The sequence below is a fragment of the Paenibacillus naphthalenovorans genome (genome assembly GCF_900099895.1).
GTDB lineage: Bacteria > Bacillota > Bacilli > Paenibacillales > NBRC-103111 > Paenibacillus_G > Paenibacillus_G naphthalenovorans.
Map to the genome: position 1 here is coordinate 1 of NZ_FNDY01000034.1, position 46,428 is coordinate 46,428.

Here is a 46,428-nt window from a genome sequence, read left to right on the forward strand (position 1 = left end):
TTCATTTACACTAACTTGTTATCAGTATAATGGTTCTCTGTTAATTTAAATTATGCACCCAGTGTTAATATGTTGTGTATATGTTTTTTAAGTAAAGTTTTCACCTCCCCCTGCATACACTATATCAGGTTTATTTTTCGTCGGTGCTGCGTTTGCGGCCCGGCTTTTTTATTTGTCCATACTGAAGTTCCTCGATCTGAGCGCATATCTCGAATTGCCATTCGATATCGTCTGTCATGGATGCCATTAGCGATAAATTCTGCAAATAACACATTTTCCACACGTAATCCACATTTGCGGACAAGCAGTGATGTACCTCCATCATCTCTGCATCGGTAAGCGGCCTGCGCTTGTTGACCATCCACAGTTCTGCAAGCCTCTGGTGGATCGGCATTACTTCCATAGATCCATCCATCCTTTCACGGCCAATATGCCCAAGATGACAACATATGCAGATGGGAGGTTACTTTGGATCGCTCGCCGCGGTCTGCACAGGTCAATCATAATCACTTTCATGGGACCATCTCCTTTTGGGTTATGGTTTATTCTATGATGGTTACTTTAAATTTAGTACTGTATTTACAGTACCGCTTTAACGATACTTGTGTTATAATTTAGGTACAAGCATAATTAGGAGGTGATAGAACTTTATGGGAGTTGCTATAATGAAGGTAAAAGTAAAATGTAATTTAGGAGCACTAATGAAACGTGACAATATAAAACAGGCGTGGCTTGCTAATGCCATTTCCTACGGCTTGGAAAATCCGGTATCCACTCAACTTATTAGCGATTGGTCTAATGGCCGCGGGACACCTGCCCATGGGTATGTTCTGCGTATTTTAAAGGCTACAGGTTGGAAGTATGAAGAACTTTTTGAGGAGGAATGAGGATGGAAGACTTATCTAAAAAGACAATTTATCCACTTGTAGACACTGTTACTATAATCGCACATAAAGGAATGCAACGTTTGATTATTAAAGAAGAAGAATTGAAATGGAACTCCGATGAAGAATATGAATTCCTAACATTACAAGAAATTTCATTCCAACTGGATCAATTAGGTTATGATCGCACATATATCGTATGGGAAGAATCAGGACTAGAAGGCAATATTTATATGTACGGAAACTACAGTCCTCCAACATGGATGGAACACGGAAAAACGCGTGGTTATGCATAGTAATAACCCACTATAGATATATAAAGGGAGGATAACGGATGAAATACTCAAAAATCAAATGTCCTAAATGCGATGGAAGAGGTTGGGTATTGCCGGAAATGGAAATACCAGAACAACCTTCTGAATCAGTCGAAATGTTGAAATGCAATTTTTGCGATGGTGAACGAGAGATATTTGTTTCGCCATTTTATTCATAGTAACGTTATACCACTATAGCTATAAGGAGGTACAATATATGGATAGACTAGAAGAGATTAAACAAAGAGTTAAGCTAGGGATCAATGAATATATGCACGACACTGATAAAGCTGAAATTTACCGATCTGATGCAGAATGGCTTATAGAGGAAGTGGAACGGTTGTTAGAAGAAAATGCCGATCTCATTCAGGCGGTAAATAGATAGCCCCCTCATAATGAGGAGGCTTTTTTTATAGGAGTCCTTTACTTTTCATGATCTCATACACATCAAGCAAGTTATTCATAGCCCATTGTGCGTTTCCGTCCTGTTCGCCGAGTTTGATCCGGTCGAACATGTAGTTATATTGGTTTCCGAGCTCGCGTATCTTGGTGATCTTGGCATCCCATGATTCTTGCTGTTGCAGCCGGTTCTCAGCGGTTATGATTGCGTTTCTGACACGCTCCATATTAAAGCCCGGGCAGTTGGATGGGTTCAGTTCCCCATGTCCTTTAACGGCCTGTACAGTAGGTAAAAGTCCTTTCAGCATAATGCACACGGCGATAATACAGTTTAAATCGGCGTCCGTCAGAGAGTCCGATTGATAATAATCACCATGCACGCACACATGAATCGTATGTCCATTGTTGTTTGCTACTCCGTATGTTCTGGCTGCGATAGGGTTGGTATAAAAAATTTGGCCGCGCATGACGTAAAAATGGTACGGAAATCCAGCGTCTCCATTCTTCTCGTTCTTGGTGGACTTGATATGATCGTTGGCGATTTCCGTCATCATCTGCATGGGGGTTAGATGCGCTCTTTTGGCTTTAGGATAATAGTCATGATGGATAGCAATGGTTGTCAGATCCTCTGCCTTGCGCCATCCGGCCAAATCGCCCCAGGTGTAATTCTTGTTCACCGGAAGCTGACTATATACGTCCACCAATTGTGGTACGCCCAAGCTACTTAGTACTTTCTCTGGTACTGAAATGTTCATTTTCTTGTTTTCCTCCCTTCAATTGCACGATATCTTTCAAACCCTTCCCTGTGATAAACGCTGCAGCTGTACCGGCGATCCACCAAACGGACTCATCATCCAGTTGAATCCCGATATATTCGCTGAATCCGATCAGCAGAAGTGCAAAAAGCATAGTAAACAGTTTCGTGCTGTTCAAATTCGGTTTCTCTCCACGCTTGATCTTCGCAATGTCAGCTACCAGCGCAACGGCGATAAAGTTCACGGCGACCGTAACGGATGCAATGATCTGCTGGGGATCAAGGTTCCATAAGAACCGCTGATTTAAAGCGATTGCGACCATCGTAATGATCGATACTAAAAAGCTGGGCATGGTCCATTTCACGCCGTTTCACTCTCCTTTATTGGTTTACCTCCGGGGCCGATACCTCCCAAAAGAATATCCACCACGGATTTTACTTCAAAGTAAGTTTCGTAATCTTCATAGCACAATTTAAATGCCGTTTCCTCGCCGCATATTGCAGCTACGGCGTTAAAGACATAATCGTCCACGGCACAAGCAAGGGGCATGATCATAAGGTCCTCCATGTAAAAAGAGCCCCGGAGGGCTCCCGTTTATCTTAATCCAAGTTCTTTTTTCATTCTTGTACGACCAATCTCACCGGCCTTATTCAAGATTTCAAGCACTCGTTTAACCTTACGCTCGTCGCTCATATTCGGATTAATAGTAGCCAAACGTCTGGCTGTTTCTTGACCAACAATCGTTTGATATTTCACCAATTGCTCGCCGGTCAAATCGATACGCTTATCCCTGCCTGTTAAGCGATCCTTTCCTGTGATGTAGCGCGGCACAGCGCGAGGTACAACCTTGCTTTCTCCGGTTGATCCTAAGAGATCAAATACCAATTGAGCCTCCCTTGTAGGTTTGAACGTAGCACGCTGAGATGGAGATAAGAACACGTCGAAGAATGTATTAGCTCTAGTCATTGGCTGTCCCAATACATCGGACCTCTGTGGCAAATCCTGAGCAAGACCTGGTACCCTCGACATGGCTGGATTAAGTAATTTTTCGGTAAAGTCAGGGCTGTATGTTTCGCGCTGAGCATTATCAATTAATTGATTAAATCGTCCGACCATCGATGGAACGGCCATGCTCGGGATTTGTTTCAGCAGATTCTCACCGAATGCCTTGATCTTGTTTTCTTCCCCAGGAGGAACATCAAGCGCCTGCTGTAGACCTTGCAAAACCGACGAATTGAACAGTGTATTCATCGCACCGGTAACGACATCCAATCCTTGCTTTAATCCACTTTCGGACTCTCCTTTTTTCAGTAGGTCGCGTGCGGATTGGCGTCTTTCTTGAACGATATTTGCCCCGACAGCAAGCGGCATTGATGTTGGCTGCGCCCATTCGTACTGCCACAGAGTATCTCCCGGACGTAACTTTGCGGCTTCATTAATGTCTCTCATATTCCCGGTAACCATCGCAGCCATCATACGTTGAAGTGCTGATCCATTAATTTGATACTGACTAAGGCCAGCGCTTCTCTCCAATTCCCTTGTATCCCGGTCCGTTGGAGATTCGCCGCGGAGTACCCCTTTATCAGCCAACCACATACCAACACCGGTTAATCCGGTTCCGAGTAATGCGCGTGTGACGGATTGAATAACATCTGCCCGTGTCAATTCGGTATTAGGCTTGCGCAGGATATCATGCGTTTGAAGGATTGCTTTAGCAAACCCTGCAGGACTGAAATCAATAGCTCTGAGCAAAAGATTTGCAGGCGTTTTGGCAAATGGGATGATCAAGTTACCGGCCCCAAACTCTTTACTTCTAAATCCTGTAGAAAGAGAGTTAAGGCCGCGCTTGGCGTTATTCAGCATAGTGGAAAGTGCTGTTCTATCCTGCAGCGTAACATACTGCCCGTATTGGCTTGCAATGTTTGAAATATTCTCGTCCAGATTAGCCATGTAACGGCTGATATGTCGCTGTATAGCTTCTCTTCCTTTTACTCCATTGTTTACTGCGTCCAAGTAAGCTGATTCTCTCAAACGCTGTTGTACAGCCCTGTTATAAGAGGCATAGTCAAAACCTTTCATGACCGCACCGAGTGTTTTTTCAAGATATGTCATCGGATTGAGTTTAGACCGGAATGACTGACCGCTGATATCGTATGCCGTGGTTAATCCGTCCGGATTGATTCCGCGCCACCCAGCCCGACCACCCTCAATCAATCCTCTCCAATAGTCTTGTGCTGGAGCAAAGAAGTTCTGCCAGCTAAGCGGTCCGCTGAGGAATGTGACTTGCCGATCCTTCCCCGTTAACTTTGATACTCCGAAATCAATCGGTGTCGCCAAAGTCCGGGACAATCGTTCGAGACGATACATGATTTCATTACCGACGATGTTACGAATTTGAGTTACAGGATTAAGAAGCATGAAAATGTATTGTCCAGCAGCTAACTTTTTCCCGACTCCAACCTGTTCGAACTTATTGAGTAATTCTTGTAAATCTTGGCTAGCAATTCGCTTTGCGTCTCCAGACAACTCAGATACCTGTTGCGCTAAATTCCTTATAGAATCAATATCATTTTCGCTTAATCGGATGCTGTTTTTCTTCAAAAAGCTTTCAGCTATCTTTTCTTCTTTGCTGATTAAACGAGGCTTTGTCCTCTCCATTAATTGATATCCTAACCCCTCAATGGAAGCTGTATCGATTTCAACTTTTGGTGATTTTGGTCTTCCTTCGTCAGCAATTTTTGTGATGGTAGTTAAAAGTTTTTGAACTTCTTTAACTGATTGATCAGGAGTTGCTTTAGGACTTTCTACACCTGATAATTTTTTAGATAGCGACTTTACCGCCTGAAGGAATCTTTTTTCTGGTGGCGTAGGCTCTCTCTCTGGCATGAGATCGGCTAGTTCATCCGATAAATTCCTGATCTCTTGTAATTCATCATCAACAACATTTCCTGTTTTCGACTTTTCTATTGCTGCTTTAACCTTGTCAGCGAGTTCCTTTGTAAGTTGATTGATCTCTTGTTGTTCTTCCGATAATTTTGAGCTGGATTTACTAGCGGATTGATAAACCTTTTGGCTTATTTGTTTAACATTCGACCCTAAACTTTCAACTGATTTTTCGTAAATATCAAGCAAGTGCGGCCTTATCTGTTCCCCAAAATCACGGATCATCTCTGCTGACCAATCAGCAAACTTTACAGCACCTCTAACGCCCAGCTGAGCCAGTTTAGACGCTCCAATGATCGCATAATCTGCCCATTGATCGAGAGGGTTAGAACTAATCGTGACGCCTTTAGCGCGCAATCGTTCTTTCGCGGCCTCTTCCTGACGCTTGAGGAAATCAATCACATTATCACTGACGCGCTTATCCTTCATTTCCCGCGGCGGATGAGCCGGACGTGGATTACGCGGTTTGTTGGGCTTAACATATTGCTGAGCGTCTTTGATAAAATCAGAAACAGTCTGCCTGTCTGCGTCCGATATGGTTTCACCGGCACGTAACCGGTCCATAATGTTAATCACATTAGCGGCTCGTTCTTGGCTTGCTCCGGACCGTTGGATTGCTCCGGCTGCTTGCATAATGTCATTGGCGGTGTTTTCATCAATCTTAAGCTGTTGTGATCCTTTAGGAAGCTCACTGTTGATCTTCTGCACCTTACGCTGAGCTGCGATAAGCGCTCCTTCCGGTGTAAGGCGGTTCCAAAGAGATGCGGCCTGAACTGTACGACCCGCTTCTGTAAGACGTTCGGCCAACCTCTCAACCATCGTAACCGCACGCTGCACTTGCCCGGTTCGTTGAAACTCATCGATCAACCGGAATCCGGTTGCTACCTGTTCTGCGTCCATTCCGCCCCTGCCACCTAAAGCAAATGCTTCAGCTTCATCGATGCCGCGGCTTAAACGCTGATTTGCCGAATTTACCGTAGTTTGGTTAGTGATCGGTTCATACCGCCTTGTTGGTGATTGTTCTACACCAGTTCTAACCTCAGGCGTTAATCGATCGGATTCCAACATCGTATTCATCAAGCCACGCTCATTAGATAGTTGATTCCTTACATTACGATTCGACGTTTGTTGTATTGGTGAACGCGGGTCAAACGATACAATATTCGGGTTTGTCTCCGGAGCCAATCTGGAAAGCCCCTCGTCGGCTATCTGAGTTAGTTCGCTTTCTGGTAAAATTGGACGTAATTCACTTGAAACCGTTCCTTGGTCTAATGTGCTAGTAGGTACATTCCTTCTATCCCTAAGCGCTTGAATGCCTCTGCCAACTAAAGGTGCAGCTGCACCAATTGCCCCACCCAATGCACCACCGATAAGACCTTGTTTTGCCGCTTCTGACAAGTTGTTTGAACCTTGTGATAGTTCCACACCTGCCGCTAATGGAGCGCCCACAGCGAACTCTCGTGTAGCCTCTCGTGCTACTCTTCCGCCGAATGTTTGACCGAGTTTAGGCGCAGCTGCATTTATAGCTGTTCCTGTATTTCGGTATAGTCCAGTTCCAGCGCCTAAACCTGCGCCTGGGACAAAAAATGGGGCCGCGACTTGCCCAATGACCTTGGATACACCGGTGGCCGGTTGCATGCCGGACCGCTTTAGGAATTCTTCCCGGGCGTTTGATCCTGGGACATATTGCCCGTTACGCAGCACCGGTGCATCCGGTACGGTATATTCTGCTATGGCTTCAGATACGGGATTCGATGAAACCCAATCAAGTCCGCGAAGAATCTGTCCAACAACGGGAATATCTCGCCCGGGCAAAGGTTTAGGCGGTTCGACAGCATCCGCTTGACGCGCCAATGGCGATGTTCGAACGTCCATAACCGGTAAATTCATGGTTGGTCGCGCTGAAGGTACAGGAGTTGTTGCCGGTTCGACCGGACGGTTACGGATGAAATCATACTCACTCGATGACGATTGCCGCGTGGACTGACCTGAACGTCCGCTTAACACGCGATCCCGGGCTTCTTTTCCGCGTTGCCGCCTGTTTTGTCGTATTTGATCATATTCCGACATGACATCACCCCCGGTTAGCTAATACTTTTGGTACATAGTTCTGCGTCTCTTTCGGAAGATACTTCTTCACGTCGTTCCAGTTCGTGCTACCAGCCTGCCTGATGGCTTTACGTAAATTACCTGGTCCGGCATTATAAGCAGCTAATCCAAGCTCTACACTTCCGAATTGATCAATCATTGACTTGATGTATCTCGCGCCACCCATTACATTCTGCGCCGGATCCCGTGGATCGACGCCAAGCTCTTTTGCGGTTCCCGGCATCAGTTGCATTATTCCGTAGGCTCCGGCTTTGCTTTTGGCTGATGGATTAAAGTTTGACTCGGTTTTTGCGATAGCACCCAACAGATCAACGGGCAATCCAGTAGAGCTGGCCGCAGATTCAAACGCCCCTCGGTAAGCCTGCGGCACCTTTACCGAGGAAGTCAGTTTCCCGAGTTACCGCCGAATTCTTTTCGTGCCCTTGCCTTGAAGGTATCGATTTCTTTCTTAGAAAGTCCGAGCATAGTCAGGACTTGGTTTGTTTCATTATCAGTTGGAAGTCCGGAGTCTATCACATCAAGAAACATTTGGTATCTGCGGTTAGGATCTTTGGTTATGACTTTTGCCTCTCCTGTATCTGTTTCAACGACGTCTGTATAGTTATTTCTAACATTGTCAAGTACTTGATTTGCATTCAAACCGCGGTATTTATCGCCGCTATTAGACATTTCATAGTCTAATTGCGCCCATTGACGGTCGTTGTCGTCTTGAGCAAGCGCCAATTGACCGCTACGGTATGCTTCATTAGCCGCAAATTCTAGTCCAAAGCGGCGAACATCTTCGTCAAACTTCTGTTTGTACTGTTCATCGGAAATTTGGTCGCGCAACTTTTGATACTCGAACTTTTGGATCTCCATTTGCTGGTTAAACATATCATTCTGCGTCTGTCTAGTCGGGATTCCACGGAAGTTTGCTGCATTCTGTGCTGCTGTTGCATAATCTGCGTCAAAGCCAACGAAACTCGGGTCAATATCCATTTGATACAATCTATTACGTTCAGCATCAGCCGCAGCGCGATATTGTGCCATTTGATCTGCTGTAACTCCAGACTGTTCGGCTTGTTGTTTCAGGCCAAGAATATTGTTTATAGCTTCTCTTGCTCCTTCAGGCATGTAGTATCCTTTTAATCCAGCTTCTTCTCGGGAATCTTGTCTTCTAGCTAAATCATTGCTGAATGCTGTTTGCCCCTGTCTTTCTAAAAGGTCGATAACATCTCTTACGTCAAGCTGTCGGTTTCGCTGCTGTGTGTCTTCACGTGAGATAAGGTTATACACCGGGTTTAACAGTCCGGTTAAACTAGATATTTCTGCTTGCCGCTGTGCTTGTAACTGATTTTGAATGGATGGAAGAACCTGAGTCATTAGATATTCTGTTGCGTTGTTCTGTTCTCTCTGTGCGGCATTTCCGAGTGCTGTAGAACGTCCAAACCCTGCTGCTCCAAGCGCCTCTTGTGCTGCTCGTATTCCCTGCTGCGCACTTCTCTGTGCTTGTGCTTGTGCAGCTGCATACTGAGGTGTAGAATAAGGGTCCTGCATCGGACGATTAATGATATTTTGTATTTGCCCGATCATCTGCGTATATTGATCGACGTAAGGATTGGTGCGAGTCGTTGGATTCGTCACTTGCTGGATATATTGATTAGTCAATTGTTGTTGCTGCTGAGATCGTTGGCTATTTTGAAACTGGTTATAAGCGTTGTCAAAGTTTTGTCGGCTTGTATAGGTGGTACCATTCATATTCAGTTCGGGCTTCATGAAGTTTTGACCCTTTACTTGGACATATCCGGTATTCTGGTCATATCCGATATCGTCATTTGTGTATCCTTTGCTCAAAAGACCTTGTCTGACACCATAATCAATTGCCAACGTGACCACCTCCGTGCAAAATAAAAAGCCGCTTAGATAAGCGACTTATGGTATAATATGGGTTGTACAACTGAACTTGGGCGGTAGGCTGCCTCCGGGAAGGAGGTGTTGCCTATGCAATTTTCGTTCAATGATTTGTTAATGTTCGGGATGTTTATCCTCGCGCTGTTGACATATCTTAAACGGAAGTAACCCGCCCAGGTTAGCGCCACGGCGGGTTACATTTTCGGGTTCCATACTCGGAGGATTCCGTCCAAGTGTTGTACGGGGAGTCGGCTGGCACCGGCTCCTGTTGTTATTTATAAGCTTATCATGATTGAAATATACATTCAAGGTTGTTGTAGAATTTGCTGTCTCTTGGATTCTGCAAAATCATTTTGCTCTTTTATAACAGCATTTAGCTTTTGATTTAATTCATCCAATTCTTTTTTTATTTCATCTCTTTTTTTTACGGCCTCAAAATAAGCTCCATCTTTTTCTTTTTTTGAAGACTTACCATTAATCATATAGTAATCCATTTCATAAGGTTGGATAATAGCGTTAACTTCATTTTCTTGATTCATTAACACGGTAATTCTAGCACTAAGATCCTGTATTGTTTTGGACCTCGTTGCTTGATCTTTTTGTTCTTGAGATGTCAATGCGCTCCCACCTTTAGATTTTAGTTCTATTCCAAGATCGGCATTGAACGAAACGTCCATTCCTAATGCATCGCCCATTGCTCGAACCGGTAGATATGAAGTGCCCTCAATGACAATTGCCGAATTTTCAATAGAATTTCCGTTTACTTTAACAGGAAATACTCCGTCTACTACTTTTCCGATCATACTAGCAATTTGTGCATGCGCTCCAATCGGAATAGAAAGCATCAAACCAATGGATAAACCTAACAAAAACTTTTTCACAATATCATCCCCAATGGTATTTTTTAGTTCATTATACCATATTATCGGATGACTACGTAATGTTTGTGACTATTCCTTTTTTGACTGTAATAGTGCCGTAAGTGTTAACGCCATTTACAACATCTTTTACATATCTGAAATTTCCAGAAATACCGTTCGTTCCTTCAATTTGCAACGGACCGTGAGGCTGCAAATTTAGTGGTTCATTATCAAATGTACCAAGAGTAGTTCCGGTCAATGCTGATCCGCGATTCATGAATCCTTTTGTTGTGCCGGCATCTACCATGACCAATGTCGGCACGCCAGAAGCATTGGGAATTAACGCTATATAAGTATCAGCATCCGTATATGCAGCAATAAGATTTTGGACCGAATTGAGTTCTACTCTCGGATAACCAAGAGCAGATCTAAATACCGCCCCAACCAATGTAATAAATCCCGCTGTATCCGCAACAAACGTATCCTTCACTCCATCATTAATCCGGATCCCATTAGCGCTGATCTCAATAAAAGCCCCGCCAGCATAATCCGCTCGCACCGTCACGATTCCGGCATTAAGCGTACCGGCGTCGATATGATCTGCCGTTAGAGAAACAACATTGAGGCTGTCTAACGACACCAACAAGTTATTGTACTTTTGGATAAGTTCGCTTAATTTTGTTTCCAAGTCTCGAAACTCGGCAAACGGCGGCAATCCCGCTATGTCTGGAATTGGCATGCTATCCCTCCTTAATTCTGCACTGGCTGAATCCTCGAATACCTCTGCACCTGATACAATTCGACGGGTCCAGTACCGCTTAATCGATTGCGATACCAGTTGCACAACGGAACCGTATCAAGCGGAACGATCAGATTCTTTCCCTGAGCTACCGAATTATTGGCTGTCGGATTGTAGTTGATCGGATAGAAGTCATCTCCCCTGTCACTTGGAGAGACAGCAACAGATAATGTAGACCCGGCCGGGAACAATCCTTGAATGTGCAGCTCGTACAATTCTTTCTCAGCCTCCATTGCACCGTCATCAAACGGCCTCGATGTTGTGCTCCAAGAGATTGGCGTCCCACTGTCTGTTGTACCGTTGTTCAGTCGATACGTTTGACCTGTGTAATCTCCCGCGTAAGGCACGTTATTGAGATAAGCTCCGTAACGTAATCCACCGAGCGAAATGCTCCTTACGCGCCATTTTCGGCGGTCTGGACGTGGGTCATAAACAAGTTCAGTGTCCGGTTCCGTGTTTGATCCGGTGACGAGGCAAAGATAATACTTAAGACCGTCTGTCCAGGCAAAACATTTACCTATCTGAGCCGTGTTAATGTTGTTGAGGTATTTGCGGATAGGCTCACCGATTTCTCGCGCAGCGCCACCGGCGCCAATGTAAACATCCTGCTGGCCGAGCCAGAATAGATATGAACCAACCTCTACCACCGTTTTGAAGTTGACGCATCCAATATTGTTGGACTGCTCAACGAGCCTATGACTCACGCGGCTATCTCCTGTATGGAAAATAAGTGCGAATGCATCTTTCTTGAATGCCCAAATTTGTCCTTCAAAGCTGTATAATGCGGTGATATCTCCACCGTTTGCGGTATAATACTGAACCACCCCGGCGTTATCCACGGTTGTCCAATCTGTCGCGTTTTGGAAGGCACAATAACTCACCGTATCTCCGGATGCAATATACACACGTCGGTTATCCGCAGCTACATATTTTCCTTTTGGAGCACTTGAAGATAATACTGAGAGTGTTGTACCGTTCCAGTATTGAACCGCGTCTGTGCCGTTGGTAAGGATTAGCGCCGGTCCATTAACGTCAAAGTTCGCTGCGCACCAGTCTGTTGCGGCCCATGTGCCGGAAATGTCAACCCATGTCGTACCTGTTGAGTTATACTGTAGTTTCGTTCCTACGGCTCGTACAAGGTGCGTATTGCCGAAATTCATGAGCAGGTAGGTTACACCTCCACCGGAAGCGCCGTAAGCTGTACGGCCTTTTCTTGTAGACAAAGAAGGGTACTGGTCAAAGTCCCAACCGTACCCATCTGTTTCTTCATTGTCTTTTAAGTCAAATGGATTTTTACCCGTATTGATGCCGCCTGAAAAATCATAAGCAGAACGGCGGTCTAGCGCCCTGGGCAATGCTTGCCACACCATATTATCACCCCTATGGCGTTGAATTGATCGTCAAATACCGAACGTATCTTCCATTCCGACTGCGGTTCGTTCTTGGAAGAGTATCTATCGGTGAATCAAACTCAGGCTGTTGTAGTTTCATTTTGATTTCTAGCTCGATGATTTTGTTTTCGTGCTCGCTCAAGTAGTTGTTGTACATGATAACATCCTTACGGGCTGCTGCTATCCGTTTGAGCACGCCTAATTTAAGGAGTTCTTGATACCTAACCGGTACGGACAGTTCGACGTTTAAGTTCGTCGGTGAAATGTCCTCCGGCTGCTGATCAAGGTAAATATAAACCAACCGATCATCAAGCGGACCTCCAGGAACGTTGATATAGAAGTTATTCTCCAAGATGGTGTACCAATACTGCGCATATGGGACAAATTGCCGGTTGTCATTCTCGATATAGTCAATCTCAGTGAAGTCTGGTGGATCCGCATCGTTGACTTGAATCGTCATTACTTTGATACGATCCTTCTCTACACCGTTAGGAATGGGATAAATATAGTTCCCGTCCACGGTGGAAAAAGAAAAAGGAACCGAGTCGAGTTGCAATATCTCGAATAGTTCCCTTTGTTCTTCGTTCATCCAGACTATTTTTTGTTCTGTTGTGAATGAATTCCGATAACGCAAGTTAATATCGTTTAAAATTTGTTGAACGGTAGCCACGTTCACCCCTCCACATATCACTTTATTACCCATCCAATGTTATCGCCGATGCCTGATTCTTTGACGTATAGTTTTCCGTTTGATACATCAATACATAAACTTCCGGGGTTTGCAGAGATTTGTCCATTTGGTGCGCCTGAACTTGCAAATAAACTGATACCATCATATAATGTAGCGAATTTGACAGTACCGCTTAAAACTCCAATGATTGGCAATATGAAATTGTTATATCCTGACTCTAGATTAATATCCACTCCTGTTTGACTATCAATATAAATACCACGCTCGGCTACGTAGGTGTTTAGATTATCATTTATTCGCAGAAGCGTATTGTTGCTTAAGCTGCCTTTATTGTATCCTGATTGCAGCGTTATTCCGGCAACATTTGCCCACGAATTATCTTGAGGGTCAACAACAACATTGTTCGAGCAGACAAACCCGAGGTTGGTATGGTAGATATTTATGCCATTCGCATACGGATGATAAAGCATATTCCCTTTGACGATTGCCCCAATAGTGTTGTGTAAAAGTATACCAGCCGATGTACCGTTTCCCTGTATGCCGGTAGAGTACAATATATTGTCAGAAATCTCGCACATGAATGCATATTCATTCGGGTTCCCCACCACATTTGCAGCCCCGCCTAGTTGTATACCTACTCCTGTACCATCGCCGTGAATGGTATTTCCTGTGGCCTTGCATTTATGAGGAGCAAATACCTCCGTAGCGCCTATGGCAATACGGATCATAGAAATGCCTATTTTACATCCTCTGATGGTATTGTTAGAAAAAATGATGTTTTCGCCAGCATGCGTGTCAAGAGCCTCGTATGTTGGGATATTTTCGATTAGCATCCCCTCGACAAGACAATCTTTACTACGGGGGTAAGCCATCAAATCAGATGACTCGGACGTTCTAGTAAAGGCTACACCATAGGCGTTATTGTTCTGCCCAGGAATAACCGAATCAATATGACCGCCACGAACTTTAATATTTGTAACGGACTCGCCCATAATCGCTCCATAACCAATGTTCTTGAAGTTACAATCTTCGATGTAAACGTCCTTAGCGAACTGCATATATACACCATAGAAGCCGATGTCATGGATATATACGTCTTTCAATCGGATATTCGATACGTATGCCGCGGAGTTATCTCCCGTAATGTTTACCGCTCGGGCCGCGATATTTGCCGTATCGTTTCCGGCCCCTTGTAGCTCTAATCCGAGAATGGTTACATTGGACGCCAGGGATAGAAGATATAAATGTGTTGACGTGTTAACTATCTTTGCCCCATAAGCTTCAAGAGTTATATTTTCGGGTATTTTGAGAGTGGACGTTATTTTGTAAGATCCTGGAGGTAACCGTACCACACCGTTAACATCACTAGCTGCATTTAATGCGGTTTGGATGGCTGATGTATCATCCTTTAGGCCATCTCCCTTTGCCCCGTACTCTTTAACATTATATATAATGCCGCCCCACGTCTTATAGTTAGTCAATGTATTACCTACATTTCTACTAATCAATGCCGGTACGGAATTGGTGTACATGGAATCACCTCCAAAATAAAAAGACACCCGGAGGTGTCGTTTGTTACTGTAGTATCTCTATCACGAATTCTGTTTCCCGTTCTTCAACTTGCTTCCAACTTGTCCCTTCCGGCACATCAGCCCTATAAGGATCTTCCCCTGTCCCGGTGCCGATTCGAGATACAGTTACGGTGTCGCTCATCACAATACCTCCGCAGAAAATTTATCAGCATAAAGCGACGCTGGCGTTCCGGTTGTTCCGAACCTCACCCCTGCCTTTGTTGCTGCTGCGTTGAAATTATCAGTTATCTCCGTTATTAACGATCCATTAAAATAAAGACTTATTATATCATTGTTCGCTACGGCCATAACCGTATATTCGGTGTTAGCATTTACCGTTGCAGCTATATTCGCAACAGTGGTAAAAACACCTGAGACACACTTAACTATCTGAACCGAACCCGCACCACCAGAAGTTTTGCTTGGGCGAGCTACCCAAAAATTATTTGCATCAGTCATGCGAAAGATAACTCCAACATTCCTAGTTATCAGATCAGCACCAATATTTACCGTTAGACTAAATCGACCGTTGCTCAGTCCCGACTCTAGCGAACAAATAGCTTGCCCACTGGAAACGGTAGTTGTTTTCAGTAGATTTCCACTAATTTGCAAATCCCCGACATCTTCAGTCCAAATTTGACCTGTATCCGCTGTCCCTATAGATGCAGAGTCAGCGCGATCAAACGTATCATATACCTTTACGCCTTTTTCTATCAATTTAGCCACCAATTGTGCAGATCGGTCGTCTAAAACGCCGCCTCCAGCAATTTTCCCCCATGCCATACGATCACCCCATAACAATAGCTTTATATGCCACTGTAGTTGTGATGGTAACACTCGTAAATGGGTCAAATTTACCATCAAACGGCTCTTTTGGGTCTACTGTAATCGTGATACCGTTTATCGTGAAAGTCAGAGCGGATGACGCGTCTCTATTTACGATAGCAAACCCTGTCATGGGAGTTGTAAACGTCCTAGTATTGGTTGTTGAACCACTCCATGAATCTTTAATAATACTGCCTGTTACTTTAACCGGATACCCATTCGAGTCATCCACGTTTCGTATTTTGTTGTCTACCCCCCGTACGCCGAGGTACATTGTCATTATGATCACTCCTTACTGTCTCGTTCGGCTTAAGCAATAGCGCTAGTTGCTCAAGCAGTTCATTGGTACGCCTTAACTCTCTCAAAACATCGTTGTTGTATCGTTCTGTATCATTGATTCCCTTGAAATGATCCATCCGTGCCTCCTACAAAAAAAGAGGAGCATAAGCCCCTCCTATCGTCTCTTCATCAGGTTATTTTTGAGCAGCATCGCCCGCATTTCGTTGTAATTCACCGCGAAATTCCGCTCTCCTTGGCTCATGTCATCCGTTACGTGGATTTCTGCGATGAACCGCATTTTCTCTTTGTTTGCATCGTCTTGGAGGATGCCGGGTTCACTCACTTCCCACTTTACTTCTTGGCTCATGGATTATACCCTCCGTTTCACCACTACGCCCCAGGTTCCGCTCGGGAGATCAACAGTCCCGCCAGAACGGTTGTGCAGAGAAATCACGATCGTATTCTCCGCAGAGGCTTGAGCTTGAACAGATACACCTTGCGTATTGTATGGTGGGTAAAGCTCGATGTTGTCGCCGATAGCCGCGCCGGTAAGCGTTATACCGGTTGATACCGCAACCGCACCAGTAGCAAGAGAAGGTGGGTCAAAGGTGATCGTGCCTGAGACAACCACCTTTGGAGACGACACGCCGGCCGACGTTCGAAACTCATCGGCAATAACAATTCCATCGCCGCCTGCTGTTGATCTAAAATCTGTCGCCATCCGTTACCCCTCCTTATACGCCCGGCGAACCGACGACGCCTCTCCAATTACGGACGACGGTGCTTTCGCGGAAGTAGCCATCCCAGCTTTGAGAGCCGTTAGGATTCATGTACGTGCGCTTCTTAAACTCCGGCTTGATACGGAAGAAGTGGATCATTTTGTGCTGTGGCGCTTGCAGGAACCATGCTGTTTTCGATGCCATGAAGTTAGAAAACACATACTCCATATCAGGCAATACGTTTTTGTCGTTGTTCGCTGTACCTGCACGTTGGCTAGATTGGAACACCGTAGCGACTTCAAATTGATTGTCCTTGTGCGTAATGAATTTGTTCGGGATCATCACCACACGCTTACCTGCTTCGTCGTTAATCGAGTTGAACAGATTGATACCGGCTTTAATGTTTACGTCATTGATTGGACCGGAAGCCAAGTTAGATTGTGTGCCGGCCAAGCCAGTTTTGCGGTACGGATGGTTGCTTGCACACATCGGCACACCGTCATACTGGTTCGTTGTAAAGGCATTGTCCAGCACACTAACCGAGTTCTGTTCAACCGTGTTACGTCCGGCGTGTCCAGCGTCACGGGTCATATCCTCGACAATCTTGAACACACCTTTGTTGTATTCGGAGTCGTCGATCATTTCACGGGACATGACGATCTCTACGCCGTATGGAGTGTGTTCAGTTACGATCAGATCGCCCAAGTTGAATGTATCTTGTTGGGCGTTCTGCATTTCGTTCTTCACTTGCCAGTTGGAAGTACCGGCGAACGATTGATATGTCTCGTTGTGTTGCAGCGATGTTTCAGCGCGGAGGTATCTGCTCCATTGTTCCGGCAGCTCGTCCCACGCTTCAAAGAATGCCTCATCGATTTTTCGTGTCCAAATATTATTAAACTGACCTGTCATTACTGGCATTGTTTATTCCCTCCCCTTAACCTACGTTAGCCAAGTTGGCTGTCGCGAAAATTACATCAACGGTTGCTTGTGTATTGTCATAAGCTTGCACATAGCACATGCCGCCGGTGGTGTCGTCTGGATTTAATGTTGTTTTGTTCAACAAATCGAATGCTGTAGTGTATAAATCTGTTTGAGAAAACGTTTTTTTAGTTCCCGCTGTAGTAAACGGAAGGCGAACCACTTGATTCCTCACCAGAGTTACGGAAATCTTGTCAGATGCGGTTGCTGTGGTGGTGGTAATATCATCATTAGCAATCCCGATGATCGTTGTAGAAGCTGCTGCTGCCGCTTCAACTTTTCGGGATGTCGCGTTGATTTGTACCAAGTCTCCTGCTTTGATCGTTTGGTTATCTGCTACAAGAAAACCGCCAACGACGATAGGTACGTTTGTATCTGTTACAAACGATCTTACAATGCTAGCCATGTGTTAATTCCTCCTTATTTTGCTTTCTTTCGTTGTTCACGCCACGAATCCAAGTCCGTAGCGGCTTGAGAATTGTACAACCGTCGCGCCTCAGATTCGGAAATACCCATTAGTTTTGCGTCGCGCAGAACTTCCGGCGGGAGAGGCTTTTCACCTACCGCTGTACTCGGTGCGTCACGCTGTACGGTACGCGGTTGCTGCGCTCTACGGGCGATTTCCCGTTGCTGGACTTCCAGCTTGATCTGTTCTGCTCGTTTGTGACCACCAAGCGCCCAATACGCCTCCTCTACGGTAAGCGCACCGTTAGTCTTATCGATCTTTGCCAGAATCTCGCGCTCCATCGATGCGATTCCTGCATAGTCAGGATTATCCTTGAGCCGGTTAATCTGCATTTGTACGCGGAGCTCTTTAAGTTCCTGCTGCTGCTTCTGCTGCTCGATGTACCATTGCGTTTGCTCATCGTCCCAGCCGTTTTGATCGGCCAAACGTTGGGCTTCACGCTGCATCTTGGCTTCTTGAGCAGCCTTGATCAGTTGGTCAGGATCGCCACCAAGCGCTTCAATAGCTTGCTTGTGCTTGCTGTATTTGCCCTCTAGCTGTTCCTCAAGCTCTTTGCGCAGCTTTTCTTCAAGTTTCGCTTTCTCGCGCTCCATACGCTTCTCAAACGCTGTTTTCTCACGCGGAGGTAGGTCAATATCCTCCGGATCTTCAGCGTCCTCTAAGTCATCTGCTGGAGCGTCTTCATTCTCCTCATGTTCTTGTTCCTCTACGATTTCCGGATCTTGTTCCGGTTCCTCGTATCGGTCGTCAGGAGTGATTTCATTTTCTGCTTGCTGTAACGCGGCGTCCGTTACCAATTCGCCCGATGCTTTCATTTGTCTAAACTCATTTAAATCCATGTTAATCCTCCTTTTGCGTAGCGGCATCCCACACGATTCGCCCGTAGATGCTATTCATCTTGTCAGCTCCGAATGAGCGTATATAAAAGGCGCATGCAGTCTCAGCATACGCCGGCCGTTTACTTCCCCTCGCTCAATTTAGAGATAACGTCATTGTAGTTCTCTTTAGTTATCACTAATGCATGATCAGGTCCTGTGACATAAACCAGTGTAATCATTTCTCCATCTGTCGATTTCTCTTGTTTGATACAAGTAACAAATGACGGGTTTATAGATGCCTGATGCCCGTAGTAATCAGTAAGCTCAACTAACTTCACCGATAAAAACCTCCTCTCATATGATCTTTGACGCTATGTGTCTGATTCTCCGGCGTCCAATGACCACAGGCCACGCATTGTGCTCCACCTTTGTGGAAGAAGGTAAATCCCTCGCATTTGACACATACCGGCTGCTGAAGGATCTCTTTCCGTAGATTCGGATTCTTTTTGATCTGAGATCTAATGTAGTCCCTGACCATGCGGTCTTTGCTGTCTCGCGATAGATAGTGAAGCCAGAATTTTTCTTCATGCGGGTCAAACATATGCGTTTGCTTGTCATATCGTACTGCTGTCAGACTCATACAGGTGCACCTCCTTGCATCACTTGAAGTTGTGGCGGTATGGTCGGCGGCAATCCACCTGCACCAGGAGGCTGTGTCATCGCTCCGGGCACACCAGGCATCATTTGTTGGAATTGATCGTCAGAGTCAAGTGGCAAACCAACTTGTGTGCGCAGATAATCGCGCATCTCCTGCCACGATATGACCGGCTTGCCCTCTACCGTCAGTTTAGCAAGGTCAAGCAACGTTTGATAAACAAATGCTTTGTCTGTTGGTAGTCCGTTGCCTAAGCTTAGTCTGAGGTCAAATTCAGCTTCTCTCGTCATCGGCTGCATGGATTCGTCAAGCAGTTCCTTTATGGTGTCTTCTCCTTCTAACGGTGACATGTTCGGAACCATGATCGGCACGTTTTTTAGCTTAGATGGGTCAAGGAACTTGAAGTCCGGCGTATCTCCATTGATGCGGATCCACATACCTTCATCCCAATTTGTCACCATCTCGTCGTACAGAAGTTCTAGGATGCGCGTCCATCCCTGCTTGAGCATCTCCATCTTATGCACGACTGTCTTTTGTCCGGCCTGTTGGAGTGCGATTATCGCTGATGCCGCTGTTACGCCTTTTCCCGGTGTGTTCCCGCGGTTGACGTCCGGCCTACCGGAGATGATATTAGCCTCTTCAAACGCCTTCTCGCGCCGAATAGGTATGTCCCGCGATACCGGTACAGGTGGGATCGGTGCAAATGCGTTAATGTCGCGGAACGGTATCCGTAATCCCGGCTTATTCGTCCATTTACGAGCATCGAATCCTTTCCCAGCTGCTGTTAGGCTAATTGCCATCTGAGGATTACCCATCAGACGCGCAGACATACGAATTTGATCGTCCATATCGTTGATTAAGTCCTGTGTCGGGAATAGATACTCAACGTCACCCATACCCCATCCTGTGCCTCTGCGCGGATAGCAGATAATGACTTCAAATGGGAACTGGTTGCGGCGCTGTAATTTCGTGCCCTTGATTCCTTTTTCACGGCTATCCTCAAGCACAAGGTTATTAGCCACATGCACGCAAAAGATATCGCCGTTCTCGTCTTTCATATAGCACTCGATCAAGAGAGCCTTTTGCGATGTGATAACCTGTACCTCATCTGTGCGCGTCGTCTCAATGTCAAGTGTCGGGTCATACGGCCATGAGACTTGTCTCTTTACGTATTTGCCCCACTCCGGGAACATGCGCCTGATATACGAGAGTGGACGCGGCACAGCATGGATGATAAACTCGCAATCCTGTATTAAATGTGCAGCTGTCCATTTCGGATCAGGAAAAAAGTTGGCCGGCGACACCACCTCAAACGTAGGAAGACCACGGCCTTGTAAGGCTTCATGGTCCGTGAATACTTTGATGATCGATGTGCCAAGCTCCAACCGGTCGTGCTCGGATATGGTCAGCTTGTTTTTGAACTGGTTGCGGTCAAGCACAAATTCAAGCGCATGACATACATCGTCGGCATACATCTGATCTCCGGGTTCGCGGCCTAATGCATCTACACTAAAAGGTTTATCGATGATATCGCTGATCTCACTGTCGATAATCGGCTTGATGATGTTCGTCACGCTGCCAGGCTGATCTTCCGTTTCTGGTTCGTTTTGGATACTGTGCACGTAATCGTCGCACTTTGCCCATATATTCATAAGGTCCATCTGCATTTTAGCGTTGTATGCGCCTCTGAATAAGTCCTGTACATGTGTAGCGAGAGCCTTCTTTTCGTCGCTCTGTTCAGGGATCTGTATGGCTTTATTTGCGGCTTGTATCTCGTCTATGGGCTTGTCTTTCTTCTCCTTTGCCATGATGCGCCTCCTTTCTACACGCTGTGTCTATTGCCGCTATTCAACGGATCACCCGGGTTCCACGTGCGTTGTCTCACGTTCTGCGTAGCTCTCATCTCTTCATCACGGCGTACAAAGTCTAGCTCCTGCTGTAATTGGAGTATCGTGCGATCCTGCTCTGCAATGTGCTCTGTCGCTTCTTTGTAACTGTCCTCTAATACGGCGATACGGTGAGTCTTTTGTACAACGTAGTGAGCCATGTAAAAAGCGGCGGAGAATAGGATAACGGATACTAGCATGCAGAGAAAGATTATGAGTGTTGTTGTCATTCCAACCCCATCTTTCTACGCTCATGCAATAGCTTGAATGGGTTGACATATCCACCTAAACGGAACGTCGAACCACAGTCACCACATTTGATTCCACCTTCTGGTGCATCTCCATTTTGTGATCTGCTCCATATTTCCTTCCCACAACAAACAAAGTTTTTATACCCTGGATTATCTACATTGCAATTGATCATCTCAACAAAGTTTTTTTCGTTCACGCAAACCAACCCTCTCTCAAAGTGTTGTGGTCATGCAATCACCTTCGGAATCACTACCAGCCGAGCATACGCGATATACCGGTCACTATTTTCATACTGGCTAATCTCAGGCATGACACGAACATATACGTCCGAATTGTCGCCGATCTCTCGACTTACCTTTTCTGTAAAATCCTGCATGACCATTTCCTTATCAATGCCTTCTACTGCATATGCTCTTGCTTGATGTTTCTGCCCATCAACTACAATCTCGTGCGTGTTTACTTTAGGACGATCTTCCAAACGTTTAATCATTTCATCCCAAGTTTTCAACTGAACCATCCTCTCGCCCACGAATCTACTTCATCCCTATACTGATCCTCAATCTCACTCTTATGCACCATCGTGCCATCTGATTTGCGAACCCAGTTGTCACCTGTGTTGCTGTTAGGTAATGGCGTAGCTCCCACAACAATATGTTGCTCTGTCGGGTCAGGCCTGCTCATTAGACCGTATCGGCATGATTCCGGCCCATGATCCTCTACCTTGTCGCTTACGTCCTCTACATTCCTTTCATGATGTATCAGTTGTGGCAGTGTGCGTACCAGATTTGGGCAAGCACCATCGAATATCACCCAATACGGCATGCCATCCGGTGCCATCTTCATGTACTCACGCATCCGATTCCAGCCCAGTATGCGACTGTTGTCGGCCTTATCGAGCCACACCCCATTGTCCATAAAGATATCCGCGATACTCTCACCCTTGACTTCACCATTTGATGCCATTGCCGTACCGCGCTTATGCCACATATCCGGAGAGGCTACGGTGTATTCGATGTTCTCTCCTTGCGAAAGCTCTATAATCTTACGGGCAACGTCAGATGCGTTGGTCTGTGTAATGTAGAGTTCACGGTAAGTGTAGACTCTGCGATCATTTACGGCATGCCAGTAGACAGCACAAGGGTCGTTATATCCCCAGTCCATCGAGCAGAAGCGCATCCAGTGTTTAGGGATCGCGAATGGTTGTATAACATGCGTGTCTCTCCTCCACTCTCGGAAGTACTGGCCGGCGAATACATCCCAGTTACCATGCAAAAAAGCCTCCCGTTGATCATCAGGGAGACTTTCGAGTGTTTCCACGTATTCAGGGTTACTGTTCATCAGCGCGTGATTATCGTAAACCTTAGCTGGTATAAATACGTAATTCTCAGGCTTTTCTTTTCCTCTGTACTCACGGTCAATGAACAACCGTTTAAACCACGAATGCCCTATTCCACCAGGATTTGATGTGTAATACATCCTTGGCTTGAAATCTGTTCGCGTTGAGCGGTTGGACGTTTCAAAGAAGTCTCTCATGTACTCTGTGAAATGCGTTGCTTCCTCTAGGCCGATCACGTCGTACTCCTGCCCTTGGTACTGGAATACGTCCTTGTCCGTGTCACAGTATCCAAGCTTGATACGAGATCCGTTCGGGAAGACGAATGACTTTTCATCGTCCTTATAACGGGCGAATCCATGCAACTCGCTCAGTAATGGCAATACGTGATTTTCACGCAGTTCTGGAAGCGTGCGCCGTAGCAGCAATAGTTTTAAACCTGGATACTTGAGCGCCAATAACACAAACTTGCGACGCATCGCCCACGATTTGCCGCCACCGCGAGCGCCACCATAACCGATATGTCGAGCTGTGGAGAGGAAGAATTCTTTCTGTCGCTCGTTTGGGTAGCCTTTCAGCTTTAGTTCGCCCATGTGTCAAGCTCACCTTCTAATGTAACTTTAATTTGTGTGTTGTTCGTGCTTTCGCCCATCATCAATGCTCGCTTATCGTAGAGTGTGCCAAGGTAAGTCGAGATTTGTCCAAGAGGAATGTCTCTCTTGCCTTTTTTCGCTTCTGCAATCATCTGAAATCCAAGCTCCTGAGCCTCTACAATATTGTCCCAAAGTTTGTCGATGAGTTCTTGCTTTTTATCCGTCCTAAGCTGTGCAAATTCATCGGGTCTTTCGAGCTTAATATTTCTCACTGTGTTCGGAGAAACCCCGAATTTCCTGGCAGTTTCGCGTAAATTATCAGTTAGGACAAGGTGAGCACGAATTTGCTCTTTCAACTCATCCGTCAGCTTCTGCCCCTGCCTAGCCATTAATCTCACCTCACGTTTTCTTGATATAACAACAATAAGCCGCCATTAAGACGACGAATACGATGAGTAGTATAAATAGTGATGCGTTTATTGTTACCACTCCTTATATACATAAGCGTAGTATCTAAACCAGTATCCTATTAGAGGACTTATGATGCTTATATCGTTTAGTATGATCTCAGCCATACTTAAACCTTCCTTCGGCCTCCGCTGTCGCTAAGCGGATTCGGTCGATTCGGAGCATAAAAAAATAATTCAAAAAAACTGTTGACTTTGTAATACAGATGGTGTATTATAAAGTCAACAGCAAGAGATAACGAAAAAATAAACCAAAAAGAAAAGGTGATGGAAAATGACAAACGTAATGACTAAGGCATGGGAAATTGCAAGGGCTGGCCAAAATAAGTTCGGCGGTCGCGTAAAAGAATACTTTGCCGAATCTATGCGTTTGGCATGGGCCATCATCAAAAAAGGAGCGAATGCTTTGAAACCGAGTAAAGAAACTGTGTTTGACCTGGTCAGAAAGACAAAAGCGGCTGCTTTGGAATACCACAATCTTGAAGCTCAAGCTGACAAGAAAGGTTTCAAAACTCACGACGACATTCTTAAATCCGAAAAAGCCGCCCGCAAAGCATCTGATTTGAATAAGCAACTCAAATCAATACTCTCTCTCTTTACAGAAGAAGAGCGCAATGCAATGAGAAACGAATTTAACCAATAAGCCGGAGATACCGGATGAGGCGAAAGGATGATAATCATGACACTGATCGAAATGTTAAACAAAGCAAATGAAATAGCTCTCGAGCACAAAGATAAGTACTATTACTTCGGCATACGCTATGAAGACCTTGACCGTGAGATTGGCGACGAGTGCGACTGGTCTAAAGACAATCCAGAGCGAGAAGATGAGCGCGATTTCCCCGCCTACGGTACTGAAGAATACGATGATCTCCCTACACTCGACGGCACATCTGCTTGGAGTCTTGACATTGACCGCTCTAACTATCTACCAGGCTACGGCAACCTCCGCGAATCTGACTTTGACAAAGATGCTGAGCGCCAGTTTAATACATACCATTGCTACGTTGTAGCTGGTAAAAAGTTGGGTCGGCACGATTGTCCCGATGACGGTGAAATTTTAATCAAGGACGCTGTTGTGATTGGCAAACTTTTTTGAGGTGATCCAAATGCAAAAAATTCCCAAACTCGCAGGAGTTAACGAGGCCGCTGAAATACTAGGCTGGAAAAAACAAAAGATCGTTACCTACATCTCGCGCGGTGTTTTTCCTGAGCCTATACAGCGTTTAGCTTCCGGCCCGATCTGGACACGGAAACAAATTGAAGATTACCGCGACTCTCGCTCCTGAGGGTCGTTTTTTAATGCAAAAGAAGCGTCATACCTACCAGATCCACGGTAGAAGTATGCGCTTCTCTTTTGGTTGTCCGGCATGAACTAACCTAATATCATCATATCACGTTTTATCAAGCTGTTTCTGCCTTCTTTCTGCCTTTTGCTCGGTTACTTGTCCGGCTGCTGATTTTCATGATCCAATTGTAGCTGTATCCAAGGTCATCGGCTATCTTATCGAGCGGTTGCCTCAATACGTCGCGTCGGAATGCTACTTGATATTCCAGTCCATCAAACTCGCTCATTTTCTGCTCGATTTGTCGTTTGGTTTGAAGCTTATGCTCCAGAATAGCCACAACGCCCAATAACTCCTCTTTCACATCGTCGTAAGATGTCAACGCCCTGTCCAATGGAATGCGGCTGTATTGGTCTGTTATGTAGCCACGGAAGCAGATTTTTCGTGCCGTGTTCATTTGAAACTCAAGATCCGATGCGCGGAGCTCTAAAATTTCAATTTCTTTGCATAAATCGTTGTACGTTGTCCTCCAATCAGTCATGCCGGATTCCTCCCCTAGTAATCGTTGTCTTTATGCCCCATTATTCCGTTCCTCACAAGCCATTTACCTCATTTGATAATTATCAAAATTGATATCCCAAGAGCTATCCAACTTGTTGTCATTGCTATTCCACTGATCCATAGATTCATTTGTTTCAGCTCCTTTTATGGAGTTTATCTATCCTTGCTAAGTTTCTCTAACATGTCACGATTTAATTTTGCGACTTCTTCAGCGTAAGCCCGTGTTCTTACATCTTCCGAACTACTCGCTATCGCATCCAATGACTTGAGCATGTTATCGATCATCATGTCTTTGGCTAGTTCCTTGTATTCCTTTGTGCCATCCATCTATTCCACTCCCTAAAAGATGAGCCTCGCTAAGTGTTATTTATTAACGAGGCTCAATGATGATAAAACCATTTTACGGCCCCCGCTGACGCTGGGATTATTCGGTCGATACGATGGCCTGCGGCCTATTCCACCATTTCGTATGTTTTCTCGAAAATGTCAGGCTTGCAAGGGTAAAACTCGCCATTCACACCTTTGATTATCCAGTCTCCATCACTCGCGGTCATAGAGCCTTCAATGGTTTTGATGATCAAGTTACCGCGATGTTTACTTATGATCTTAGCTCCCACGGCATTCATCCCGCCAAAAAAGTCTATAACGTCTTTCAGCAGCATTTCATTTGCCCGCCATTGTATCGCTTCAATCACAACAGGCTTTTTTCGATACTTCGCCATCTACGCCACCCTCACTTCTCCAAATACGGCTCTTTCAAGGGCTTCGAGTCTTTCTTCCACTGTTTTCGCCACCACTTCGCCATTAGGCTGCTGTGTTGGTATTTCGATGGGTCCGGCTTGGGTAAATTCTTCATCGATTTGAAACGATCCACCTACTGGCGCAACCACCTCGGGAGGAGAAATCCGATACTCTTCAGCGTAGGCCGTATTATTTTCGTTACGAAAGGGACTCTCCGTTAATTCAGGTACGTTGATTTCAGGCAGTGGGATCTTCACTTCATCCGACTTTTGACGAGCGTTCCAACGAGCAATCCAATCGTCTGCCTTTAAATCGTTTTTAGATTTGATTTCGTTCATAATGTCGCTGAGTTTTTGGCTTGGCTTTGATTCTTTCGGCTGTTGAGCAGCTTCGAGTTTTTCCTGCAAAGTCATTATTTGCTCCGCTTGAACGGCGTTGTCATGTCTCAACTGCATTAATTGCTGTTCCAACTGAACGCATGTGGCATTCGCCGTTTCGGCTTCACGCTTTGCCTGCACCAATTCCCTTTTGTAATCGTCGATAAGATCATTGTAATTCTCTTTCTCAGCAAGATAATCTAACTTAATCGCTTGGATAGACTTGTTCGCCTCATCCAACTGTTCCTGCACCCTAAGCGCCTGATCGTTCAGCAGCCGGTAACGTTCATCCTTTAGTGCAAGAGCCAATTCATTTTCCTGGTGGATTGCCTCGATCTTCTCCGTAACGTATGCATGGTTCAACTGATAGAATTGTGCACGTTTCTCCTCGTACTCAGTGATACCAAAGAGAGGGCGGTACTTCTCACTCGGAAATAGAGCTTCAAACATTTGGGAGACGATGTCCACGTACTCATCGATGGTATCTTGTTTCTTTTGCTCACGTTGCTCTTTTTCCGCTTGTTCGCGTAGCTGTGCGAGCTTGGCTGAAATGTTATTCGCATCATCCACCGCTTTTTGATACTGTGCAATGTCCTGACCTCCATACTGCTGTTTCCGTTCTTCTGCCTCTGTTAACTGCTGTTCAAGCTGGGCAATTTCTGCTGCGATTTGGCTCATTTTCTTATCTCCTTTTGGATTATATTTGCAATGCCGAATCTATGTATTTTGATACCTAAATTATACCACAAATTCGGCATGTTTGCACGTTAAAAACGTTTATTTTACGCGGTTTTTCGGCATTTTCAGTCTGCAATTTGATGCATCCACGGACCGTCTTTTATCCGCATCCGATAGATCGATTCCATGGATTTTCCTACCGCGTTAATTTGAGGAGGTTTCAACTTTCTGTTCTCCTCTTTCAGCTCAGCGATATCCTTAGCCATTTCGGTTATGAGCATTCGAGTTTCTTTGTCCTTTATTTTGCTTAACAGATAGATGTACTTAGCGTCCATGTCGTTCACACCTCCTGCACCATTGATGATGTATCTTCCACTTCTTCATCCTGTTCGTCATCTTCCTTCGGTGTATACGGTCCGTAAAATCGCACTTGGCTGGACTGAAGTTTCCATTTACCGGAAACGATCCGACTTTCTCCCTTGCTGTTTTCTTCTTCCTCTTTCCAAAACGGTTCTCCGCACGATTTCATCAGCTTTGTGATATGCCTCGGAACGCATGTATAAACGATCCATTCCTTGCTTGTATAATCATAAATACAAGTTGTCTCTTTTTCTTCGTTTGGGTGAGCCATTTCCATACCTACTTTCGTCTGTTTTTATAGGGGTAGCCCATATGTTTTGGGATGTCTGTCCTCATTCAGCACCAATCTGTCATTAGATTCAGAAACATAGGGTCTAGTGTGGTGTTTCGGGCTTAATTGCTTCGCAACCTCTAACGTCATCACATAACCAAAATATTGGCCGCTCTCTGACTGTACTGCATAGAGGAGTGGTATTGGTTTCATGCACTTAACTCCTTTATCTCTATTTCCACCCGCGGATTGCTGCTGTAATATTTCACTGTTCGTCCGTCGCACACTTGACCGTCATCTTTCCATATGATTTTGTTCAATGCATCGCATACACCTTTCTCTAAGTTATCCCGGTCTGGCTTAGTAGCGTGAAGTTTTCCGTCCATCAGAAGCTTTTTCTTTATGCTCCAACTCCCGGGGATTGGCATATAAAACGTTAGGTTGACTTCTATCGGACCAGTCATCGGAGCGCCTTTATATTGCTGACGAGCTGCCCAGGCAATCTGCTCTTTGTAGGATAGATACCGCTTAACCGTTTCAATTTTCTTGTCCCCGGGCTGATACAGCTTATATTTGATCCGCTTGACCATCCCGGCTGTCATCCGTACCGTTCCCATTGGTTCTATCGGTATCACTAGTTTCATATTGGCTTAACACCTCCTTGAGCTTATAGATTGCTTTTTCTAGCCCATCTTCATAACCGGAGTGGTATTGCCGCTCGTCTGCCCATTTGTCTCTGTACTTCCTGTGGTGATAGTTCCACGATTCCTCAAGTTCCGCTATCACCCGTTCAATCGCTTCCCTCATTCCACTTTACCTCCCTCCATTGCCTGCAACTCCAAAAACTCCTCATCAACCGGGATTAACTGGATCTCATCGTTTACACATGGTTGCAATTTAGCCTTTATCCGCTCTGCCTCTAACAGCGGGTAAGCATCACTTAATGGGAAATTGCCTACTTGGATTTTGTACATGTTCATACGATCACGTTCCTTTCTTTGTTTAATTTGGATTTTTCGATGTAATTGGATTCGATTTGTTCCCAAGTAAAGCCGAGCATAAATCCTAGATCCAAAAAATAATTAAATAATTCACGGTAGTAATCATCATCATTCATCATGCTTGCCATTCTAAAAACCATATCAAATCGCTCAATAATAATACGCTTGTTGTTCTGTTCTCCAATAGTCGGAAAGTTAACCAACACGTTATCACGTTCAATCTCTAATCCAATCGACAATATGATACTGAGACAATCTGTGTATTCTTCTAGGAGTGGGTTACAATCAGTGATGATTATGCCTGTTTCACTCCAAGCTTCCATCCTTGGTTTTTGCTCACTCTCCGGCCTACGATACCGGAACCCTCTCCACTCATTAGCTAGCTCTCCTAGCTCCGTTTGGAGCCACAGGATATCTTTGCTCAATCTGTCCTCTACATGGCTATATGGCTCGTCTAGTTCCTTTTGTATTTGAAAGAGTTTGGTTAGATTCATGCTGATTCTCCACCCTTCACTTTGTGATCTGGATTGAGTGTCCCGTACTTCTCCAGCAGATATGCTTTGATTCGTTCCCGGCCCCACATTTGTTCGCTGTAATATGGTTTGTATGTGTCTTTACGATCTTCTCTCCTGCTGGCTTGGCATCTTTTTAACTTTCCTACTTTTCCGATATCTGTCCCTCTCATGGTTATCCCAACCTTTCAAGCACATAGTTTAGTTGCAGCTTAGTCAAACCTACACGCTTAGCAAGCAAGGATCTCTTTTGTTGTTTGTGATGCTTAAGATAAAACGCTTGCTCAGGTGTAATCTTGGTATTAATCAATCTGTCGATCAGATGGTCAGGCCTCTGTTTGCTGTTGCAGACCTTTTCTTTGACATGTTTTACTTCATGCGGTACATCTTTTGCCGTGTAAATGCAAAATTTGTTGTTTAATCCTCCTCTTTCGGACTCCACCATGCCGTAACTGATTAGCGCCCTGATGTAATCTTTGGCCGTGGTTCGTTTTAAGTCTGTTACTTTCAAAATGTCCGTCATAAATCTGTTCCCGGATTTAATAGCCTCATATACATCGGATTGTCTTTTGGTTAAGGTGATCATGCTGATCTTCTTCTCCTCTCTCTTCGTTTGATCATTTTAAACCGGTTATATAATGCCTTTTCTTTGTCCTGCTGTTTCTTTTTATGCTGCATCAGCTTTAATGCGGCGTAGCGTAATTCAAGATCTAAACGGTCATCGGTGGCGATTTCGTAAAGTTCGATCATCCCAACATTTCCTCCATTCGCTCTTTTTTCCACTCTTCTATTTGCCATTCGATTTCCTCACGTATGGCTTCACATGCGGCTTCTGGATCAAATTCGTAATCGTTCATACTGCGTCCTCCCTCAAGCGATAGTTCAACTCCCGTCCGCCTTTGAGAATAATCCGGAAGTCTTTGCACATCTCGTTGATCCGGCTGCCGAGCCCCTCGTCTATGTCGCACATTTCATCTATGTCCCGTTCGGAAGAGATGATGATCGGCTTTTTCTCCATATACCGGTAGTTGATGACTGCAAACATCTGTTCAATTTGGAACTGGGTCGGCTCTTTGCGTCCTTTGAACATGTCGTCTATGTAGAGCACATCCACTTTTTTCATGCGATTGATTTTCTCTTCCATCTGGCTTAAGTCATCTTTGATTTCGTTAAATCCCTCTACCCAAGGGAAGTAAAGTACCGATGGGTAGCGGATCACGTCATAAAGGTATTTGGTTTTCATAAGTTGATTGCATACAGCCATAAGAAGATGAGTTTTTCCGCATCCTGGACGACCTAGTAGGCAGATGCTGTTGTGCCGCTCGTCCTTGATCTCTTGAAAGTTGTCAGCGTAGATCCGGGAGAATTTATAAGCGTCAATGACTGCTTGTGGCCGGCCACTTGTTTCAAAGTTATCGAATGATCGTTTAGAAAACTCGGATGTGATTTTGCTGGAACGGAATGAGCGTTCTAATTGGTTCTTATCGCGGCATTCACAGAACCGGTATACTTCCACTCCGTTTTCGTCACGTTCAATATATCCTTCCTCATCCCGACACGTTGGACAATTGTATGACTTTGTCGGCCCATTTGCTTGGGAGAGCTCCGGTTTTGCCTCCCGTAATTGGCTTATCCTCTGGAGTAGACTGTCCATGTCGAATCTGTCCTTGAGACTTTTCACTTTGTTCACCTACTTTTGGTTTCAGATGTTCTTTCTTAGTGATTCCGTCCTTAACCATTCCTTCAAGTGTTCCCAAACAGTATGCAATTCGTTTTCCGCTTGATTTTTTAATGGCCGCTTCCATAACTTCCAAGTCCACGACTCCGATGTATGAAAAAAATTGGTCTAAAGGGTACGGCTTGTCCATAGATATATGATGATCGTTCAGTATTTTTAAAAGATGGTCTTCGTGAAGATTGGATGATGGAAGAGAGAGCAGTTCTATTCCCTTTCCTTTCTCTTCTTCTTCATTTCTTTTCTCTTCTCTTCCTTTCTTTTGGGCGGTAGTCATACCTTCTCGTTCAGGTACAACTACCGTAGTACTACGGTAGTCATCATTTGGTGGTGGAAGCTTGGATTTTTGTGGCTTGTTTATCGTTTGATGCTTCTTAAAATTTGTAATCATGATGTACTTTTGATGATCAACCTCATAACGCCGGATTAGCTTTCTTTCTTCTGCTGCCAGAAGGTTTAACCACTCCTCAACCTCGTGCAATTGTATTTCATGGTCATATGGGAAGATTAGCGACTTGATCAACGATGGATGCCCGTTTAATCTTCCTTCATCGTCAGCTTGAGATATCAAGCCCATAAACAGCAGCCTAACAATCGGTTGGACCGTCCCAAGCTTTTCATCGATCCAGAAGCTTGGGTCAATCATCCTTTTTCGTGCCACTTCCTTCCCCTCCTCTTTGGTGTTTGGATTGGGTTATTTCCCTTCGATCTTGGCTATGATGGAACGGGCGATGTTTTTAATCTCCGTCACATAAACAAGCGCCTCGCCTTTCTTGAACTCTGCGATCTTCTTCATTCCTTCCAGTAGTGCATTCCGTTCCTTGACAATCTGCTCACTCTCTTTTCTGTACTCAACCGCAGCCCGACGCGCTCCATCTCGTTCAGTTAACGCTAGATTGAACCTGACGAGCAGTTCGTCCCGTTCCTGTTCTGCTTGTATTGCTCTTGCTTCCAAAGCTTGATATTTTCTGAGTAGTTTACCGTGTGCGGATATCCACTCTTTGCACAATCTTTCCTCTGCATCTCGTTCCTCTTTCAGTTTGGCTATTTCCTCTTGGGCGGAATGGTCGTCAAAGGTGCCGGACTTAATCTCGTTGAATACTTCGATAAGAGCGCGATACACACCGTCATATAATCGGGCATCCGCTTTGTTATCAAGCCACTCCAGCAGTTTTTGTTTATCAATCAGTTCCATGGGATACCTCCTCGTATTTCTCGATCAACTCAAGGAGTTCGTGAGACTGCGACAGCGTTATATCAACATCAACGTTCGGAAACTCTACTGTGTACCATGGTTCTGATTCTGAGGTGCTTGATCCGTACGATACGATTTCGCCGACTTCATCAGCAGGGACAATCACACTCATACCGCCGTCATATAAGTAAAATGAGGTGTCTTCAATCATCTTCACTTTGTCTCCTGGTTCCAGCAGTTTCTTTTTATCAATCAGTTCCATGGGATACCTCCTTGTAGATGATGAGAGCTTCGCGGTAAACCTCGTTCACCTTTTCCCCGTTTTGCATGATCGCAAATTTGATATCGATAATTACTTTGTTTGGATGATTTTCGAGGAATTCCTCAATCTCGTCTTCTATCGTTTTCCCAACATATTCGACTACAAGAAACACTTTAATTTCACTCGCTTTACATAGCATCTCATTTCCTCCTTATGTTTTGCGGCTTGCCGCTTTTAACCTATGCTTCTAAATCTTTTTCCATGGACAATCTCCCTAATCCTTTGAATCTCACAGCGTAATATCCTGTTTCCTTCGCATGATGCATCATGTGTTCAAATACCGCTTTAATTGCTTCGTCCGTAATGTCGTGCTTTTCACCTTGCCAAACTTTAAAATTTGGATCGTTTTTCAGTGGCTTACTCTTACCTACATATATTGTTCCAGTGATTGGAGATACACCTAAATCAGGTCTACTTTTCATGGCTCATTTCCTCCTTATGTTTATGTTTTGCGGCTTGCCGCCATCGTCCCGACCGAATCCGCTCAGCGATAGCGGAGGCCGTATAATTTACTTCCTTTTCATCTCCCAAATAACCTGATATATAGCCATAGGAGCATATAAGATATAGTCATACCAACTGATTTTCATATGATGACCTCATTTCTTCGCTTCCTTAAGCTTCTTTACCGATACACAATAACACTCGAACTTCTTTCCGCAGATGTGCCAGAACTTGCCTTGTCCGTTACAGAAGATACATGTGATTTTATGTGAGCTTTCTTCAGCCTTCTCATCAACCAACTCGGCGGATTTAAACCATGTGGTAGTAACTTTGGCATGATCATCAAGAACATCTATCTCTTCCATGCCCACAATATCGTCGATACTGTCAAATCCGAGTTCTTCTAATTCATAATCAATTTCATATTCGCGTTCCAATATGACTCTTAATTTCATTTCGATCACCATTCCTCCCATGTATTTCAGTATTAAATAGCATTCAATCGTGCAAAATCACCATGGTACTTTAAAGCAGCTTGGTTATAAGCTCTTGCCGCTTGTTCCATCGTTGGATAACAACCGATGTGAATAAGTTTTTTATTTACCTTGATCCTCGCGATCCACGATTCACGTTTACTTGAAGTGTTGCGAAATACGCCTTTATACCCAGACTTAGCTATTTTTCCATTACGGTTAGTGGCATTCTGCAAAGGCGTTGCAAACCGTAGATTTTCTTTGCGGTTATCAATCCGATTTCCGTTTTTATGGTCTATAATTTGGCCATCTTGAGCGCCCATGATTTCGCGATGCATCAGAACCTTCCACTTCTCACCTTTGTTTCTGTCCCCGAGCCTGTATGCGTATCCGTATTGCGATTTGTTCCAGCGAAATTTTGATAATCGTGCGTAATCTTCATCGTCAACGAGACAAATTTCGCCTTTACCTAATATCAACTCTTTCATACAGGGCCTCCTTCAAAAGTTTTTAACCAAGCTCTTCCCTCCGCTGTCTGATCAGCCCATATATGGCATGTAAGGCAAAGATGGAGCAAGTTATGTACCTCTGTCCGCTCTAATTTCCATCTCCGCGTGATATGAGCTGCATGTACCGCTTCATTACCGCATCCCTGACGCTCACATTGGCCTCCAGAGCGTTGTTTGAGTTCCGCGCGAACTTTCGGACTAATCGCCCCTCTTGCCTTTGCTGTGGGCTTATAGCGCTTATATGAGGGCTTAGGGCATGGATTAAATGGAAGTCCCATAGGTCACCTGTCAGAATGGCAAATCTGAATCAGAGATATCAATCGGTTTACCGTCATCCTGGAATGGATCTTGATGCTCAGAAGGTTTCCCATCCAAAAAACGAACATTACTGGCCGTAAACTCATGGACATGTACTTTGCGACCTTCGTTGTTCTCGTAACTTCTCGGACTGTACCTTGCTTCCACGGAACATAAGGAACTTTTCTTCAAGTGATTCGCGCATGCTTCCGCTGTCTTGCTCCATGCGACGATGTTGATAAGATCGCTTTTGTAATCACCTTTAGCAAATGGGTTATAAACCGAAATCGTAAATGTACAAGTAGCGGTCCCATTTGGAAGGTAACGCAGTTCAGGATCCTTAATCAGTTTTCCAACAAAACAACATGAATTCATCTAAACTACCTCCAATAAGCTCATATAGTGGATCATGCCTTGTACTTTCTTTGTTTTACGGCAATATCGGCACCTCTCGCAACGCTTCGGATCCCGAATCCCCTGCTTTACATCGATAATCCGCGGTAAGTTCTCACGAACCTTCTCGAGCTCCTGCTCGATCATCTGCTCGTCAAAGCAGATCAGAGCCTTATCCGGTTCATCCTCTTTGCTCACGGCCAAAATCAGCGGTTCCAGCCGGTCAAATCTGCGGCTATGGATGCGCTCGAGTTCTGCGTAAACCGACATTTGGATGGTGTAGCCGTATGCCTCGATAAACGATCCGTACCGGTCACCGAGCCAATGCTTTTCACGGATGGACTTTACCGTCTTTAAATCCGTAAACCGTCCTTCATCCGGCGCGTAGACGTCTAATTTTGCCTTCCAGAGCGTTCCAAAAAGTTCAGCAGTGATAATGACTTCCTTTTCGCCTTGAAGCATCCTGGAACAAATCTCGTCGCTTAAAACGGATTCGATCATTTTATCAGCTTGTTTGTACTCTGCTTTCAATTCGCCTTTGTTTTTACCGGTTGAGCAGAAGATTTCCGGATTCTTCTGTTTGAATAGTTCTATCGCTTCCGTACCTTCAATCGCTGCATGTACGTAGGAGCCAAGGAGTAAAGCATCGTTGCTCGACTCCTTATATTCCCCTTTGAGTTTTGCCATGGCTTGCGCTTCACATTGGATGAAGCTTTTGTATTGGCTGACTGACATATAGTGCCAGTCAGCTTCATTGCTGTAGTAGTTTTCTTGGGTTAGAATCATGCCGTTTGACCTCCACCCTCAATTTTCTTTTGTATCCACTGAAGGAAGGCTTGAGCTTTATCCTCCGGCAACTCACTGAGTTTGCATCCATAATGTCGCTTTAATGTTGGATCAAGATCATTCTGCTTGTAACCGAGTTTCATCCATCCTGATTTAATATCCCCGATCACCTTAGGCGTGATGGATTGTGGTTTCTCTGTTTGTTTGGCGTCCGACTTTTCATAGGAATAACCCTCTGGCAATGCCCAAGCCGGCAATCTAGGTTCTCTCGACAACCGGTAAGATTTACCCATCGGCTCAATCGGAACCCATTGGTTTTCGAGGTTGTAAAGGTACCGTCCAATCCCCCACTGATACCCTGCTCGTTTCATAGCATCCGATAAGCCACCTTTTACGGCCTCCTCGTTACTGTCATCCGCACCATCTTCTTTTGTAATCCATTCGTCTCCAAATTTGATGGAGATTGCACAAATCTGACTATTGTTTTTCCACTCACGGAATTTGTTCTGCCAATTAAATGGGCCAACAACTTCATCAAGTCGGTTCATGATAGCTCTATTGGTAACGTAGGCAAGCGCGATACCTTTTGTTTTTTCCTTATTTGTGGCACCTACACGCCATTCAATATCTTCAGGAGAAAACGGGGCTTGTAGTTTTTTCATTATTTCCATCGCATCCATATGTCCAATGCCTCCATTCTTGTGTTAAAATAAAGGTGAACTTATTGAAATGGGTTCCTTACTTGACGCCAACAGACTGCGAATCTGTTTGGCGTCTTCTCATTCTTTCCAGCCTTTTGAAGCTGTTGACTATAGCTCTGACCATACGGCGGTTTCCGCGTCTGTCCCATTCTTTGGCTAAGTCTAAGTGACTAATGATCACGGTGCGTTCACCCCATTTTCAATGAGTATTTTCTGAAGTTCAGACTTCATTGCGCTCAACCGGTTTACCATCTGTCTTTCATTTCCCCAATCTTTAGGAGGGACGTAAGTGTCCATTCGATATCTATACTCGATGTCGTTATGATCTTTGGTTTTTGTTATCCTTACATCAAAGCCATTCACATGGCCGGAATAGTCGCAGAAGGCTAGATGTTCCGTGAATGTATTGACCATGTATGCAAGCATCTGGATCTCGCCTAATAAAGTCGCTGTTTTGATCTTAATGTCTATCATGCCATTTCCTCCTTTAAGGTCTTATACGGCTTGGGATTATTCGGTCGTATCGGGGGCCTTCGGCCTTTCTGATTCGGGTTTGATATCTCTACCAAGTTCCTCCCACATCTCTTTGAAAGCGGCATACTTGCCTTTTAAAAACTGTGTTTTCTTATGCTGCATCTCAATGGTCAATAACATTGTTTTCTGCCATATGACCTTCCGTATCTCATCTTTTGTCATGTTATGTTTTTCATCCTTTCCATCGTCCCGACCGAATCCGCTCAGGCGTAGCCGGTGGCCGTATATTACTCACATTCATTCAAGCATCCAATCTCCCCACATATCCCGCATTCTTCTACTGTCTCTGCTTCCTTACCGCAATTACCGCATACATCGACTTTGTAACTGATTCCCCAGGTTCTACCACCTAACGGATAATCCACTTCTATTCCTTGTTCAATAGAGCTGCCGCAGCATAGGGAGACTATATTTAAATCAAGTGGACGGTAGTTTGGATTTGATATCATGGTTGATCTCTCCTTTAGAGTGGATTTGTAATAGGAGATGATGTCGTCAATTGTTTTGAACACTTGCTTCAACTACTCCCTTAGCCCATTTAGCAAAACTTTCAAGTGGATACGTAAACTCTTTTCCTTTGTACGGACCTGCAACTTGAATGAATCGTACTCCAGTATCACTTTTTCTCTCCGGATAAGTAAGATGAACAACGGGTAAATTCATTTCAACAACTTTCCTCGCAGAATATGATCTAGGACCAGACTTTCCATTGTGGTAAGTTGCACCTACTTTAATTTCGTTTGGACTCATGCCGTTTTCGCCTCCTGCCCAGCTGCTTCACTAAGCTCCCATACATACTCCAACTGTTTCTCTGCTGCTTCAATCTCCAACTGCGCTTCCCTAAGACCCTCGATCATCTTCTCTAAGTCGTGATCAATAAAATGTTCAATCTCGTTCATAAATCCGGTGCCACTCATGCGTTTGTTGCTTGCTTGGAGTTGTTCTAAGCGGGATATCATGGTCCATAGGTTTACTTTCATTGGTTATCTCCTCCGTTCATTATTGCGAGTAGAGCAGCTTTACAGATGGCTTCGGGGGCTGAATTACATGTGACTTCGTGCTCATGTATCCGGTCTAAGTAAAACAATGCTGTCCATTCTTCGCTTATAGAGTTAATGACGAATACCCAATCGTTTCTTTTCATCTTCTCCACCGCTTTCCATGCTGCGGATATGTCAGCGGAAAATTTAGGTACATTGTACCAACGGTTTCTTTCGGTTTCTGAGTACATCCACCCCCATAAAATGTCGCCCATGAATTTCACATTCCACCCCATCACCTTTTCAGCCACCAGCGCATCCAACTCTCTCCCAGATGGCATAGCGAGTATTTCTTCACGCGATAAGGTCATTAGTCGTTCACTCCTTTGATTTTGATATTTAACGCGTTCAGTGTGTCGATCATGCCGTTTCGATAAGCATCTTGGTTTGGTGAAAACATGTTGTCGTATAGATGCTTTATAATTTCTTCTGGTGTCTGTTCTACTTCGTATCCGTTGACGAGGGCTTGCAGTAGTGTGTCAAAATTATCAGCGGCATAATTTGCGAAATCGATATTGTTTTTGTCTTCGCCGCTTGCAAATGTGTAAATGATTGATGCATTATCGCATCCAATATTTCTAAAACGTTCAATCGCTTCCGCCACTTCCCTAGGCAACTTCACTTTTTCGCTCATTCTGCTTCCCCTCCCAGCTCTCTAAATCAATCACCATCGTAGGCACTGAACATAGTGACTCAAGCATGCATTCTTCACAGTGCGGTTGAAGATGTTCATGTACAAGGTACTTTGCTTTACGGTTGCAGCCGGTGCAGGTCATGTTAATCTCTCCCTTTTATAAATTAACCGCGACTATTTACTCATATATGGGTATATTTAATGGGGCTAGTCCACTAAGGAGAGGCTTATATCGCCTCGCCGCGTTCGTGACACTCATCAATGATGGCCCATATCGCCGCTTCCAAACGATCCATTTTTACTTTTCGTTCTTCATCAGTCATAGGATCCGGCGCGAATATTTTGATAACTGTCCCGCCGTGATATAAAATCTCTGCTGGCTTCTTATCCATGTCATCACCTCTATGGTGATGTATATGTCTTCTGGCTTGGACAGTTTGCATGTATTCACGCTCCTTTACTTAATGCGAGTTATAATTGGCTGTTCTCTAATTTTCGGTCCAATTTTTAAGTATGCTTCTTCAATTACAGTCATAATTTTTTTGTACAGTTCGGAATCATGTTCACACGCATCTGTTATGACTTGCACTGCAATAGGGGCAATATAATCATCTGTGTAAACCCAATCAGCGTGTCTCCAATTTTGCAGAATCTCTTGAATGTCTGATTCGTACAAGTTACTGTTATCCACTTCTCTTAAGTAATCTCTAAATGAAACTTCTACTCCGTCAATTTTTGTCATCATAGTTGGTAGTTTTTTTCATTGATTCACCGTCCTATTTAACACGTCGCAATGTGGTTTTTATTTTTTCTTGCGAAAGTAATCCGACTAAGATGTTATTGAATTTATCCAAGCAGCCCATTCGAACCATAATGTCAATTCCGTTTACTTTTGATTTCAGGGTAGATTCGGAGTACCATTTGCCTGACTTCCGGTTGTATTCTTTCTGGATGCGTTCGCGTTCGTTTTCTACCCTTTGTCTAACATCAATGCCATGAATCCTTTTAAGGATTTCATATACCTTGTTGTAAACTTCGTTGTGTCCAAGTCTAGTCCACCTGGCAAATTCATTGACCGTGCTTACCACTTTGGCATGATCCGGTACCGCGGTTATATATTCGGCGATGTTGTTAACGGTCGTTTTTACTTCCTCAACATCGTTGATCCTTTCTTCAAGCTGGGCTTGTTTAGTTTCGAGTGCTTTTTGTTTCTGTTCCATCATGATCATGAATTGTAATTGTGGGCTTAGTGCGGATAGATCAGGCTGAGATTGCTTAGATTCTTCTACTTTCTTGTAATAGTCATCAACGAGCTTTGAATATGCGTCCCATGCCTGATCGGTGTTAAGTGATTTTGCGTGAAGGAACGCACCTTTTTCAGTCCAGAGGTATATGGTGTGGGCTGTTTTTAAGGAAGCATGAATTTCATGCTCGTTAATGAATTCTCTTCTTTGATCGCCGGTTAGAACGAAAAAATGTTTCCCTTCTTCGTATCTTTCTTTGTTGTAATTAAAGTTGTAATTAATTCGTTTAAAATCAGTTCCAAATACTTCAGCAAGTTGAGCAGAAGTCAATACTCTAATACCTTTTTGTTCAATTACTTTTAACTGATTCATTTTCTTCATCTCCTTATGCTGTTTTGTTTTGATTCATATCGAATCTCTTTTGATCAAAAAAAATCTTCCAGTCAAACTTTAAAGCTGATGCAATTTTCTTTGCTACAGCAACACTCAAACCTCTACCATTTTCGATGTTTGAATATGCTGTGCGACTAATACCGGACAAAATAGCAACTTGAGATTGAGTTAATTTTCCTCTTTTTTCGATTAACCATAAACGTTTTTCCATACTTGTTCACCGCCTTTTCTGTTTCGTATTGAATCACCTTACAATTACATAATACTGATTCATAACGAATCTGTCAACACATATTTTATTCTTTTTGAATCAGAAGGTGTAAGGATTCGAATTGAATCATTATAATAATAATGTTCGTACTTGAATGGAGGTAATAATCTTGAAAATAGAGAGGTTGAGAAAACTACGAGAAAAGAAAGGAATATCGCAAACAGAGGCTGCAAAAAGATTAGGTATAGTAAGAACTACATATTCTAATTATGAATCTGGGAATCGGGAGCCAGACATAGAAACGATCGAGAAAATAGCTAGGTTTTATGATGTATCGGTGGATTATCTATTGGGTATTTCTGATACAAAGAGAGCCTCGCTGGTCTCGAATGGTGTCCTGGAGGCTCATAAAAACGCGGCTGTAATTGCCGAAATTGCAGATAAATACGGGATCGACTTATCAGACCCAGCTAAGAAGAAGCAGCTAGAGGGAATAGTGAAATTGATTGTTGAGAATTATGTAGCCGATAAATCTGATGAAGGACAAGAATCATAGTAACGTAATATAATGTTCATAACGTCTTGCATAAACGTTTCTGGGTGCTCATTCGTTATTGACTGGATTTCGTCAAAGATTTCTTGTCCCTTCTGATCTCTTTGCTCCATCACATCAACCGCCTCTTATGTTAGTGTTTCTATTATATAAGAACAACCGTTCCCATTCAAGATAAAAAATGGGTTTTGGTAGCCCTTACGTTTCAGAATATGACAAATAAGCGGAAAAAATATGTGATATTTGTCACAGTTTCATACATATTGCATCAAAATTCTGAACTTTCATAGAGTACTAAAGTTTCATTGTGTAAAATTTATGGTAAATATATTATTTTGATGACGCGAGAAAATCCCCTAGCCGATGGGGAACGATATAGGTGAGATTATGAATAAAGACGACGGAAAAATAGATTTACGAGACCTAGATGATGCTTTTAATGAAAGCGAAAGCATCTCAAATATTTTTCCGGTTGGTAAATCGTACGACGTCGTACGATTTCCAAATTGCTCATATGCTTGAATCATCCTTGTTGCTGTCTGCGGCACAATATCAATTGAATCCAACCACTAATTCAATGAATTCGGCAATAACGATCCAACTGAACGGAAATATCTATGTTTTACGGAGGAAGATAAGCAAATCCCCCAGCCGATGGGGAAAAGTGAAGAAGGTTGTTTAGTTTGAGTTCATTATTCGTAGGCTTAGCAAGTTTAATGGCATTTCTTGTATATGCAGGTAGTGTTATTATCCATATTTGGACGCTTGTTATAGCATACAACAGCAGCGGTATTGCAGCGGCTATATTATCTTTCATATTCCCTGTAATTTCACAATTATATTGGTGTTATTATGAATGGAAGATAAGTGGTTTAGATTCCCCTTTCATTCAATGGATAATTGTTTTGTTGTTAATCTGGATATTTTCATTAACACTCGCTATAGCAGGTAGATTTTTGGAAAATAAAAAAACAAGAGATGAAGCTTCGGCCTCAGTAGCAGGTGATTACATTGATGCCAATTATCCGATTGGATTTGGCGGGTGGCTCTATTTAGTTGCACTTGGGGCAATAATTGCATTTGGTCAATCACTGTTTTATTTGTTAGATACACTAATGCCATTGTATACGTCCGCAAGAATACAGGAGATATCTGAGTATAGCCCAACACTTGCTTTCGCTGTGTTGTTTGAAACAGTTTTCAATTTATTTAACTTGTCAATTCTTTTACTCGCAGCTTATCAGTGTTTTAGACTTAAAAAAGCATTCTCCAAAACAATGATACTATTTTACTTATCTGCACTCATATTTGGATTTATTTACATATTGATAATCAGCATTGTTCCTGAAATCGACAAGCGTGTGATAGAAGAGCAATGGGGTCAACTGTTTAAAGCTTTAATAACATGCGTCATCTGGATTCCGTATATGATAAAATCAAAAAGAGTGAGAAACACATTTATTTACTAAGCCCTCCGGGGCTTTTTCTTTTTTTCGGTTATTCGTAAAAGTGTATTGAAAAAGGGTCATAATGACCCCTCTTCGATACGTTTGATTAGGGTTGAAATGTCTGTTCCGAGTGTGACGGTTTGCTCTTCGATTTCAGGACGTTGGTAAGTGAACATGTTGTACATCAGTTCAACGGATTTCTTGTAGTTGGCTTTCGCTTTCTTATGTAGTCCTTCTGAATACAGCATTTTTGCCCTGAGAGCTTTGAATGAGTAACCACGTCCCATACGGTTCACCACCCTTGTTAAGCCGTTTATGGACTCTGTATAGGCATTTGTAACCCTATGAGTGAAATAGTTATTGATCTCATGTTGCCAGTTGCCGTAAGCCTTGATGATGTCGCTGAATGCCGATCTCATCCCGTCTGGAATAGATGCTTGCCAAGCTGTATAACGCTCTTGTGCTTCCTTTGCGTCGGATGCTTCCCATATCTCATAGAATGCTTCTTTAAGCTCGTAGGCTTGCTTGAGACGGGGGAAGTTAAGCGTCCAGGAATCAAGGATAATCTGCTCCATCGGCGTTAAGTCCTTACGGCGTTTAAGCATCAAGAAACGATCATTTTTCAACTGCCTGCGTTGCTTTGCGTCCAATTCTTTGCGGATATTCTTGCGGATTGTTTCAACCGCCAGATTAGCCATTCGCACGACATGAAACTTATCAACGACTATAACGGCATTGGGAAGCGTCTGGCGAACTGCATCGCGGTAAGGTTGCCACATATCCATCGTGACGATTTCAACGCCTACGCGGTCAGGCAGATGGCTTAAATAGCGTATAATGGTCTCTTTATTGCGGTCCACCAGAAGATCAACTAAGACGTTCTCTTCTACATTGGCGATTACGCCTCTGGGTTTGCCGAGTATATGGATTTCATCGATACCCAACCATCTTGGCGTAACAAACTGATGAGATGTTTCAAGGAAGTCAATGTACTTGTTGAAGATGTTTCGTACCGTGCCTTCGCTTATGCCAAGTTCATCCGCAATACTGGTGAATGTACGCTTTAGCGATTGCTCTTGGACGTATTCTTTGAATCGAACGGTGCACATGTGGTCGTCATCAATATCCCAAAGTATCTCGCGGAACGTCGATCCGCAGTCTTTGCACAAATAACGCTGGCGGTTAAGGATGATGCCGACACGTTTGCCGTGGATAGGTAAGTCCATGAATAATTGACGTTTGGTTCCGAATTTCGAAAGCTTGGCTTCTAATGAGCCGCAATTAGGGCAGAAGTCTGGAGGATTCGCGACCTCTGCCCATATTTCGTAGCCATGTTCTTTTAGTTCTGTTTTAGTGACTTTCAGTGATGGGATGTTCAGTATGTTCATTGCGAAACCCTGCCAGACACTAAATCAATAAGGAAGTTCCCTATACGCCTATCGTGTTTTTTTTGTATCAATTTGTACAACTCATTGCACGAAGGGCAGAGGTCATATCCTGCATGATTCGTTGCACACGATTTACAAATCTGATTATTACAAGTTTCATGATAGCGACCGATCATTCGTCCCTTTTCATCCTTCATGCTGGTCCAGGCATAACCGACAACGAAATCACATAGCTGAGTAGCTTCATTCTTCTTGCAAAAGGAACATGGATATTTTGGTAGTTTGATTATGTTCATTAGGCTATCAACTCTGGGTTTTCGTATTTGTTTCCGATGACTGAGCATGTCAATGGATGATACCCGTTAGAATAAGGCTCGTAAGTAATCTCTCTTAATGGTATTTCGATCTTGCCTGATTCTTTGATCAAAAAACAAGCATCTTTATAAATGATTTCCGCAACATAGTGTCGTTCGTCAGGGCTGTTAGGCATCTCGGTAACTTCAACAACATCACCCTCATATATCTCAACGCCTTGTTTGTCCTTGAGCCCTGTGTATTGCAAGACAACGAATCTGGGGTCTCTTGCCCATTCACCAATGATGTAATCATCATGAAGGTTAGTGGTCATAGTTTTATGGAGGGTATCCCACCCACGAAACTTAATGTCTCTTACCATTTTTTCATCCTCCTTTTTATTACCATTGTACTATTTTAGGGGGTGATTTCAACACACTTTTACGATTTTTGATAGTTTGAACAAAGAATTTATTTCAACACGTTTTTACGAAGAGCCTTTTTTTCCAATTGTGCAGATATGAGAACGTTGATAAGATAAAACATGAAAGGAGGATCATCATGGAACGAGTAGCAATATATCTCCGAAAAAGCCGTGCAGACATGGAAGCAGAAATGCGCGGCGAGGGAGAAACATTAGCCAAGCATAAAAAAGCGCTGCTTCGGTTTGCGAAAGAGCGAAATTTAAATATCATCAAGATTCGTGAGGAAATTGTATCCGGAGAATCCCTTCTTCATCGACCTGAAATGCAAGAATTACTACGGGAAGTAGACTCAGGATTGTACGACGGAGTTCTCGTAATGGATATGGATCGGTTAGGCCGCGGAAACATGCAGGAACAAGGATTGATACTAGAGACGTTCAGAAATGCGAATACACTTATTATAACGCCTCTCAAGACATATGACCTGCGTAATGAAATGGATGAAACTATGTCCGAGTTTCAGGCATTCTTTGCGCGGCACGAACTCAAAACGATAACTCGCCGGATGCAGGGCGGGCGTAAACGTTCCGTTCAGGAAGGAAACTATATTGCCACACGGCCACCATACGGATATCAGATTCATAAGACGGATCGTGAGCGCTTCTTGGTACCGGATCCAGAACAGGCGAATATTGTGCGACTAATCTTTGATTGGTACGCCAACGGGATTGAAGTGAATGGTAAACGTGAGAAAGTAGGGGCAAATAAGATCGCGCTTGAATTGAACAAGTTTTGCAGAACTTATACAGGTGGCCTTTGGAAATCATCATCTGTTTTAAATATAATCAAAAACCCCGTTTACATTGGCAGAATACAATGGGGCCGAAAAGAACAGAAGAAATCCACCACCCCAGGAAAACAACGGGATATCAAGTCAAGGCCGAAAGAAGAGTGGATAGACGCTAAAGGGAAGCATGAACCACTAATTAGTGAAGAGCTATTCAACCAAGCTCAGAAAATATTAAAAGGAAAGTATCACGTGCCGTATCAGCTAGAAAACGGTATAACCAACCCTCTCGCCGGTTTAATTCGGTGTGGATACTGTAACTCATCCATGGTACTTAGACCGTATACTAACCAACCTGCACATATCAAGTGTTATAACCAATTTTGCGTTAATAGATCATCCAGGGCGGCGTATGTAGAGGAAAAGCTACTTTGGAGTTTGGAGCAATGGTTGGCTCAACTCAAGATCGAACTAAAGGAGCGAAAAAATTCACCAAACATGGGTGTTGAAGCTAGGCAAACTGCTCTGAAAACATTAGAACGTGAATTGAGCGATACAGAAAAACAAAAAGGTAGTCTCCACGACTACCTCGAAAAAGGGATCTACAGTATCGAAACTTACCTAGAACGATCTAAGATATTGGCAGAACGTACAGAATCGATTAAACAGGCGATTGAAAAAATAAAATCTGAGATACAGAATGAAATGACTAGGGCGAACAAAAAAACAAATATCGTCCCTAAGATCAAATCAATATTAAAATTATATCATAAGACCAAGGACCCGGCAAAGAAAAACGAAATGTTGAAGTCCATTGTTGATTTTGCTGTTTACCGAAAAGAGAAGTGGCAAAGGAACGATCAGTTCGTGCTTGAACTTCATCCAAGCATAGAGAGATAAACCATTGCGGTTCTAAGGAAAATTATCAACACGGATAAGGAGTAAATGTTAATTCATT

General features: G+C 44.0%; 71 protein-coding genes. 10 read left to right on the top strand and 61 right to left on the bottom strand.

The genetic code is table 11. From position 1 onward, the window contains the following. Positions 1 to 130: 130 nt before the first annotated feature. The gene (locus BLT35_RS21845) at positions 131 to 403 is read right to left on the bottom strand and encodes a DUF7667 family protein (RefSeq protein WP_074729729.1); all 273 of its coding nucleotides are present in this window, start codon (positions 401 to 403) and stop codon (positions 131 to 133) included. A gap of 262 nt (positions 404 to 665) precedes the next feature. On the opposite strand from BLT35_RS21845, the gene BLT35_RS21850 reads away from it, so the two are divergent. From BLT35_RS21850 to BLT35_RS27175, 4 genes are read left to right on the top strand one after another with little or no spacing between them, the layout of a single operon-like run. Next, positions 666 to 887 (top strand): helix-turn-helix transcriptional regulator, encoded by a 222-nt coding sequence (locus tag BLT35_RS21850; RefSeq protein ID WP_139170843.1) that lies wholly within the window; start codon positions 666 to 668, stop codon positions 885 to 887. Positions 888 to 889: 2 nt separating this feature from the next. After that, the gene (locus BLT35_RS21855; protein WP_074729731.1) at positions 890 to 1,180 is read left to right on the top strand and encodes a hypothetical protein; all 291 of its coding nucleotides are present in this window, start codon (positions 890 to 892) and stop codon (positions 1,178 to 1,180) included. Between the two features lie 38 nt (positions 1,181 to 1,218). After that, positions 1,219 to 1,377: a hypothetical protein gene (locus BLT35_RS27170; protein ID WP_175472031.1), complete on the top strand. Its 159-nt coding sequence runs from the start codon at positions 1,219 to 1,221 to the stop codon at positions 1,375 to 1,377. 38 nt (positions 1,378 to 1,415) lie between these two features. Further along, the gene (locus BLT35_RS27175) at positions 1,416 to 1,583 is read left to right on the top strand and encodes a hypothetical protein (protein WP_175472032.1); all 168 of its coding nucleotides are present in this window, start codon (positions 1,416 to 1,418) and stop codon (positions 1,581 to 1,583) included. Between the two features lie 25 nt (positions 1,584 to 1,608). Here the strand turns inward: BLT35_RS27175 and BLT35_RS21860 are convergent, their stop codons facing one another. The 25 genes from BLT35_RS21860 to BLT35_RS21980 all read right to left on the bottom strand — a co-directional run bounded on the left by BLT35_RS21860 (position 1,609) and on the right by BLT35_RS21980 (position 23,799). Then, on the bottom strand, positions 1,609 to 2,352 hold the full coding sequence (locus tag BLT35_RS21860) for a peptidoglycan recognition protein family protein (RefSeq protein ID WP_083351372.1): 744 nt from the start codon (positions 2,350 to 2,352) through the stop codon (positions 1,609 to 1,611). Then, positions 2,318 to 2,716 carry a hypothetical protein gene (locus tag BLT35_RS21865; RefSeq protein WP_074729733.1) on the bottom strand — a complete coding sequence of 133 codons (399 nt, stop codon included), beginning with the start codon at positions 2,714 to 2,716 and terminating at the stop codon, positions 2,318 to 2,320. The genes BLT35_RS21860 and BLT35_RS21865 overlap by 35 nt, the downstream gene beginning before the upstream one ends. After that, a complete protein-coding gene (locus BLT35_RS21870) occupies positions 2,713 to 2,883 on the bottom strand; it encodes a hypothetical protein (RefSeq protein ID WP_217634735.1) in 171 nt (56 codons plus the stop codon). Before BLT35_RS21870 ends, BLT35_RS21865 begins: the two co-directional genes overlap by 4 nt. Positions 2,884 to 2,946: 63 nt before the next feature. Next, positions 2,947 to 7,365 carry a hypothetical protein gene (locus tag BLT35_RS21875; protein WP_074729735.1) on the bottom strand — a complete coding sequence of 1,473 codons (4,419 nt, stop codon included), beginning with the start codon at positions 7,363 to 7,365 and terminating at the stop codon, positions 2,947 to 2,949. 4 nt (positions 7,366 to 7,369) lie between these two features. Next, positions 7,370 to 7,774, bottom strand: a complete 405-nt coding sequence (locus BLT35_RS21880; RefSeq protein WP_254777637.1) for a lytic transglycosylase domain-containing protein — start codon at positions 7,772 to 7,774, stop codon at positions 7,370 to 7,372. Positions 7,775 to 7,788: 14 nt separating this feature from the next. Further along, a complete protein-coding gene (locus tag BLT35_RS21885) occupies positions 7,789 to 9,270 on the bottom strand; it encodes a hypothetical protein (RefSeq protein WP_074729737.1) in 1,482 nt (493 codons plus the stop codon). A gap of 329 nt (positions 9,271 to 9,599) precedes the next feature. Further along, positions 9,600 to 10,175, bottom strand: a complete 576-nt coding sequence (locus BLT35_RS21890) for a stalk domain-containing protein (protein ID WP_074729738.1) — start codon at positions 10,173 to 10,175, stop codon at positions 9,600 to 9,602. Between the two features lie 52 nt (positions 10,176 to 10,227). Continuing rightward, a complete protein-coding gene (locus tag BLT35_RS21895; protein ID WP_074729739.1) occupies positions 10,228 to 10,893 on the bottom strand; it encodes a hypothetical protein in 666 nt (221 codons plus the stop codon). A gap of 11 nt (positions 10,894 to 10,904) precedes the next feature. Further along, a complete protein-coding gene (locus tag BLT35_RS21900; RefSeq protein ID WP_074729740.1) occupies positions 10,905 to 12,323 on the bottom strand; it encodes a hypothetical protein in 1,419 nt (472 codons plus the stop codon). Between the two features lie 10 nt (positions 12,324 to 12,333). Further along, positions 12,334 to 13,014: a phage adaptor protein gene (locus tag BLT35_RS21905; RefSeq protein WP_074729741.1), complete on the bottom strand. Its 681-nt coding sequence runs from the start codon at positions 13,012 to 13,014 to the stop codon at positions 12,334 to 12,336. A 17-nt stretch (positions 13,015 to 13,031) separates the two neighbouring features. Then, on the bottom strand, positions 13,032 to 14,567 hold the full coding sequence (locus tag BLT35_RS21910; protein ID WP_074729742.1) for a glycosyl hydrolase family 28-related protein: 1,536 nt from the start codon (positions 14,565 to 14,567) through the stop codon (positions 13,032 to 13,034). Between the two features lie 43 nt (positions 14,568 to 14,610). Then, complete coding sequence (locus BLT35_RS27180) at positions 14,611 to 14,748, bottom strand: hypothetical protein (protein ID WP_175472033.1); 138 nt, start codon at positions 14,746 to 14,748, stop codon at positions 14,611 to 14,613. Then, entirely contained in the window at positions 14,748 to 15,389 is a 642-nt protein-coding gene (locus tag BLT35_RS21915) for a hypothetical protein (RefSeq protein WP_074729743.1), read from the bottom strand. Before BLT35_RS21915 ends, BLT35_RS27180 begins: the two co-directional genes overlap by 1 nt. A 496-nt stretch (positions 15,390 to 15,885) precedes the next feature. Continuing rightward, positions 15,886 to 16,077: a hypothetical protein gene (locus BLT35_RS21925; protein WP_074729745.1), complete on the bottom strand. Its 192-nt coding sequence runs from the start codon at positions 16,075 to 16,077 to the stop codon at positions 15,886 to 15,888. A gap of 3 nt (positions 16,078 to 16,080) precedes the next feature. Further along, a complete protein-coding gene (locus BLT35_RS21930; protein ID WP_074729746.1) occupies positions 16,081 to 16,431 on the bottom strand; it encodes a hypothetical protein in 351 nt (116 codons plus the stop codon). A 13-nt stretch (positions 16,432 to 16,444) separates the two neighbouring features. Next, positions 16,445 to 17,347: a Mu-like prophage major head subunit gpT family protein gene (locus BLT35_RS21935; protein WP_074729747.1), complete on the bottom strand. Its 903-nt coding sequence runs from the start codon at positions 17,345 to 17,347 to the stop codon at positions 16,445 to 16,447. 16 nt (positions 17,348 to 17,363) lie between these two features. Beyond that, positions 17,364 to 17,813 carry a hypothetical protein gene (locus tag BLT35_RS21940; RefSeq protein WP_074729748.1) on the bottom strand — a complete coding sequence of 150 codons (450 nt, stop codon included), beginning with the start codon at positions 17,811 to 17,813 and terminating at the stop codon, positions 17,364 to 17,366. Between the two features lie 14 nt (positions 17,814 to 17,827). Continuing rightward, on the bottom strand, positions 17,828 to 18,712 hold the full coding sequence (locus tag BLT35_RS21945; RefSeq protein ID WP_054819339.1) for a hypothetical protein: 885 nt from the start codon (positions 18,710 to 18,712) through the stop codon (positions 17,828 to 17,830). A gap of 119 nt (positions 18,713 to 18,831) precedes the next feature. After that, positions 18,832 to 19,029 (bottom strand): hypothetical protein, encoded by a 198-nt coding sequence (locus BLT35_RS21950; protein ID WP_074729749.1) that lies wholly within the window; start codon positions 19,027 to 19,029, stop codon positions 18,832 to 18,834. After that, positions 19,026 to 19,331, bottom strand: a complete 306-nt coding sequence (locus BLT35_RS21955) for a hypothetical protein (RefSeq protein WP_074729750.1) — start codon at positions 19,329 to 19,331, stop codon at positions 19,026 to 19,028. The genes BLT35_RS21950 and BLT35_RS21955 overlap by 4 nt, the downstream gene beginning before the upstream one ends. Continuing rightward, positions 19,328 to 21,154 carry a portal protein gene (locus BLT35_RS21960; RefSeq protein WP_074729751.1) on the bottom strand — a complete coding sequence of 609 codons (1,827 nt, stop codon included), beginning with the start codon at positions 21,152 to 21,154 and terminating at the stop codon, positions 19,328 to 19,330. Before BLT35_RS21960 ends, BLT35_RS21955 begins: the two co-directional genes overlap by 4 nt. 304 nt (positions 21,155 to 21,458) lie before the next feature. Continuing rightward, positions 21,459 to 21,680 (bottom strand): hypothetical protein, encoded by a 222-nt coding sequence (locus BLT35_RS26570; protein WP_139170844.1) that lies wholly within the window; start codon positions 21,678 to 21,680, stop codon positions 21,459 to 21,461. A 30-nt stretch (positions 21,681 to 21,710) separates the two neighbouring features. Continuing rightward, complete coding sequence (locus BLT35_RS21970; protein ID WP_074729753.1) at positions 21,711 to 21,992, bottom strand: hypothetical protein; 282 nt, start codon at positions 21,990 to 21,992, stop codon at positions 21,711 to 21,713. Then, complete coding sequence (locus BLT35_RS21975) at positions 21,989 to 23,410, bottom strand: phage terminase large subunit (protein ID WP_074729754.1); 1,422 nt, start codon at positions 23,408 to 23,410, stop codon at positions 21,989 to 21,991. Before BLT35_RS21975 ends, BLT35_RS21970 begins: the two co-directional genes overlap by 4 nt. Beyond that, complete coding sequence (locus BLT35_RS21980; RefSeq protein ID WP_074729755.1) at positions 23,398 to 23,799, bottom strand: hypothetical protein; 402 nt, start codon at positions 23,797 to 23,799, stop codon at positions 23,398 to 23,400. The genes BLT35_RS21975 and BLT35_RS21980 overlap by 13 nt, the downstream gene beginning before the upstream one ends. A 352-nt stretch (positions 23,800 to 24,151) precedes the next feature. On the opposite strand from BLT35_RS21980, the gene BLT35_RS21985 reads away from it, so the two are divergent. From BLT35_RS21985 to BLT35_RS21995, 3 genes are read left to right on the top strand one after another with little or no spacing between them, the layout of a single operon-like run. Next, on the top strand, positions 24,152 to 24,520 hold the full coding sequence (locus BLT35_RS21985; RefSeq protein ID WP_074729756.1) for a hypothetical protein: 369 nt from the start codon (positions 24,152 to 24,154) through the stop codon (positions 24,518 to 24,520). A 36-nt stretch (positions 24,521 to 24,556) separates the two neighbouring features. Then, complete coding sequence (locus BLT35_RS21990) at positions 24,557 to 24,976, top strand: hypothetical protein (RefSeq protein ID WP_139170845.1); 420 nt, start codon at positions 24,557 to 24,559, stop codon at positions 24,974 to 24,976. Beyond that, positions 24,960 to 25,166, top strand: a complete 207-nt coding sequence (locus BLT35_RS21995) for a hypothetical protein (RefSeq protein WP_175472035.1) — start codon at positions 24,960 to 24,962, stop codon at positions 25,164 to 25,166. The genes BLT35_RS21990 and BLT35_RS21995 overlap by 17 nt, the downstream gene beginning before the upstream one ends. A gap of 115 nt (positions 25,167 to 25,281) precedes the next feature. On the opposite strand, the gene BLT35_RS22000 is transcribed toward BLT35_RS21995, so the two are convergent. From BLT35_RS22000 to BLT35_RS22155, 33 genes are all read right to left on the bottom strand, one after another. Next, entirely contained in the window at positions 25,282 to 25,704 is a 423-nt protein-coding gene (locus BLT35_RS22000; protein ID WP_074729759.1) for a hypothetical protein, read from the bottom strand. A gap of 173 nt (positions 25,705 to 25,877) precedes the next feature. Beyond that, complete coding sequence (locus tag BLT35_RS27185; protein ID WP_175472036.1) at positions 25,878 to 26,051, bottom strand: hypothetical protein; 174 nt, start codon at positions 26,049 to 26,051, stop codon at positions 25,878 to 25,880. 125 nt (positions 26,052 to 26,176) lie between these two features. Further along, positions 26,177 to 26,446, bottom strand: coding sequence for a hypothetical protein (locus BLT35_RS22005; RefSeq protein WP_074729760.1), 270 nt, complete (start codon positions 26,444 to 26,446; stop codon positions 26,177 to 26,179). Further along, the gene (locus BLT35_RS22010) at positions 26,447 to 27,520 is read right to left on the bottom strand and encodes a GumC domain-containing protein (RefSeq protein ID WP_074729761.1); all 1,074 of its coding nucleotides are present in this window, start codon (positions 27,518 to 27,520) and stop codon (positions 26,447 to 26,449) included. A 125-nt stretch (positions 27,521 to 27,645) separates the two neighbouring features. Then, the gene (locus BLT35_RS22015; protein ID WP_074729762.1) at positions 27,646 to 27,855 is read right to left on the bottom strand and encodes a hypothetical protein; all 210 of its coding nucleotides are present in this window, start codon (positions 27,853 to 27,855) and stop codon (positions 27,646 to 27,648) included. A gap of 5 nt (positions 27,856 to 27,860) precedes the next feature. Beyond that, positions 27,861 to 28,151, bottom strand: coding sequence for a hypothetical protein (locus BLT35_RS22020; RefSeq protein ID WP_074729763.1), 291 nt, complete (start codon positions 28,149 to 28,151; stop codon positions 27,861 to 27,863). Between the two features lie 209 nt (positions 28,152 to 28,360). Next, positions 28,361 to 28,741 carry a RusA family crossover junction endodeoxyribonuclease gene (locus BLT35_RS22030; protein ID WP_217634736.1) on the bottom strand — a complete coding sequence of 127 codons (381 nt, stop codon included), beginning with the start codon at positions 28,739 to 28,741 and terminating at the stop codon, positions 28,361 to 28,363. Then, complete coding sequence (locus BLT35_RS27365; RefSeq protein ID WP_217634737.1) at positions 28,719 to 28,958, bottom strand: hypothetical protein; 240 nt, start codon at positions 28,956 to 28,958, stop codon at positions 28,719 to 28,721. The genes BLT35_RS22030 and BLT35_RS27365 overlap by 23 nt, the downstream gene beginning before the upstream one ends. Further along, positions 28,955 to 29,131 carry a hypothetical protein gene (locus BLT35_RS27190; RefSeq protein ID WP_175472037.1) on the bottom strand — a complete coding sequence of 59 codons (177 nt, stop codon included), beginning with the start codon at positions 29,129 to 29,131 and terminating at the stop codon, positions 28,955 to 28,957. Before BLT35_RS27190 ends, BLT35_RS27365 begins: the two co-directional genes overlap by 4 nt. Beyond that, positions 29,128 to 29,646, bottom strand: coding sequence for a dUTP diphosphatase (locus tag BLT35_RS22035; protein WP_074729766.1), 519 nt, complete (start codon positions 29,644 to 29,646; stop codon positions 29,128 to 29,130). The genes BLT35_RS27190 and BLT35_RS22035 overlap by 4 nt, the downstream gene beginning before the upstream one ends. Before the next feature lie 193 nt (positions 29,647 to 29,839). Continuing rightward, complete coding sequence (locus tag BLT35_RS22045; protein ID WP_074729768.1) at positions 29,840 to 30,250, bottom strand: helix-turn-helix domain-containing protein; 411 nt, start codon at positions 30,248 to 30,250, stop codon at positions 29,840 to 29,842. Further along, positions 30,247 to 30,414 carry a hypothetical protein gene (locus BLT35_RS27195; protein ID WP_175472038.1) on the bottom strand — a complete coding sequence of 56 codons (168 nt, stop codon included), beginning with the start codon at positions 30,412 to 30,414 and terminating at the stop codon, positions 30,247 to 30,249. Before BLT35_RS27195 ends, BLT35_RS22045 begins: the two co-directional genes overlap by 4 nt. Before the next feature lie 103 nt (positions 30,415 to 30,517). After that, positions 30,518 to 31,318, bottom strand: coding sequence for a DnaA ATPase domain-containing protein (locus tag BLT35_RS22050; RefSeq protein WP_074729769.1), 801 nt, complete (start codon positions 31,316 to 31,318; stop codon positions 30,518 to 30,520). Beyond that, entirely contained in the window at positions 31,212 to 32,060 is an 849-nt protein-coding gene (locus BLT35_RS22055; RefSeq protein ID WP_074729770.1) for a hypothetical protein, read from the bottom strand. The genes BLT35_RS22050 and BLT35_RS22055 overlap by 107 nt, the downstream gene beginning before the upstream one ends. Before the next feature lie 33 nt (positions 32,061 to 32,093). Beyond that, a complete protein-coding gene (locus BLT35_RS22060; protein ID WP_074729771.1) occupies positions 32,094 to 32,594 on the bottom strand; it encodes a hypothetical protein in 501 nt (166 codons plus the stop codon). Next, positions 32,581 to 32,856, bottom strand: a complete 276-nt coding sequence (locus BLT35_RS22065) for a hypothetical protein (protein WP_074729772.1) — start codon at positions 32,854 to 32,856, stop codon at positions 32,581 to 32,583. The genes BLT35_RS22060 and BLT35_RS22065 overlap by 14 nt, the downstream gene beginning before the upstream one ends. Then, a complete protein-coding gene (locus BLT35_RS22070) occupies positions 32,843 to 33,055 on the bottom strand; it encodes a sporulation protein Cse60 (protein WP_074729773.1) in 213 nt (70 codons plus the stop codon). The genes BLT35_RS22065 and BLT35_RS22070 overlap by 14 nt, the downstream gene beginning before the upstream one ends. 40 nt (positions 33,056 to 33,095) lie before the next feature. Beyond that, positions 33,096 to 33,338 carry a DUF7446 family protein gene (locus tag BLT35_RS22075; RefSeq protein ID WP_074729774.1) on the bottom strand — a complete coding sequence of 81 codons (243 nt, stop codon included), beginning with the start codon at positions 33,336 to 33,338 and terminating at the stop codon, positions 33,096 to 33,098. Between the two features lie 177 nt (positions 33,339 to 33,515). Next, the gene (locus tag BLT35_RS22080; RefSeq protein ID WP_217634738.1) at positions 33,516 to 33,836 is read right to left on the bottom strand and encodes a hypothetical protein; all 321 of its coding nucleotides are present in this window, start codon (positions 33,834 to 33,836) and stop codon (positions 33,516 to 33,518) included. Positions 33,837 to 33,847: 11 nt separating this feature from the next. Then, positions 33,848 to 34,321 carry an AP2 domain-containing protein gene (locus tag BLT35_RS22085; protein ID WP_083351374.1) on the bottom strand — a complete coding sequence of 158 codons (474 nt, stop codon included), beginning with the start codon at positions 34,319 to 34,321 and terminating at the stop codon, positions 33,848 to 33,850. Between the two features lie 309 nt (positions 34,322 to 34,630). Further along, the gene (gene ssb, locus BLT35_RS22095; RefSeq protein WP_074729777.1) at positions 34,631 to 35,014 is read right to left on the bottom strand and encodes a single-stranded DNA-binding protein; all 384 of its coding nucleotides are present in this window, start codon (positions 35,012 to 35,014) and stop codon (positions 34,631 to 34,633) included. Next, positions 35,015 to 35,818, bottom strand: a complete 804-nt coding sequence (locus tag BLT35_RS22100) for a PD-(D/E)XK nuclease-like domain-containing protein (RefSeq protein WP_083351375.1) — start codon at positions 35,816 to 35,818, stop codon at positions 35,015 to 35,017. It abuts the gene before it with no gap. Continuing rightward, entirely contained in the window at positions 35,815 to 36,498 is a 684-nt protein-coding gene (locus BLT35_RS22105) for a Rad52/Rad22 family DNA repair protein (RefSeq protein ID WP_074729778.1), read from the bottom strand. Before BLT35_RS22105 ends, BLT35_RS22100 begins: the two co-directional genes overlap by 4 nt. Before the next feature lie 198 nt (positions 36,499 to 36,696). Next, positions 36,697 to 36,993, bottom strand: a complete 297-nt coding sequence (locus tag BLT35_RS22110) for a hypothetical protein (protein ID WP_074729779.1) — start codon at positions 36,991 to 36,993, stop codon at positions 36,697 to 36,699. 36 nt (positions 36,994 to 37,029) lie between these two features. Then, complete coding sequence (locus BLT35_RS22115; RefSeq protein WP_074729780.1) at positions 37,030 to 37,215, bottom strand: hypothetical protein; 186 nt, start codon at positions 37,213 to 37,215, stop codon at positions 37,030 to 37,032. Between the two features lie 333 nt (positions 37,216 to 37,548). Continuing rightward, a complete protein-coding gene (locus BLT35_RS22120) occupies positions 37,549 to 37,803 on the bottom strand; it encodes a hypothetical protein (protein ID WP_074729781.1) in 255 nt (84 codons plus the stop codon). Further along, positions 37,800 to 38,033, bottom strand: coding sequence for a hypothetical protein (locus BLT35_RS22125; RefSeq protein WP_074729782.1), 234 nt, complete (start codon positions 38,031 to 38,033; stop codon positions 37,800 to 37,802). The genes BLT35_RS22120 and BLT35_RS22125 overlap by 4 nt, the downstream gene beginning before the upstream one ends. Next, positions 38,030 to 38,404 carry a BC1872 family protein gene (locus tag BLT35_RS22130; RefSeq protein ID WP_074729783.1) on the bottom strand — a complete coding sequence of 125 codons (375 nt, stop codon included), beginning with the start codon at positions 38,402 to 38,404 and terminating at the stop codon, positions 38,030 to 38,032. Before BLT35_RS22130 ends, BLT35_RS22125 begins: the two co-directional genes overlap by 4 nt. Continuing rightward, a complete protein-coding gene (locus BLT35_RS22135; RefSeq protein WP_074729784.1) occupies positions 38,404 to 38,727 on the bottom strand; it encodes a DUF1642 domain-containing protein in 324 nt (107 codons plus the stop codon). The genes BLT35_RS22130 and BLT35_RS22135 overlap by 1 nt, the downstream gene beginning before the upstream one ends. A 227-nt stretch (positions 38,728 to 38,954) precedes the next feature. After that, positions 38,955 to 39,170, bottom strand: coding sequence for a hypothetical protein (locus tag BLT35_RS22140; protein ID WP_054819748.1), 216 nt, complete (start codon positions 39,168 to 39,170; stop codon positions 38,955 to 38,957). Between the two features lie 14 nt (positions 39,171 to 39,184). After that, positions 39,185 to 39,472: a hypothetical protein gene (locus BLT35_RS22145; RefSeq protein WP_074729785.1), complete on the bottom strand. Its 288-nt coding sequence runs from the start codon at positions 39,470 to 39,472 to the stop codon at positions 39,185 to 39,187. 31 nt (positions 39,473 to 39,503) lie between these two features. Continuing rightward, positions 39,504 to 40,343, bottom strand: a complete 840-nt coding sequence (locus tag BLT35_RS22150) for an ORF6N domain-containing protein (RefSeq protein ID WP_074729786.1) — start codon at positions 40,341 to 40,343, stop codon at positions 39,504 to 39,506. A gap of 13 nt (positions 40,344 to 40,356) precedes the next feature. After that, entirely contained in the window at positions 40,357 to 40,575 is a 219-nt protein-coding gene (locus BLT35_RS22155) for a helix-turn-helix transcriptional regulator (protein ID WP_074729787.1), read from the bottom strand. Between the two features lie 169 nt (positions 40,576 to 40,744). Between BLT35_RS22155 and BLT35_RS22160 the strand changes: the two genes are divergently transcribed. Continuing rightward, entirely contained in the window at positions 40,745 to 41,131 is a 387-nt protein-coding gene (locus BLT35_RS22160) for a helix-turn-helix domain-containing protein (protein ID WP_175472039.1), read from the top strand. Between the two features lie 680 nt (positions 41,132 to 41,811). Beyond that, positions 41,812 to 42,597 (top strand): DUF2569 domain-containing protein, encoded by a 786-nt coding sequence (locus BLT35_RS22170; RefSeq protein ID WP_074729790.1) that lies wholly within the window; start codon positions 41,812 to 41,814, stop codon positions 42,595 to 42,597. Between the two features lie 56 nt (positions 42,598 to 42,653). Here BLT35_RS22170 and BLT35_RS22175 read toward each other — a convergent pair whose 3' ends face one another. Together BLT35_RS22175 and BLT35_RS22180 are read right to left on the bottom strand one after the other, a co-directional pair. Continuing rightward, positions 42,654 to 43,964: an ISL3 family transposase gene (locus BLT35_RS22175; RefSeq protein WP_074729791.1), complete on the bottom strand. Its 1,311-nt coding sequence runs from the start codon at positions 43,962 to 43,964 to the stop codon at positions 42,654 to 42,656. Between the two features lie 295 nt (positions 43,965 to 44,259). Continuing rightward, complete coding sequence (locus BLT35_RS22180; RefSeq protein WP_074729792.1) at positions 44,260 to 44,640, bottom strand: YopX family protein; 381 nt, start codon at positions 44,638 to 44,640, stop codon at positions 44,260 to 44,262. 179 nt (positions 44,641 to 44,819) lie between these two features. On the opposite strand from BLT35_RS22180, the gene BLT35_RS22185 reads away from it, so the two are divergent. Beyond that, the gene (locus BLT35_RS22185) at positions 44,820 to 46,370 is read left to right on the top strand and encodes a recombinase family protein (RefSeq protein WP_074729793.1); all 1,551 of its coding nucleotides are present in this window, start codon (positions 44,820 to 44,822) and stop codon (positions 46,368 to 46,370) included. The last annotated feature ends 58 nt before the right edge of the window (positions 46,371 to 46,428 follow it).

Coding starts and splice junctions, on each gene's coding strand:
- BLT35_RS21845 (WP_074729729.1), bottom strand. CDS start 403: ATGGAAGTAATGCCGATCCACCAGAGGCTTGCAGAACTGTGGATGGTC.
- BLT35_RS21850 (WP_139170843.1), top strand. CDS start 666: ATGAAGGTAAAAGTAAAATGTAATTTAGGAGCACTAATGAAACGTGAC.
- BLT35_RS21855 (WP_074729731.1), top strand. CDS start 890: ATGGAAGACTTATCTAAAAAGACAATTTATCCACTTGTAGACACTGTT.
- BLT35_RS27170 (WP_175472031.1), top strand. CDS start 1,219: ATGAAATACTCAAAAATCAAATGTCCTAAATGCGATGGAAGAGGTTGG.
- BLT35_RS27175 (WP_175472032.1), top strand. CDS start 1,416: ATGGATAGACTAGAAGAGATTAAACAAAGAGTTAAGCTAGGGATCAAT.
- BLT35_RS21860 (WP_083351372.1), bottom strand. CDS start 2,352: ATGAACATTTCAGTACCAGAGAAAGTACTAAGTAGCTTGGGCGTACCA.
- BLT35_RS21875 (WP_074729735.1), bottom strand. CDS start 7,365: ATGTCGGAATATGATCAAATACGACAAAACAGGCGGCAACGCGGAAAA.
- BLT35_RS21895 (WP_074729739.1), bottom strand. CDS start 10,893: ATGCCAATTCCAGACATAGCGGGATTGCCGCCGTTTGCCGAGTTTCGA.
- BLT35_RS21900 (WP_074729740.1), bottom strand. CDS start 12,323: ATGGTGTGGCAAGCATTGCCCAGGGCGCTAGACCGCCGTTCTGCTTAT.
- BLT35_RS21910 (WP_074729742.1), bottom strand. CDS start 14,567: ATGTACACCAATTCCGTACCGGCATTGATTAGTAGAAATGTAGGTAAT.
- BLT35_RS27180 (WP_175472033.1), bottom strand. CDS start 14,748: ATGAGCGACACCGTAACTGTATCTCGAATCGGCACCGGGACAGGGGAA.
- BLT35_RS21915 (WP_074729743.1), bottom strand. CDS start 15,389: ATGGCATGGGGGAAAATTGCTGGAGGCGGCGTTTTAGACGACCGATCT.
- BLT35_RS21925 (WP_074729745.1), bottom strand. CDS start 16,077: ATGAGCCAAGAAGTAAAGTGGGAAGTGAGTGAACCCGGCATCCTCCAA.
- BLT35_RS21930 (WP_074729746.1), bottom strand. CDS start 16,431: ATGGCGACAGATTTTAGATCAACAGCAGGCGGCGATGGAATTGTTATT.
- BLT35_RS21935 (WP_074729747.1), bottom strand. CDS start 17,347: ATGCCAGTAATGACAGGTCAGTTTAATAATATTTGGACACGAAAAATC.
- BLT35_RS21940 (WP_074729748.1), bottom strand. CDS start 17,813: ATGGCTAGCATTGTAAGATCGTTTGTAACAGATACAAACGTACCTATC.
- BLT35_RS21945 (WP_054819339.1), bottom strand. CDS start 18,712: ATGGATTTAAATGAGTTTAGACAAATGAAAGCATCGGGCGAATTGGTA.
- BLT35_RS21955 (WP_074729750.1), bottom strand. CDS start 19,331: ATGAGTCTGACAGCAGTACGATATGACAAGCAAACGCATATGTTTGAC.
- BLT35_RS21960 (WP_074729751.1), bottom strand. CDS start 21,154: ATGGCAAAGGAGAAGAAAGACAAGCCCATAGACGAGATACAAGCCGCA.
- BLT35_RS21975 (WP_074729754.1), bottom strand. CDS start 23,410: ATGGGCGAACTAAAGCTGAAAGGCTACCCAAACGAGCGACAGAAAGAA.
- BLT35_RS21980 (WP_074729755.1), bottom strand. CDS start 23,799: ATGGCTAGGCAGGGGCAGAAGCTGACGGATGAGTTGAAAGAGCAAATT.
- BLT35_RS21985 (WP_074729756.1), top strand. CDS start 24,152: ATGACAAACGTAATGACTAAGGCATGGGAAATTGCAAGGGCTGGCCAA.
- BLT35_RS21990 (WP_139170845.1), top strand. CDS start 24,557: ATGACACTGATCGAAATGTTAAACAAAGCAAATGAAATAGCTCTCGAG.
- BLT35_RS22000 (WP_074729759.1), bottom strand. CDS start 25,704: ATGACTGATTGGAGGACAACGTACAACGATTTATGCAAAGAAATTGAA.
- BLT35_RS27185 (WP_175472036.1), bottom strand. CDS start 26,051: ATGGATGGCACAAAGGAATACAAGGAACTAGCCAAAGACATGATGATC.
- BLT35_RS22005 (WP_074729760.1), bottom strand. CDS start 26,446: ATGGCGAAGTATCGAAAAAAGCCTGTTGTGATTGAAGCGATACAATGG.
- BLT35_RS22010 (WP_074729761.1), bottom strand. CDS start 27,520: ATGAGCCAAATCGCAGCAGAAATTGCCCAGCTTGAACAGCAGTTAACA.
- BLT35_RS22015 (WP_074729762.1), bottom strand. CDS start 27,855: ATGGACGCTAAGTACATCTATCTGTTAAGCAAAATAAAGGACAAAGAA.
- BLT35_RS22020 (WP_074729763.1), bottom strand. CDS start 28,151: ATGGCTCACCCAAACGAAGAAAAAGAGACAACTTGTATTTATGATTAT.
- BLT35_RS22030 (WP_217634736.1), bottom strand. CDS start 28,741: ATGGTCAAGCGGATCAAATATAAGCTGTATCAGCCCGGGGACAAGAAA.
- BLT35_RS27365 (WP_217634737.1), bottom strand. CDS start 28,958: ATGAGGGAAGCGATTGAACGGGTGATAGCGGAACTTGAGGAATCGTGG.
- BLT35_RS27190 (WP_175472037.1), bottom strand. CDS start 29,131: ATGAACATGTACAAAATCCAAGTAGGCAATTTCCCATTAAGTGATGCT.
- BLT35_RS22035 (WP_074729766.1), bottom strand. CDS start 29,646: ATGAATCTAACCAAACTCTTTCAAATACAAAAGGAACTAGACGAGCCA.
- BLT35_RS22045 (WP_074729768.1), bottom strand. CDS start 30,250: ATGATCACCTTAACCAAAAGACAATCCGATGTATATGAGGCTATTAAA.
- BLT35_RS27195 (WP_175472038.1), bottom strand. CDS start 30,414: ATGATCGAACTTTACGAAATCGCCACCGATGACCGTTTAGATCTTGAA.
- BLT35_RS22050 (WP_074729769.1), bottom strand. CDS start 31,318: ATGGACAGTCTACTCCAGAGGATAAGCCAATTACGGGAGGCAAAACCG.
- BLT35_RS22060 (WP_074729771.1), bottom strand. CDS start 32,594: ATGGAACTGATTGATAAACAAAAACTGCTGGAGTGGCTTGATAACAAA.
- BLT35_RS22065 (WP_074729772.1), bottom strand. CDS start 32,856: ATGGAACTGATTGATAAAAAGAAACTGCTGGAACCAGGAGACAAAGTG.
- BLT35_RS22070 (WP_074729773.1), bottom strand. CDS start 33,055: ATGCTATGTAAAGCGAGTGAAATTAAAGTGTTTCTTGTAGTCGAATAT.
- BLT35_RS22075 (WP_074729774.1), bottom strand. CDS start 33,338: ATGAAAAGTAGACCTGATTTAGGTGTATCTCCAATCACTGGAACAATA.
- BLT35_RS22080 (WP_217634738.1), bottom strand. CDS start 33,836: ATGGGAGGAATGGTGATCGAAATGAAATTAAGAGTCATATTGGAACGC.
- BLT35_RS22085 (WP_083351374.1), bottom strand. CDS start 34,321: ATGAAAGAGTTGATATTAGGTAAAGGCGAAATTTGTCTCGTTGACGAT.
- ssb (WP_074729777.1), bottom strand. CDS start 35,014: ATGAATTCATGTTGTTTTGTTGGAAAACTGATTAAGGATCCTGAACTG.
- BLT35_RS22100 (WP_083351375.1), bottom strand. CDS start 35,818: ATGATTCTAACCCAAGAAAACTACTACAGCAATGAAGCTGACTGGCAC.
- BLT35_RS22105 (WP_074729778.1), bottom strand. CDS start 36,498: ATGGATGCGATGGAAATAATGAAAAAACTACAAGCCCCGTTTTCTCCT.
- BLT35_RS22110 (WP_074729779.1), bottom strand. CDS start 36,993: ATGATAGACATTAAGATCAAAACAGCGACTTTATTAGGCGAGATCCAG.
- BLT35_RS22115 (WP_074729780.1), bottom strand. CDS start 37,215: ATGACAAAAGATGAGATACGGAAGGTCATATGGCAGAAAACAATGTTA.
- BLT35_RS22120 (WP_074729781.1), bottom strand. CDS start 37,803: ATGAGTCCAAACGAAATTAAAGTAGGTGCAACTTACCACAATGGAAAG.
- BLT35_RS22125 (WP_074729782.1), bottom strand. CDS start 38,033: ATGAAAGTAAACCTATGGACCATGATATCCCGCTTAGAACAACTCCAA.
- BLT35_RS22130 (WP_074729783.1), bottom strand. CDS start 38,404: ATGACCTTATCGCGTGAAGAAATACTCGCTATGCCATCTGGGAGAGAG.
- BLT35_RS22135 (WP_074729784.1), bottom strand. CDS start 38,727: ATGAGCGAAAAAGTGAAGTTGCCTAGGGAAGTGGCGGAAGCGATTGAA.
- BLT35_RS22140 (WP_054819748.1), bottom strand. CDS start 39,170: ATGCAAACTGTCCAAGCCAGAAGACATATACATCACCATAGAGGTGAT.
- BLT35_RS22145 (WP_074729785.1), bottom strand. CDS start 39,472: ATGATGACAAAAATTGACGGAGTAGAAGTTTCATTTAGAGATTACTTA.
- BLT35_RS22150 (WP_074729786.1), bottom strand. CDS start 40,343: ATGAATCAGTTAAAAGTAATTGAACAAAAAGGTATTAGAGTATTGACT.
- BLT35_RS22155 (WP_074729787.1), bottom strand. CDS start 40,575: ATGGAAAAACGTTTATGGTTAATCGAAAAAAGAGGAAAATTAACTCAA.
- BLT35_RS22175 (WP_074729791.1), bottom strand. CDS start 43,964: ATGAACATACTGAACATCCCATCACTGAAAGTCACTAAAACAGAACTA.
- BLT35_RS22180 (WP_074729792.1), bottom strand. CDS start 44,640: ATGGTAAGAGACATTAAGTTTCGTGGGTGGGATACCCTCCATAAAACT.
- BLT35_RS22185 (WP_074729793.1), top strand. CDS start 44,820: ATGGAACGAGTAGCAATATATCTCCGAAAAAGCCGTGCAGACATGGAA.